At 43.1% G+C, this 57,671-nt stretch carries 46 protein-coding genes and 1 tRNA gene (2 of these 47 cut by a window edge); 28 read left to right on the forward strand and 19 right to left on the reverse strand.

The genetic code is table 11. The annotated features are described in order from the left end of the window. On the reverse strand, positions 1-528 hold the 5' portion of the coding sequence (locus N4A56_RS12010; protein ID WP_295547594.1) for a 5-formyltetrahydrofolate cyclo-ligase. It extends 51 nt beyond the left edge of the window; 528 of the gene's 579 nt are visible here — the first part of the coding sequence; the start codon lies at positions 526-528; its stop codon lies off the left edge, out of view. A gap of 206 nt (positions 529-734) precedes the next feature. Here N4A56_RS12010 and N4A56_RS12015 point away from each other — a divergent pair, with 206 nt between their 5' ends. The 3 genes from N4A56_RS12015 to infA all read left to right on the forward strand — a co-directional run bounded on the left by N4A56_RS12015 (position 735) and on the right by infA (position 1,988). After that, a complete protein-coding gene (locus tag N4A56_RS12015; RefSeq protein WP_295547597.1) occupies positions 735-1,400 on the forward strand; it encodes a metallophosphoesterase in 666 nt (221 codons plus the stop codon). 219 nt (positions 1,401-1,619) lie between these two features. Beyond that, positions 1,620-1,696: transfer RNA gene (locus N4A56_RS12020), tRNA-Met, on the forward strand. Positions 1,697-1,769: 73 nt separating this feature from the next. Then, positions 1,770-1,988, forward strand: a complete 219-nt coding sequence (infA, locus tag N4A56_RS12025; RefSeq protein ID WP_020001012.1) for a translation initiation factor IF-1 — start codon at positions 1,770-1,772, stop codon at positions 1,986-1,988. Between the two features lie 99 nt (positions 1,989-2,087). Here the strand turns inward: infA and N4A56_RS12030 are convergent, their stop codons facing one another. The 5 genes from N4A56_RS12030 to N4A56_RS12050 all read right to left on the reverse strand — a co-directional run bounded on the left by N4A56_RS12030 (position 2,088) and on the right by N4A56_RS12050 (position 7,702). Continuing rightward, positions 2,088-3,116, reverse strand: a complete 1,029-nt coding sequence (locus N4A56_RS12030; protein WP_293671023.1) for a dipeptide ABC transporter ATP-binding protein — start codon at positions 3,114-3,116, stop codon at positions 2,088-2,090. 3 nt (positions 3,117-3,119) lie between these two features. After that, positions 3,120-4,079, reverse strand: a complete 960-nt coding sequence (locus tag N4A56_RS12035) for an ABC transporter ATP-binding protein (protein ID WP_293671021.1) — start codon at positions 4,077-4,079, stop codon at positions 3,120-3,122. Positions 4,080-4,085: 6 nt separating this feature from the next. Continuing rightward, complete coding sequence (locus N4A56_RS12040; RefSeq protein WP_295547599.1) at positions 4,086-4,997, reverse strand: ABC transporter permease; 912 nt, start codon at positions 4,995-4,997, stop codon at positions 4,086-4,088. Positions 4,998-5,000: 3 nt separating this feature from the next. Continuing rightward, positions 5,001-5,978 (reverse strand): ABC transporter permease, encoded by a 978-nt coding sequence (locus N4A56_RS12045; RefSeq protein WP_295547601.1) that lies wholly within the window; start codon positions 5,976-5,978, stop codon positions 5,001-5,003. 173 nt (positions 5,979-6,151) lie between these two features. Further along, the gene (locus N4A56_RS12050; RefSeq protein ID WP_295547603.1) at positions 6,152-7,702 is read right to left on the reverse strand and encodes an ABC transporter substrate-binding protein; all 1,551 of its coding nucleotides are present in this window, start codon (positions 7,700-7,702) and stop codon (positions 6,152-6,154) included. A gap of 1,060 nt (positions 7,703-8,762) precedes the next feature. On the opposite strand from N4A56_RS12050, the gene N4A56_RS12055 reads away from it, so the two are divergent. Then, on the forward strand, positions 8,763-9,365 hold the full coding sequence (locus N4A56_RS12055; protein ID WP_293671017.1) for a SagB/ThcOx family dehydrogenase: 603 nt from the start codon (positions 8,763-8,765) through the stop codon (positions 9,363-9,365). A 180-nt stretch (positions 9,366-9,545) separates the two neighbouring features. Here the strand turns inward: N4A56_RS12055 and N4A56_RS12060 are convergent, their stop codons facing one another. Beyond that, a complete protein-coding gene (locus tag N4A56_RS12060; RefSeq protein ID WP_295547605.1) occupies positions 9,546-11,252 on the reverse strand; it encodes a Na+/H+ antiporter NhaC family protein in 1,707 nt (568 codons plus the stop codon). A 225-nt stretch (positions 11,253-11,477) separates the two neighbouring features. Between N4A56_RS12060 and N4A56_RS12065 the strand changes: the two genes are divergently transcribed. Next, complete coding sequence (locus tag N4A56_RS12065; protein WP_295547608.1) at positions 11,478-14,447, forward strand: DEAD/DEAH box helicase; 2,970 nt, start codon at positions 11,478-11,480, stop codon at positions 14,445-14,447. Positions 14,448-14,547: 100 nt separating this feature from the next. On the opposite strand, the gene N4A56_RS12070 is transcribed toward N4A56_RS12065, so the two are convergent. Beyond that, positions 14,548-14,967 (reverse strand): YccF domain-containing protein, encoded by a 420-nt coding sequence (locus N4A56_RS12070; protein ID WP_293671014.1) that lies wholly within the window; start codon positions 14,965-14,967, stop codon positions 14,548-14,550. A gap of 256 nt (positions 14,968-15,223) precedes the next feature. Between N4A56_RS12070 and gdhA the strand changes: the two genes are divergently transcribed. The 7 genes from gdhA (at position 15,224) to cydB (ending at position 24,875) form a co-directional block, all read left to right on the forward strand. Then, entirely contained in the window at positions 15,224-16,570 is a 1,347-nt protein-coding gene (gene gdhA / locus N4A56_RS12075) for an NADP-specific glutamate dehydrogenase (RefSeq protein ID WP_293671013.1), read from the forward strand. 332 nt (positions 16,571-16,902) lie between these two features. After that, positions 16,903-19,893, forward strand: a complete 2,991-nt coding sequence (locus N4A56_RS12080; protein ID WP_295547610.1) for a PEP/pyruvate-binding domain-containing protein — start codon at positions 16,903-16,905, stop codon at positions 19,891-19,893. A gap of 71 nt (positions 19,894-19,964) precedes the next feature. Beyond that, positions 19,965-20,411, forward strand: coding sequence for a YqaA family protein (locus N4A56_RS12085; RefSeq protein ID WP_295547612.1), 447 nt, complete (start codon positions 19,965-19,967; stop codon positions 20,409-20,411). A gap of 178 nt (positions 20,412-20,589) precedes the next feature. Beyond that, positions 20,590-21,030 (forward strand): universal stress protein, encoded by a 441-nt coding sequence (locus N4A56_RS12090; protein ID WP_293671010.1) that lies wholly within the window; start codon positions 20,590-20,592, stop codon positions 21,028-21,030. Positions 21,031-21,256: 226 nt separating this feature from the next. After that, a complete protein-coding gene (locus N4A56_RS12095) occupies positions 21,257-21,709 on the forward strand; it encodes a universal stress protein (protein WP_295547614.1) in 453 nt (150 codons plus the stop codon). Between the two features lie 795 nt (positions 21,710-22,504). Then, on the forward strand, positions 22,505-23,803 hold the full coding sequence (locus N4A56_RS12100; RefSeq protein ID WP_293671008.1) for a cytochrome ubiquinol oxidase subunit I: 1,299 nt from the start codon (positions 22,505-22,507) through the stop codon (positions 23,801-23,803). A 43-nt stretch (positions 23,804-23,846) separates the two neighbouring features. After that, positions 23,847-24,875 (forward strand): cytochrome d ubiquinol oxidase subunit II, encoded by a 1,029-nt coding sequence (cydB, locus tag N4A56_RS12105; protein WP_295547617.1) that lies wholly within the window; start codon positions 23,847-23,849, stop codon positions 24,873-24,875. A gap of 253 nt (positions 24,876-25,128) precedes the next feature. On the opposite strand, the gene N4A56_RS12110 is transcribed toward cydB, so the two are convergent. Together N4A56_RS12110 and N4A56_RS12115 are read right to left on the reverse strand one after the other, a co-directional pair. Next, positions 25,129-25,593 (reverse strand): DUF721 domain-containing protein, encoded by a 465-nt coding sequence (locus N4A56_RS12110; protein ID WP_295547620.1) that lies wholly within the window; start codon positions 25,591-25,593, stop codon positions 25,129-25,131. Positions 25,594-25,743: 150 nt separating this feature from the next. Beyond that, on the reverse strand, positions 25,744-26,793 hold the full coding sequence (locus N4A56_RS12115) for an FUSC family protein (protein WP_293671005.1): 1,050 nt from the start codon (positions 26,791-26,793) through the stop codon (positions 25,744-25,746). A gap of 438 nt (positions 26,794-27,231) precedes the next feature. Between N4A56_RS12115 and N4A56_RS12120 the strand changes: the two genes are divergently transcribed. From N4A56_RS12120 to ahcY, 3 genes are all read left to right on the forward strand, one after another. After that, a complete protein-coding gene (locus tag N4A56_RS12120) occupies positions 27,232-27,801 on the forward strand; it encodes a hypothetical protein (RefSeq protein WP_295547624.1) in 570 nt (189 codons plus the stop codon). Between the two features lie 325 nt (positions 27,802-28,126). Continuing rightward, positions 28,127-29,047 carry a metalloregulator ArsR/SmtB family transcription factor gene (locus N4A56_RS12125; RefSeq protein ID WP_293671003.1) on the forward strand — a complete coding sequence of 307 codons (921 nt, stop codon included), beginning with the start codon at positions 28,127-28,129 and terminating at the stop codon, positions 29,045-29,047. Between the two features lie 22 nt (positions 29,048-29,069). Beyond that, positions 29,070-30,509, forward strand: coding sequence for an adenosylhomocysteinase (gene ahcY, locus N4A56_RS12130; protein ID WP_295547627.1), 1,440 nt, complete (start codon positions 29,070-29,072; stop codon positions 30,507-30,509). Positions 30,510-30,884: 375 nt separating this feature from the next. Here the strand turns inward: ahcY and N4A56_RS12135 are convergent, their stop codons facing one another. From N4A56_RS12135 to dsrA, 4 genes are all read right to left on the reverse strand, one after another. Further along, positions 30,885-32,360, reverse strand: a complete 1,476-nt coding sequence (locus tag N4A56_RS12135) for a cobyrinate a,c-diamide synthase (RefSeq protein ID WP_295547629.1) — start codon at positions 32,358-32,360, stop codon at positions 30,885-30,887. Positions 32,361-32,466: 106 nt separating this feature from the next. Continuing rightward, complete coding sequence (locus N4A56_RS12140) at positions 32,467-32,703, reverse strand: dissimilatory sulfite reductase D family protein (protein ID WP_293671000.1); 237 nt, start codon at positions 32,701-32,703, stop codon at positions 32,467-32,469. Positions 32,704-32,780: 77 nt separating this feature from the next. Further along, positions 32,781-33,926, reverse strand: a complete 1,146-nt coding sequence (gene dsrB / locus N4A56_RS12145) for a dissimilatory-type sulfite reductase subunit beta (protein ID WP_295547633.1) — start codon at positions 33,924-33,926, stop codon at positions 32,781-32,783. 18 nt (positions 33,927-33,944) lie between these two features. Next, positions 33,945-35,258 (reverse strand): dissimilatory-type sulfite reductase subunit alpha, encoded by a 1,314-nt coding sequence (gene dsrA / locus N4A56_RS12150; protein WP_293670998.1) that lies wholly within the window; start codon positions 35,256-35,258, stop codon positions 33,945-33,947. Positions 35,259-35,769: 511 nt separating this feature from the next. Here dsrA and N4A56_RS12155 point away from each other — a divergent pair. The 4 genes from N4A56_RS12155 (at position 35,770) to N4A56_RS12170 (ending at position 39,975) form a co-directional block, all read left to right on the forward strand. Further along, positions 35,770-36,027 (forward strand): hypothetical protein, encoded by a 258-nt coding sequence (locus N4A56_RS12155; protein ID WP_293670997.1) that lies wholly within the window; start codon positions 35,770-35,772, stop codon positions 36,025-36,027. A 500-nt stretch (positions 36,028-36,527) separates the two neighbouring features. Beyond that, a complete protein-coding gene (locus N4A56_RS12160) occupies positions 36,528-37,352 on the forward strand; it encodes a hypothetical protein (protein ID WP_293670996.1) in 825 nt (274 codons plus the stop codon). Beyond that, positions 37,312-39,135: a cache domain-containing protein gene (locus N4A56_RS12165; protein WP_295547637.1), complete on the forward strand. Its 1,824-nt coding sequence runs from the start codon at positions 37,312-37,314 to the stop codon at positions 39,133-39,135. Before N4A56_RS12160 ends, N4A56_RS12165 begins: the two co-directional genes overlap by 41 nt. Positions 39,136-39,246: 111 nt before the next feature. Then, positions 39,247-39,975: a septal ring lytic transglycosylase RlpA family protein gene (locus N4A56_RS12170; protein ID WP_295547640.1), complete on the forward strand. Its 729-nt coding sequence runs from the start codon at positions 39,247-39,249 to the stop codon at positions 39,973-39,975. Positions 39,976-40,064: 89 nt separating this feature from the next. Here N4A56_RS12170 and N4A56_RS12175 read toward each other — a convergent pair whose 3' ends face one another. Then, positions 40,065-40,355, reverse strand: a complete 291-nt coding sequence (locus N4A56_RS12175) for an integration host factor subunit alpha (RefSeq protein WP_020000871.1) — start codon at positions 40,353-40,355, stop codon at positions 40,065-40,067. 32 nt (positions 40,356-40,387) lie between these two features. Next, entirely contained in the window at positions 40,388-40,804 is a 417-nt protein-coding gene (locus N4A56_RS12180; RefSeq protein WP_293670993.1) for an HIT family protein, read from the reverse strand. 278 nt (positions 40,805-41,082) lie between these two features. Here N4A56_RS12180 and N4A56_RS12185 point away from each other — a divergent pair, with 278 nt between their 5' ends. The 5 genes from N4A56_RS12185 to N4A56_RS12205 all read left to right on the forward strand — a co-directional run bounded on the left by N4A56_RS12185 (position 41,083) and on the right by N4A56_RS12205 (position 46,227). Further along, complete coding sequence (locus N4A56_RS12185) at positions 41,083-42,093, forward strand: radical SAM protein (protein ID WP_295547644.1); 1,011 nt, start codon at positions 41,083-41,085, stop codon at positions 42,091-42,093. Positions 42,094-42,600: 507 nt separating this feature from the next. Next, positions 42,601-43,143 (forward strand): ankyrin repeat domain-containing protein, encoded by a 543-nt coding sequence (locus N4A56_RS12190; protein ID WP_295547646.1) that lies wholly within the window; start codon positions 42,601-42,603, stop codon positions 43,141-43,143. Between the two features lie 235 nt (positions 43,144-43,378). Beyond that, positions 43,379-43,513, forward strand: a complete 135-nt coding sequence (locus tag N4A56_RS12195; RefSeq protein WP_295547648.1) for a hypothetical protein — start codon at positions 43,379-43,381, stop codon at positions 43,511-43,513. 51 nt (positions 43,514-43,564) lie between these two features. After that, a complete protein-coding gene (locus N4A56_RS12200) occupies positions 43,565-45,142 on the forward strand; it encodes a hypothetical protein (RefSeq protein WP_295547650.1) in 1,578 nt (525 codons plus the stop codon). Between the two features lie 95 nt (positions 45,143-45,237). Next, a complete protein-coding gene (locus N4A56_RS12205) occupies positions 45,238-46,227 on the forward strand; it encodes a DUF4917 family protein (protein WP_295547651.1) in 990 nt (329 codons plus the stop codon). A gap of 28 nt (positions 46,228-46,255) precedes the next feature. Here the strand turns inward: N4A56_RS12205 and N4A56_RS12210 are convergent, their stop codons facing one another. Beyond that, positions 46,256-47,146, reverse strand: a complete 891-nt coding sequence (locus N4A56_RS12210; protein ID WP_295547653.1) for a hypothetical protein — start codon at positions 47,144-47,146, stop codon at positions 46,256-46,258. A gap of 99 nt (positions 47,147-47,245) precedes the next feature. Between N4A56_RS12210 and N4A56_RS12215 the strand changes: the two genes are divergently transcribed. From N4A56_RS12215 to N4A56_RS12230, 4 genes are read left to right on the forward strand one after another with little or no spacing between them, the layout of a single operon-like run. Then, positions 47,246-48,259: a hypothetical protein gene (locus tag N4A56_RS12215; RefSeq protein ID WP_295547655.1), complete on the forward strand. Its 1,014-nt coding sequence runs from the start codon at positions 47,246-47,248 to the stop codon at positions 48,257-48,259. Continuing rightward, positions 48,252-48,818, forward strand: coding sequence for an SLATT domain-containing protein (locus N4A56_RS12220; protein ID WP_295547656.1), 567 nt, complete (start codon positions 48,252-48,254; stop codon positions 48,816-48,818). The genes N4A56_RS12215 and N4A56_RS12220 overlap by 8 nt, the downstream gene beginning before the upstream one ends. A gap of 7 nt (positions 48,819-48,825) precedes the next feature. Beyond that, the gene (locus tag N4A56_RS12225) at positions 48,826-52,584 is read left to right on the forward strand and encodes an SIR2 family protein (protein ID WP_295547657.1); all 3,759 of its coding nucleotides are present in this window, start codon (positions 48,826-48,828) and stop codon (positions 52,582-52,584) included. Positions 52,585-52,591: 7 nt separating this feature from the next. Then, positions 52,592-53,044 carry a hypothetical protein gene (locus N4A56_RS12230; RefSeq protein ID WP_295547660.1) on the forward strand — a complete coding sequence of 151 codons (453 nt, stop codon included), beginning with the start codon at positions 52,592-52,594 and terminating at the stop codon, positions 53,042-53,044. Between the two features lie 48 nt (positions 53,045-53,092). Here N4A56_RS12230 and N4A56_RS12235 read toward each other — a convergent pair whose 3' ends face one another. Both N4A56_RS12235 and N4A56_RS12240 read right to left on the reverse strand, forming a co-directional pair. Further along, on the reverse strand, positions 53,093-56,917 hold the full coding sequence (locus N4A56_RS12235; RefSeq protein WP_295547661.1) for an SIR2 family protein: 3,825 nt from the start codon (positions 56,915-56,917) through the stop codon (positions 53,093-53,095). Between the two features lie 110 nt (positions 56,918-57,027). Next, positions 57,028-57,671, reverse strand: the 3' portion of a protein-coding gene (locus N4A56_RS12240; protein WP_295547664.1) for a DUF4357 domain-containing protein. 79 nt of this gene lie beyond the right edge of the window; only the last 644 of its 723 coding nucleotides appear in the window; the start codon falls outside the window, past its right edge — the gene reads right to left on this strand; its stop codon occupies positions 57,028-57,030.

A 57,671-nucleotide genomic window follows, 5' to 3' on the forward strand; every position in this document is an offset into this window, starting at 1 on the left:
CCAAGGGTCAGTTGTTAGCGCTGGGACTATCTGAAAAGAATAAGCCAATCCAACAAAGGTTGCATGATTAAAAGCTGCCCTGCTCAGCATTCTATCATAGTATCCGCCGCCGAAGCCAAGTCTGTTTCCTGTGGCATCGAATGCTACGCCGGGAACAATAACAAGGGAAGGCGAAAATTCAGGGTCATCATAATCGACCACAGTACAGTGAGCGCGGGGTTCAAGTATGCCATATGTTCCCTTTTCCAGCTCGTGCTCGCCCTTGCAATGCACAAGGGACATTTGCCCGTTAGTGTCGTCGCAGCGGGGGAGAAGAAGCTTTCTGCCGGAAGCCCATATGTCATTCAGGAGTAAATCTGTTCGTAACTCGTTGCGTATTGGCGAATAAATGATGACTTGCTGTGACTGTTTCCAGATGTTGTCAGCCATAAGGTTTTGTTGCGCCAGAATGGATGCCTCCTGAACAAAAATTGCATCAAGATTTTGTCGTTCGGTAAGGAGCTTTTTGCGTAATTCTGCTTTTGTCACAATTTCTCCTGAATAAAGCTGGGTAGAATGGCATGAGATGTGAGTATATGTTCAATCTTGCGTAGCATGTGTAGTATGCATGCTCAACACTTTTACTGCACTGACTGAAGAAAAACAGGCATCAACGGTTGCAAATGATTGCTTTTGAGTCAACTATGTGGGGCGGGAAAAAATTTCATAAACTCTTGCAGGTTACGGAGTGTATAATGAGTGATTTTTGGATTTGTATTGGTGATATTCATGATGAAGTTGCACGCCTTACCGATATTCCGGAACTTGCGCAGGCAAGCGGTGTTATTATTAGTGGTGACTTAACCATGGCGAAAGGCGCGCCAGCTGCGCGTCGTGTTATTGACGCAGTAGCGGCGATTAACCCTGTTATCTATGCTCAGATCGGCAATATGGACAAACCGGAAGTAACGGAGTTCTTGCAGGAGCTGGGCTGTAATATTCATAGGACAGTTGCAGAGTTAACGCCTTCTGTAGGTGTCATGGGCGTTGGCACTTCTGGTATTACGCCATTTAATACGCCTTCTGAAACACCGGATGAAACACTCGGTGCATGGCTGGATGAGACCTACGCGCAGGCATCGCAGTATGATGCGACAGTTGTTGTCGTACATGATCCGCCGTTCGGAACAAAGTGTGATGACTTGGGGAACGGCGTACATGTAGGCAGTAAGGCAGTGCGTGCGTTTATTGAGAAAGAACAGCCACCGTTAGTGTTATGTGGACATATTCACGAGGCGCGATCCGCTGATACCATTGGTGCAACTACTGTAATCAATACAGGAATGCTCTCTGCTGGTGGGTATGCAAAGATTACTATTGAAGGCGCTGCCGTGCAGGCGGAGCTGTGTATACTGGAATAGCGGTCTGACGGTACGTTGTTCTGCTTTTTTATATAGTCCATTTCATGGCAAATTATACATAAGATAAGTATGTTATGTAATAAACTAAAGTGCACCTGCTTTTTGTATTAGTTTTTTTTAGAAAAAAAATATTGACAGTTGTGCTCAGGACGTATAGTTATGTCCACCTCGAGAGGGAATTGCTTTCAGAGCAAGAACCGCATCGTAAACAAGCTATGACGCGGGGTGGAGCAGCTCGGTAGCTCGTCGGGCTCATAACCCGAAGGCCGTAGGTTCAAATCCTGCCCCCGCTACCAATATTTAACCCCCCTGCATTGCAGGGGGGTTATTGTGTTATGTACTCCCGGCGTTAAATAAAGGAGATCGCAGATGGCAAAAGAAGAAGCCATTCAAGTAAACGGTGAAGTTATGGAAGCGTTGCCTAACGCAATGTTCCTCGTTCGCCTCGAAAACGGTCATGAATGTCTCGCACACATCTCCGGTAAAATGCGTAAATTCCGTATTCGCGTACTTCCAGGAGATACAGTTACTGTAGAACTTTCACCTTATGATCTTACTCGTGGTCGCATTACTTTCCGTCCACGTTAGGTTCGATATATAAGGCGTTCGTTTGTTCAAGCGTAACGAATAAAGCCCGCTCTGAAATTTTTCAGAGCGGGCTTTGTTATTGTGTATTGTGTGCTGGAATTATGATGGAATGTGCGTTGCACGACCTTCCTGAACAGCATGACAAGCACAGATTGTACCATTATCAAGTGTCATTGCGTGTGGCACTTCATTAACACAGCGTTGGTTTGCAAGGCGACAACGACCATGGAAAACACAACCGGTAGGCAGGCTGATCGGGGTCGGTACATCACCGGTAAGTTTGATGTGTGAAAAGCCTTTTTTGCCCATGCGAGGAATCGCGGACAACAATGCTTTTGTGTATGGATGCTGCGGGTTGGAAAATAACTCTTTGGCATCTGCAAGTTCACACAATGAACCTAAGTACATAACTGCTACTCTGTTGGAGATATGCTCAACAACAGATAAGTCGTGACTGATGAAGAGGTATGTCAGGTTCCGGTCACGCTGTAAGTCCATCATCAGGTTAAGCACCTGAGCCTGAATGGATACGTCAAGCGCAGAGATTGGCTCGTCAGCAACGATGAATTCTGGCTCAAGAACAAGTGCTCGGGCAATGGAGATTCGCTGGCGCTGACCGCCGGAGAATTCGTGCGGGTAGCGTTCGCCCCAAACAGGGTTGATGCCTACCTGCTCCATTACGTCTGCAACACGCTGTTTAACATCAGCGTCGCTGTATTCCGGAAAATGGAAACGTACAGGTTCTTCAAGAATCTGAGAAACTTTCATACGCGGGTTTAATGACGCGTACGGGTCCTGAAAGATCATCTGTGCTGCTGTGCGGAACTCCTTACGCTCTGCACCGGACTTGTTGTCCACACGCTCGCCACGGTAATAAACCTGTCCGCCTGTCGGTTCGTATAAACCGATGACGGTACGTGCGAGTGTGGACTTACCACAGCCTGACTCACCTACTACAGAAAGGGTTTCGCCTTTCTGAATTTCAAAGCTCACATCGTTTACAGCATGAACAACTGTTTTTTTGCGTGTAAGCTTGCCTCCTTCGAACCCAAGCTGGTCAAGAAAGCCGCCGGAAATATCGAAGTGTTTTACCAGATTTTTAATTTTAAGAAGAGGTGTATTACTCATCGCCTACTCCACAACATGACAGGCAGCGAACACGCCGGATTTTTTACGTTCGAGCTCCGGCACCACTTCAAAACAGATGTCTTTACAGTAGTCGCAACGGTTGTTGAATGCGCAGCCTTTAGGAATATTAGTAAGGCTAGGCATAGAGCCGCGAATCTGGTTAAGACGATCACCTTCGGCGCCGTCCGGTAATGCTGCAATAAGTCCCTGTGTGTATGGGTGGGTAGGAGTTGCACAGACAGTGTCTGTTGAACCCATCTCAACAATACGACCAGCGTACATAACAGCAATTTTTTCTGTAACCTGAGAAACAACACCAAGATCGTGTGTGATAAGGATAAGCCCCATGTTGTCCTTCTCGCACAGCTCGAGAAGCAGATCCATGATCTCAGCCTGAATGGTTACATCAAGTGCCGTTGTAGGCTCATCAGCAATGATGAGTGCAGGGTCTGTCAGCAAAGCAATAGCAATAACAATACGCTGACGCATACCACCGGAAAATTCATGCGGGTACTGTTTGAGGCGTTTTTCCGGTGAAGGAATGTACACCTTGCGCAGTTTTTCCAGAGCGATTTTCTCAGCTTCTTTTTTAGACACTTTGCTGTGCGCAAGCACAGTCTCAATCATCTGTTGACCAATGGTCAAAACAGGGTTGAGCGTCATCATTGGGTCCTGAAAGATCATGGAAATGCGATTGCCGCGAATAGTACGCAGCTGCTTGTTATCAAGCTTCGCTAAATCCTGACCCTCGAACATTACAGAACCACTGGCGATAAAGCCCGGTTTTGAAATCTGGTTGATGACAGAGAAGCCGGTAACAGATTTGCCTGCGCCGGATTCGCCTACAAGACCGAGGCGTTCGCCTTTATCTACAGAAAACGAAACATTATTTACAGCCGTAAGCGCAATGTCGCGCATACGGAACTGAACTACTATGTCTTTTACATCTAAAAGGTGTTCCATTGTTCCTTAGTCCTTATACAGTTTTGGATTCAGGAAGTCCCTGAGCCAGTCACCGAGCAAGTTGATGGATAATACCAGCAGTACGAGAACGAGTCCCGGGAACAGGGTGATCCACCAGCTGCCACTCATAAAGTAGGCAAAGCCGGATTTAATAAGAGAACCGAGTGAAGGCTGGTTAACAGGCATACCAAGCCCGAGGAAAGAAAGTGCAGCTTCACTCATTACAGCGTTAGCAACCTGAACTGTAGAAATAACCAGAACAGGAGTCAGGGTGTTAGGAAGAATATGACGGAACATAATACGCATTGGGCGAAGTCCGATAACGCGTGCTGCTTCAACGTATTCTTTCTTTTTCTCTGCAAGTACGGAGGCGCGTACAGTACGTGCGTACTGTGGCCATTCAGAGAACCCGATAACAAAAATAAGGAATGGAACAGCAACATCTGCATAGCGTGAAACACCCAGTGCTGCCTGCAAAATTGCACCAAAGAAGATTGCAACCATGTATGATGAGAAGGAAAGCTGCACATCAGCAACACGCATCAGGAAGGTGTCTACTCGACCGCCCTTGTAACCTGCTGTTAAGCCGATGATGATTCCCAGAAAAGACTGCAATGCAACCGCACCAAGACCAATGAGGAGTGAAATGCGGGTTCCGTATAAAATTGTAGACCAGATGTCGCGTCCCTGTGCATCTGTACCTAACCAGAAGGAATCAAGTCCTTCCGGTGTCCACATAGGCGGTGTTTCAGCATCCATCAAATCGATAGTTGCACCGTCGTACGGGTTTTGTGTTGCAAGCACTGGCGCAAGAATCGCCATTAAAAGCAGAATAACTAAAATAATGAAACTGCCGACCGCAACAGGGTCACGGCGGAAGCTATACCAAAAGTAGGTATCTTTAAATTTTTGCCACATGGATTACTTCCTCCCCGAAACACGAACCATTGGGTTAACCAGTCCGTAAATAATATCCACAACGGTGTTCACGATTACAAAAAGAACACCAACGAAAACAAGGTATGCAACGAGCAAAGCGGTGTCGGAGCGTTCTACAGCTTCAATGAACATGAAGCCCATACCCTGCCACTGGAATACTGTTTCAGTGAGGATTGTGTACGCAATCATAATACCAAGCTGTACGCCACCCACTGTAATAACAGGAAGAAGGGTGTTTTTAAATGCATGCACCATCAGAACGCGGGTCGGGTTAAGACCTTTTGCGTGGGCAAATTTAACGTACTCTGTTTGCAACACTTCAACCATTTCCGCTCTGATAAGGCGGATAAAAAGTGGGAGCATAATGGAAGAAAGCGCAATAGTAGGAAGGATAAGGTGTTTAAGAGCCTTCCAGCTTAAAAAGTTACTTTCCCATCCCGGGAACAGGGCTTCCGTTGGGCCTCGACCATAGGAAGGAAGCCAGTGCAGCTCTACCGCAAAGACGTAGATGAGTAAGAGTGCGGTAAGGAAAACAGGAATAGAAACACCAACGATACTGGCTCCCATAAATAAACGGGCAAGCCACGAACGTGGTTTAACAGCTGCATAAATACCGATAGGCACGGAAAGAACAATAATGACGATGGCACTTGCTATAACAAGTTCCAGAGTCGCAGGAGCCTTTTTTAAAATTACCTCAGTAGCTGGTTTGCGGTAAAAGAAGGAACGACCAAGATCGCCGTGCGCAGCTTTTTTTACAAATCGTACCCACTGAACCACAACTGGGTCATTGAGACCCAGCTGGTCGCGAATTGCTTCACGCTCAGCAGCGGAAACGTTAATTCCGACCATCTCACGAACTGGATCACCGAACGAATATTTAATACCGAACCCGATGATGGATATGACAAACATGACGATTAACGCCTGCGTCACTCTTCGAACAATAAAAGCAAACATATGGGGTGTTAGGGGTTAAAGGTGAATTAATTCCCAGTATCTTAAAACCGAAGAGAACCGGCACAAAGGTCGGTTCAATGGTTCCGCGCTGTGAGCGGAGAACTGAGCAGACAGGCAGTTGCCTGTTTGTCTCCATCATTAAAGGGGGCGGCAAAAGCCGCCCCTGATATATGCTAGTTCATTACGAGATCGCCAAAGTAAGGAAGGTTCATTACGTTGAGGATATCGTGAGCATTTTTGAGCTGCTTGCTGCCAGCCCATGACAGATCCTGCCAGTGAAGTGGTACAAATACCGCTTCCGCATTGAGAATACGTTCAATTTCCTGAAGCTGTGCTTTACGCTTTTCTACGTTAGTTTCGGAGTTAGCGAGTTTAACAAGTTCATCAACTTTAGGGTTGCAGTATTCGTTAGCGTTGTAGTGACCAGCGCCTGTCTCTTTGTTCGGACATACAGCAAGGTACTCTGTAAAGTTAGCAGAGTCTTCTGTATCAGAATGCCAACCGATCATTTGGATATCAGCGGCACGAGCGTCGAACTGATCCCAGTACTGAGCTTTAGGCATAGTTTTGAGGTTAACTTTGATGCCGATGCGAGCCATCATGGAAACGAATGCCTGAGCAATCTGCTCATCTTTAACGTAACGGTTGTTAGGAGCAATCATAGTTGCTTCAAAACCATTAGGGTAGCCAGCTTCTTTCATGAGAGCTTTTGCTTTTTTAAGATCGTAGCGAGGCTGAAGGTCTTCCACATAGCTCTGGAATCCTTTAGGACCCTGTTGAGCAGCAGCAGTGCCACGGCCTTTAAGGATTTTTTTAACGATACCTACGTTGTTGGTAGCGTATACGATTGCCTGACGAACTTTTGTGTTTGCAAAGGCAGGGTTACTTTTCTGGTTCAACTGAAGCATGATGATACGTGTACCAGGCATGGTGATGAGGTCTACGTTTTCAGCAGCATCAAGACGGTCATAGTCCTGTGGAGGTACAGGCATGATGAAATCTACGTCGCCGGAAAGAATGGAAGCAACACGGGTAGCTTCGTTTTTAATAGGACGCATGTCGATTTCAGTGATGTTGCCATGCTCTGCCCAGTAATTAGGGTTAGCCTTAAAGACCATTTTTACACCCTGCTCACGTTCTGCAACGGTGAATGGGCCAGTACCGGAAGCATTGTCGTTTGCAAAAGAAGGTACTGATTTACCGATGAAATCTTTATCCTGACCATTTTCATCTTTGCCGGTGTAGAACTTGGAGTCCAGTGGGAAGATGTATGTAGCCATGTTGATAAGAAGCGGGTAAGGAACTTTAGTTTTGATGTCTACTGTGTAATCATCAACAACTACAGCAGGTTCAAACTTTTCAAAAAGTCCTCTGTAGTCGACGGATTTTTTGAGGCGGTCAAGAGTCCATGCAACGTCTTTTGCAGTAAAGTCGTTACCGGAGTGGAATTTTACACCTTTACGGAGGTAAAAACGCATTGTTTTATCATCAATGCGCTCCCACTTGGTAGCAAGGCGAGGGTCAAAGCCCATATCTTTATTCCAACGTACGAGTGGATCGAATACTAAATGCGAGTACTGAACCATGCCGCCGGAAAGCTGTACATGCGGGTCAAGTGATACTGGGTCAGCGTCCAAAGCTAAGCGCAGAGTCTTAGCGGAAGCAGGAATTGCTGCAAGTGCTAATACAGCAGCAAGAGCAAGTACTGTTAACAAACGTTTCATCCGAAACCTCCAAAACTAGAAATACTTCTAATGACAACCTAAAACAAATAGAGACCACAAAATTGTTTAAAATGACATTCCATGCGGAGTTGCACTGTAAACAATATATAAAGCTCGAAATAAAAACCTTTCAGACCTTTTTAAGTCAAGCTTTTTTGCGATAGATGAACCTATTGCCGTTGCAGCCCCGAAAGTACGGGGTAGTACCCCTTTGAAATACGAAAAAAAGTGCTACAACGGTTTGTTCTTATAAAACAGCAAGTAAGGATTGTTATAACGGTTGGGAATGGAATGTGGAAATGTTCCTATGTTTTTTATACCTGCAAGAACATTGCATTGAACGATGCTGAAATGTATTTTTCATGGCGTCGATTTCAATATTTTCCATTTACGTAAACTGCTATGAAAATCAGGATAATAAGAAAAAGATAATTACCTGCCGTGGGCATTTTAGTACAACAGATGTCGATAAATAACAACTTTTCTATACACTTTGCGCCATCACACTGTGATGAATGTAAATTATTTTTTGAGTGCTACTGCTATATTTGAGTGTCATACAGAAAAACAGCAATAAACTCAGTAAAAATGTCGAAAAAAGTGTCGCTGATGCTTCATCATAGGAAGCATAAACAAAATTTGCTGGTGGTTCTTTTTACGTAAAAGAACACGGAAAATCAGTACGATGAAAATGGTAGTTACTTAAAATGTGCCGGATAGTAAAAAACACTCATATCGTCGAAATTGGTGGTGCAAACTCGATAAAATGCGATTTTGTACAATTATGTAGAAAGCGCTTTGAGAGTACTGTTGGGCTGCCTAAGTGCCCGTGAGTCGAAAAAGATGGTACTATGTAAAATTTAGTGGTGGTATGCTATGTCTATCAGGTGGTTATGGTTGTGCGAACCCATAGATGGCGTGTTGCCTGCCTAATTAGGTGATTGTAACCCGCGCCGAAGCCTGCCTCTTGCGTGAAAGGTCGATCAACTGTATCAGACAGGCATAATACAATCTGAAATGCTCACATACTGTTTAGCGTGTTTGAGCAAGGAGAATATATATGCAATTTCCAGAACCAAGCATGGAAGGTCCGATTTCTGTTGAAACTGCACTGGCAAACCGTCGTAGTGTCCGTGAGTTTGCAGACGAGTCATTGACACCGGATTCTCTCGGGCAGCTTTTGTGGGCAACCTATGGTGTCAGCGAAGAAGGTCCATGGAATCGCCGCACTGTTCCATCTCCGGCAGCAATGTACCCTATGGAATTGTACGTTGTGGCGGGTGATGTAGAAGGACTTGAAGCTGGAGTGTATCGGTACGATGCTCTCGGACATTCTCTTGAAGAAGTAGAAGAAGGCGACCTGCGCGAAGAAGTGGCGGAAGTCTGTATTGAACAGGACTGGATGGCAAAAGCACCCGCTATCTTAGTTATTACGGCAGCCTTTGATCGTATTTCACAAAAATTTGGTGAGCGCGGTGTTGCCTACACCTTTTTCGAAGCTGGGCACATGGCGCAAAACTGCTATCTTCAAGCTGAGGCGCTGGGGCTTGGTGTGACTGAAGTTGGAGCATTCAAAGAAGAACACCTGATGGATCTTCTTGAATTACCGCCAGAGCATAACCCGATGCTCGTTCTGCCTGTGGGCTGGAAAAGCTTCGAATAGTATTGCAATTTTTGTGAGCACATTATCTCGCTGACTATACTCACAATATACTTTTTGTTTAGCCAAACTAGGCTGTTCTAGTTTGGCTGATTGATAGTTAAGGCAGCTCATATAATCAAAGCCCCCGCATCTGACATGTAATCAGGTGCGGGGGCTTTCTATTTATATAGGGCTAGCTTGCTAACTTGCGTCAGGCAGCTTTTTACCTACGAGGAAGAGCATTGCAACTACTGCTGCAAGACCTAACGGAAGGGTGATAATTGGTGAGAAACCAAGACCTGCCGGAAGGAATCCGAAGAGAACTGATACGCCGCCGACCGCAAGTGCATAGAAAAGCTGAGTGCGAACGTGGTCAATGTGGTCACATGCAGAACCCATGGAAGACAAGATGGTGGTATCAGAGATTGGTGAGCAGTGGTCACCAAAAATAGCACCAGTCAGAACCGCAGCGATGTTAAGAAGCAGGTACGCCTGATCTCCGTTGATAGCCCAAGCAAGTGGAATCGCCAGTGGCATGAGGATACCCATTGTGCCGTACGATGTTCCTGTTGCGAAGGAGATAACGGAACCGAGAACGAAGATAATAGACGGCAAAATAAATGGAGGAAGTGTATCGGACAATACGCTTACGAGCCAGATTGCAGTGCCGAGCTCTTTAATAATACCGGAAAGAGACCATGCCAGCAGGAGGATAACAGCGGTAATTGTCATAGACTTAATACCGAGAATCCAAGTGGTGATGGCTTCCTCAATGGTAAATACTTTTTTGCAAACGCCCATTACCATGGCAACGATACCGGCAAGTAAAGCTGCCTGAAACAGAACTACAGAAGCATCGGAAGCGCCGAAGCATTCGCGTACAGCAAAAAAGCTGAATGGAGCGGCATTAATTTTTGCAAGCATCTCAGCATTGTCGATAGCGCTAAGACCGTTGAAGTAGAAGCCGAGGAATGCAGCTACGATAAGTGTACCGATTGGAATAATGGCGTTCCAAATGGAAGGAACAACATGTGCACCCGGCTCAAGCTGTGTAGTTTCTTCAGAAGCCATAGGGTTGGCATTGTCAGCTAACACTTTACCGTGTTTACGGGCACGTTCTTCTGCCTTCAGCATTGGACCGAATTCACGCAGAAGCATAATTCCTGCGAGAACAAAGAACAGAATGAAAATATTGTAGAAGCGGTATGGGATTGTTTCAACAAACGCACCGTATGCATTCATCTGAATGCCAACCTGTTCAAAGCCGTCCTTAATAAGACCAACTTCATAGGCAACCCATGTAGAAATAAGTGCAATACCGGCGATTGGTGCTGCTGTAGCATCAATGATGAACGCAAGCTTTTCGCGGGAAACCTGCATGCGGTCAGTAACTGGACGCATGATAGGACCTACGGTCAGTGAGTTTGCGTAATCATCAAAGAAGATAATCAGACCCATGAGCCATGTGAAGAACTGGGCACTGCGTGGACCCTTAGCTTTTTTCGCAAGTGCTTCTGCTACTGCAAGAGTACCCCCCATCTTGGATACAACTGCAATCAGACCACCAATTGCGAGACACTGAAGTACAATACCTGCGTTCCATGAATCAGCGAGTGAGCCGAGAATTTCATGAGAAACGCGCTGGAATGAACCCAGTAAGCCGTGGTAAAAATCAAAGCCGGTGGTTTCCAGCATCATTGCACCGGAAAAAACACCGAGGAACAAGGACAACACAACGTTACGGCTGATAAATGCAAGAATGATTGCTACCAGCGGCGGAACCAGTGTCCAGAATCCAAAAATTTGTGAGTTTGCAGCGCCTTTGCTTGAGTCAGCAGCAAAAGCAGGGGCTGCAATACAAAGAATGCTTACTGCAGAAAGCAGTAAAAACAATTGTCTAAATTTCATAACATCTCTCTCCCGAAGATTGCTCTCTTTGCGTAGTACCTAAAAGAAATACTCTTGCTTTGCAAGCGTTGTCTGTGAAGTTTTTTCGAATATTTAAATAACAAATCAAAGTGTTACAGTTGTTTTGTGTTTCATGTCTGCAATAGAAGATTGTTCGACTGCTTTTTTGTGATATTACAGTGTTTGACGATTGACTTTCAAAAGGGCGCGCAGCATGGTCTGCCTATGTATGAGGATAAAGATATAGTAGCGGAATATGTGGATGCATTATGCAAGTCGGAACGGTTGGGAGATCAAGTTGTCTACCATAAAACGCTGCCGGAACTTGATGCATCCCATGCAGAAAATAAACGTCCGTGGTCGCAGGCAATTAAAGATATGCTCGCGATGCAGGGCATACGCCAGTTGTATGCGCACCAGACTCTTGCCACGGATTATATTCGGGCTGGCAAACACGTTGTTGTGGCAACCCCGACAGCAAGTGGTAAAAGCTTAGTATACAACCTTCCGGTGATTGAGCGTTTTCTACAAGACCCCGATGCACGGGGGCTTTACTTGTTTCCACTTAAAGCACTGGCGCAAGATCAGCTGAAAACGTTCCAATCTCTCACAGCGCATTGGGCTAAAGATGCACGTCCTGAAGCGGCGATTTACGATGGAGACACCACGCCGCATTTTCGTAAGAAAATACGCACAAAGCCCCCGACAGTACTCATGACAAACCCTGAGATGCTGCACCTTTCTATTTTACCACATCATGAGCAGTGGATTGAATTTTTGGCGTCGTTGCAATTTATTGTTGTGGACGAAGTTCATACCTACCGCGGTGTCATGGGTTCGCACATGGCGCAACTGTTTAGAAGACTGCTGAGGGTTTGCAAGCAATACGGCATTACTCCGACATTTATTTTTTGCTCTGCAACAGTCGGGAATCCTGCTGAGTTATGTGAAAACCTTACAGGTATTGCTCCAACGGTCATTACAGAAAGCGGTGCTCCGCAAGGTAAGCGCCATTTTGTTTTTATGGATCCGGAACAAAGTCCATCCTCCGCTGCCATTTCATTGCTGAAATCTGCGCTTATGCGGAACATGCGTACCATTGTGTATACACAGTCGCGTAAAATGACAGAGCTAATCAGCATGTGGGCGGGACAGCATTCAGGAGCTTTTAAAGATAAAATTTCGGCGTATCGTGCAGGTTTTCTGCCGGAAGAACGGCGTGAGATCGAACAAAAAATGTCCAGTGGCGAGCTGCTGGCTGTTATATCTACAAGTGCATTGGAGCTTGGGATAGATATTGGTGCGCTCGACCTCTGTATTCTTGTAGGCTACCCCGGCTCAATAATGTCTACAATGCAGCGTGGTGGAAGGGTTGGGCGTAAAAAGCAAGAGTCCGCAGTTGTTCTTGTTGCTGGTGAAGATGCGCTCGATCAATATTTCATGCGACATCCTAAAGAATTTTTCACTCGTCCGCCGGAGTCTGCTGTTCTTAACCCCCATAATCCTGTCATATTAAAACGTCATCTTGAATGTGCCGCAGCAGAGCTTACGTTACGTGCTTCCGAAGAGTGGCTTCAGGAGTCGGAAGTGACAACAGCTGTGCATGAACTGGAACAGTGTGGTCTTCTGTTACGCGACGCAGAAGGTTCGACCATCTTTGCTGCTAAAAAGCGTCCGCATCGGCATGTTGACCTGCGTGGCGCTGGCAATAATTTTCATATAGAATCAGAAGACGGTACAGTTATTGGCAGTGTTGATGGAGTAAAAGCGTTTAAAGAGACGCATCCCGGTGCTGTGTATCTGCATAAAGGGCAGACTTGGTCTATTACTGAACTGGATTTTGGAACCCGTACAGCCAAAGCCAAAAAAGGACGGGTTAACTATTACACACGCACTCGTTGTAATAAGAGTACAGAAATTTTGGAAGTGTTCGACCAGACGCATGTTTGGGGAACCCGTTTATGTTTCGGAAAGCTTCGTGTTACAGAAATCATAAGCGGGTATGAAAAACGAAATGTTCAAGGTGGTAAATTACTCGGGATAACTCCGTTAGAACTTCCACCGCTTGTTTTTGAAACAGAAGGTATCTGGTTTGAAGTGCCGCTTGGTGTCCAGCGTAAGGTTGAAGACGAATTTCTTCATTTTATGGGGGGGATTCATGCGCTCGAACATGCCATGATCGGAATCTTGCCGATTCTGGTGCTGACAGACCGCAATGATCTTGGCGGCATTTCTACTCCCATGCATGCACAAGTAGGGAAGCCTGCTGTTTTTGTATACGACGGCATGGAGGGGGGAGCTGGTTTAACACGGCATGCTTTCACCATGGCAGAAAATATATTTGAACAGACTCTCGCAACGGTTCGTGACTGCGGCTGTGAGCTTGGGTGTCCAAGTTGTGTGCATTCTCCTAAGTGTGGGTCAGGCAATCGACCTATCGATAAGCTTGGCAGTATTTTTCTTCTTAAAGAAATGGCAAAGGGAGAATTTGCACCGCCTGCCGACGAAGTTTTTACGGTGGAGCCTCTTCCGCAGACTTTTGCAAAGCCGTCATGCACAGCATCAACGGTATGCAGTGTTGACTCGAGTAGAACTATGAAACCTGCATCACCAGCGTCATCTCTGAAAGAGGTTCAAGCACTACCGGAAGCAACGGATACTCCAGCCCGCTACGCAGTGCTCGATATCGAAACTCAACGCTCCGCTCAGGAGGTCGGTGGTTGGCATCGAGCAGATCTTATGCGGGTTTCGGTGGCTGTTCTTTATGATTCGCAGGAAGACACATTCATCCATTATATGGAAGAAGATATGCCTGACTTGCTTGAGCATCTGAAAGATTTTGATTGCATAATCGGATTCAATATTATCCGCTTTGATTACAAAGTGCTTTCTGCCTACGCAGAGTATAATCTTAAGTCGTTACCAACGCTCGACCTGCTGGATGAAATTCGCAAGCGGTTAAACTATCGTGTCTCGCTCGATAACATCGGTTCTGCAACACTCAATGCCCCAAAATCTGCTGATGGGCTGCAAGCACTTGCGTGGTGGAAAGAAGGAAAAGTAGACGAGATTGCCAAATACTGTGAAGCAGATGTGCGTATTACCCGCGATATCTATAGATACGGCAAAGAGCACGGCTACTTGCTTTTCACCAATAAAGCGAAGCAAAAAGTGCGTGTGCCTATCGCGTGGTAGTTTTTTTATCCCATCAATACAGAATGTTATTTAGGTTCCCACTCTCGGAGATTACATCCCAAGAGTGGGAATGTATTGATGCGAAAATGCAGTACGAACTTTAGTCGTTCAGCAAGGAATGCGGGTCATCAATCACAGATTTTCCCACAGGAGCAAGGCAGATTACCGCAAGTTTGAGATGTTGGAACCCAAACGGGATACCAATGATGGTAATGAAGTTTGCAAGGGCAAACAGAAGGTGCCCAATGGCAAGCCAGAACCCGCCGAAGATGAACCAAATAATATTGCCGAGTAATCCAAGGCATCCTGTGCCGATATCAGGCATCCCAGTTACTTCTTCTCTATTCACCACTTGTTTACCAAATGGCCATAAGGTGAACATGGCAATAACAAAGCATGATCTCGCCCACGGAATACCGACAATTGAGATAATCATGATGATTCCGGCGATAAACCACCCTAATGCCATTTCAAGCCCACCTAGGACGAGCCAGAGAATATTCATTATAATTTTAAGCATATTACTTCTCGATTGGTTATAACGCCACGCTGACTTGCCAGTGTCTTTTATAAGAGTGTCAGCTTGTGTGTATGAAATTTGAACTTTTTATAATAAATATGAATTCCTATAAAAAGCAAGTTTCTTCGATTTACTATAATTTTTGCCTTTGTATTCCAACAATTCCAAAAAAAGTGCAGTATGTCGCCACCACTTTAGCAGTGAGTTTAACGTTGTTTTTTACTGCGCGTTAGTTGTAGCGCGAAGGAGTCCGACAATGGATATTCTTGATCTTATTAAAAGCAGAGATCCGAACGAACGTGAATTTCATCAAGCGGTTACTGAAGTTGTAGAGTCTATCAAGCCTGTCCTTGATCGCAATCCTCACTACCGCAGTGCAAACATTTTAGAGCGTATTGTTGAGCCGGAACGGGTTATTACATTTCGTGTTCCATGGGTTGATGACGATAATAATGTTCGTATCAACCGTGGTTTTCGCATTGAAATGAACAGCGCTATCGGTCCTTATAAAGGCGGATTGCGTTTTCACCCGTCTGTAAACTTGGGTATTTTGAAATTCCTTGCGTTTGAGCAGGTATTTAAAAATGCACTGACCAGTTTGCCGATGGGTGGTGGTAAAGGTGGCTCTGACTTTGACCCTAAAGGGAAAAGTAACATGGAGATCATGCGCTTTTGCCAAAGCTTTATGACTGAGCTTTCTCGTCATATTGGACCTAACACCGATGTTCCTGCGGGGGATATTGGTGTAGGTGCGCGCGAAATTGGTTTCCTGTTTGGACAATACAAACGCTTGCGTAACGAGTTCACAGGTGTATTAACAGGTAAAGGTCTGGATTGGGGCGGCAGCCTTATTCGTCCAGAGGCAACAGGCTACGGTGCGGTATATTTTGCCGCAGAAATGCTTGCTGTTGATGGTCGTTCTTTAAAAGATACATGCAGTCTCGTTTCCGGTTCCGGTAACGTTGCGCAGTTTGCAATGGAGAAACTTATTGAACTGGGCAGTGTTCCTGTAACGTTCTCTGATTCTTCCGGTTATATCTATGATGAGAAAGGCGTAGATCGTGAAAAGCTCCAATTTATTAAAGAGCTTAAAAATGTGCGCTTTGGTCGCGTAAGCGAGTATGCCGAAGAGTATCCGGAAGCTGTATACACTCCTGTTGATCCTGCACTTGATTACAACCCGCTCTGGAACCATAAAGCAGATTGTGCATTCCCTTGTGCTACTCAAAACGAAATTAACTCAAAAGACGCTGCTAATATTGTAGCCAACGGAGTTTCTGTCGTTTCTGAAGGTGCAAATATGCCGACTGTTCCAGAAGGCATTGAGCATTTTGTTGAAGAAAAAATTATGTACGGACCGGGTAAAGCAGCAAATGCTGGCGGCGTTTCTGTTTCTGGTCTTGAAATGACACAAAACTCCATGCGGTTGAGCTGGAACCGTGATGAAGTGGATGAACGGTTGCGTATGATTATGAAGAACATTCATAAGCGCTGCCTCGATACCGCTGAATACTACGGAACTCCACGTAACTACGTAAATGGTGCGAATATCGCCGGATTTACAAAGGTTGCAGATGCGATGATCGATCAAGGCGTCGTGTAGTCGTATATTGTCATAACTGGCAAAAATGCCCGTAGAACGAGGTGTGCAGAAATGCATACCTCGTTTTTTATTGTCGAAGACTAAGTCAGATGACCATAGGTATTCATTATTCAGTCAAGCGGTGCATTCATAAAAAGATGTCATCCATTGCTCTAACGCCTCACGAATGTTATGGATTGAAGAAGGTAACTTTTTTTCAGGGGTAGTGGCATATTTTTACAGTGTAGCGCATTGATTTTTGCTCGAAGTTCGTATGGAGCTGCCGCTAGCTCAATCCCTTGATTCTCAACAGAAAATACCAAATCCATCCACCCATAAACGAGCGGGGCACTATGGCACTTTCTGATTTCTGTCACCGGATTACGGCTGAAAATAAATTTACAGTGTACCACGATCTTATGCGTGAAAAAGTGAAGCATATCCTTCTCGTTTCTTCACCGTATGACGCTTGGGTTATGGAAGAAGACTGTAATCTTTCTGAACGCCTCGCCACTGAATACCGTGGATTGAATTTAAGCTCACCACCACGCCTCACATGGATTTCCACACCGGAAGAAATTCCTGCTGCGCTGGAAAAACGCCCTGCTGAAATGGTTATTCTTATGTCAGGGCTTGCAGAGCCGGAACTTATCAATTTGAAGCAACGCATTGATGCGTTTGTTCCTGATCTGCCTGTTGTTGTTTTAACGCACAGGGAAGTAAAAGAAAGCAGCAGGTTGAAGCGTAAAGACTTAGATCATTGTTTCTTATGGTCGGGCGATGCAGAGTTGTTGCTGGCGATTGTTAAGTTGACCGAAGACAAAATGAACCTCGCCCATGACACCCTTGAGGCAGGAATCCGCAATATTATTCTTGTAGAAGATTCCCCGAGTTATATTTCATCGTTTTTGCCGATTTTATATCGGGCACTGGTGCAACAGGCTCAATCCGTTATTCAAGAGGGACTTAATCAGGAGCACCGTTTGCTTGTAATGCGTGCACGCCCCAAAATATTGGTGGCAGAAACGTATGAAGAGGCTATGGAATACTTCCGCGCGTACGAGCAATACGTGCTCGGGGTAATCTCTGATGTGCGATACCCCCGAAACGGCATGGTAGACCCCGCAGCAGGTGTCACCCTGCTTTCGCAAATAAAAAATGAGCGGAAAGATATTCCATTATTGCTTGCGAGCAGCGAGTCTGTGAACAAGTGGTATGCACAAGAAATCCCATGTGAATTTATCGATAAGAATTCACCGCTATTGCTGGCTGAATTACATACGTTCGTCAGTGAACATCTGGGGTTCGGAGATTTTATATTTCGCAATAAAGACGGAATGGAAATAGACCGTGCCCACACCATGTTTCAACTAAAGCAGAAACTCAATGAAGTTCCGGATGATATTTTCCTTGAGCATTGCTTGAATAATGATTTTTCTCGCTGGTTCTTTGCGCGTACCGAAACAGAACTTGCTTGCGTTATGCGTCCTCTCACACCAGAAGATTTCGAAAACAGTATAGAAGCGATGCGTGAATTTGTTATTGAACAGATTCATAACAGACTTCAGCAACGGCAGCGGGGGATTGTTGTGTCATTTAAAGAAAATGATTTCGACCCTCAAACTGATTTTCTCAAGATCGGGGAAGGCTCTATTGGCGGTAAAGCGCGCAGTCTGGCGTTTATGTTCCGCTTAATCGGACAAAATACGTGGCTGAAGAAAAAATATCCTAAAATTAATATTATCCCACCGAAAGTGCTCAGCATTGCCACAGAAGGGTTTGACAGCTTCTTACGACTTAATGATTTGGGCTACCTTGCAGATGAAGACTTCAAAGACGAGGAAGTTGTTGACATCTGCTTGAAGGCAAAACTGCCTGACTGGCTTCAGCATAAGCTGCGTATCTTTCTTGAAAAGGTACATACGCCTCTTGCTGTACGTTCATCCAGTTTATTGGAAGACGCACAATATCAAGCCTATGCAGGGTTATATTCAACGGTGATGTTGACCAATACACATCCCGATATTGAGGTTCGGTATGCGGAGTTAGCTACGGCTGTAAAAAAAGTGTATGCATCTACTTTTTTCCAGTCTCCGAAGTCGTTTTCCCGAAGGGTGAAACTGCGCACCGATGAAGAAAAAATGGGAGTTATTATTCAAGAAGTTATCGGTAGACGCTTCGATGACTATTTTTATCCTGCAATCTCTGGTGTGGCACAGTCGAAGAACTTTTACCCATTCGGTAGAATGAAAACTGATGACGGCATAGCCTCTATTGCAATGGGGCTGGGGAAGACTGTTATGGATGGCGGGCAAGCCTTCAGATTTTGCCCTAAATGTCCGTATGTGCAACCGCAGGCAGCAAACCTTCAGGAAACGCTTAAGAACTCACAGAGTACCTTTTACAGTCTTTATATGGGCGACCCTGAGCTTGCTCCTAAGGCTAAAGAGCAAGAGGGCGCTCTTGTGCAGCGAAGAATTTACAATGCAGAGCCTGACGGTCCTATCTCGTACCTAGCAAGCAGTTACCTCCCGCAGGAGGGGATTATTCGGGATACTGCATCCATTCCGGGAAGTTCGAAAGTATTACTGTTTGCTCAAGTTATTAAGCATGGGCTGTTTCCGCTTCCTGAATTACTCAACGACGTGCTCACCATGGCAGAGGAAGCCATGGGTGGTCCTGTTGAGCTGGAATTTTGTGTAAATATGGATATGGACGGCTCCAATGCAGAGTTTGCGCTGTTGCAGCTGCGTCCGATGAGTTCGCTTTCCGGTTCTTCTGTTGTCACGATTACGGAACAGGAGCGGGCAGCAGCGTTCTGTGCATCAAAGCATGCCTTAGGGAATGCAGAAAGTAATGATGTGTATGAGGTGCTGTTCATCCATCCTGATGATTTTGACATCGCACGGACTATGGATATCAAACAGGAGATTTTAGAGCTCAACCGCACAATGCTTCAGGAAAACCGTAAATACATTCTGATAGGTCCCGGACGCTGGGGAACATCTGACCGTTGGCTTGGTGTGCCTGTTATTTGGAGCGATATATCGGGTGTGTCAGCTATTGTGGAGACATTTACTGAAAACTTGCGGGTTGAGCCGTCGCAAGGCTCGCATTTTTTTCATTGCATAACAACGTTAGGCATTAATTACGTGATGGTTACCAATTCCAGTGAAGAATTTATTCATTGGGAATGGCTCAAAACTGTGCCCGTGTATGCAAAAGGAGAATTTGTAACACATCTTCGTTTTGAATCTCCGATTACACTCAAGGTAGATGGTCGTTCCGCAGATTGCGTTATGTTACGCCCAGAAGGCTATGCGCCTGATGTACCGATTATCTAGAAGGAACAGCCCTTGCGGGTAGATTCAGGACGATTGACGGCACTCTTGCTTTTTGAAAGAGTGCCTGATTCATGACAGAATTATTTTCGCCAGAGTTGGGGTATCCTGCCCTTTTCTTTCTCAGCTTTCTTGCTGCTACAGTTCTTCCGCTTGGTTCTGAGTGGTTACTTGTTGCTATGGTAGCCGGTTCGTATGAACCTGCGTCTACAGTGCTTGTCGCAACTGCCGGAAATACGCTAGGAGCGTGCTCGACATATGCTATCGGGATATGGGGCGGTGCGTATCTTATCAAACGTATCTTGCGGATTGATGAAAATTCACAAAAAAAAGCAGAACGCTTTTACTCGAAGTGGGGACAATGGTCGTTGCTGTTTGCATGGCTGCCTGTTGTCGGTGACCCGCTGTGCCTTGTTGGTGGCATTGCCCGCGTTCGCTTTTCCTTTTTTTTGCTGCTGGTCGTTATTGGAAAGTTCTTTCGCTATGCGTTACTTGCATGGGGCACACTACAGGCAGTGTAATGTCGCATTGCTCCATCCCTCTTTGCTTTATTATTCTTTTTGCCAACACCTTATAAAATCGCTTTAGTTAGCTACTATCAACTGTGCATGCGCATGTCCTATGGTAGAATGACTTCCTGAAACAGGATAGTTCAACTAACCATTTTTGTGGGAATATATTTCTACGCCGGAGGAAGGTATGCGGACAATAAAGCACATACTCGTAGCTGTTGATCTTATGGAAGACAGTTCTTTTGTGGCAGTGTATGCAAAGCTTTTTGCAGAAAAATTTGGTGCCAGAATAACACTGGTGTACGCCACTCCCCCTTTAAGCCAGTACTTTGGCTTGTACTTACCGCAGGATACCATTGCCAAGTTTCATGAAGACACTGAAACCAGTGCTACACGGGAACTTGATGAATTCGCTAAAAAATATTTCCCAGATATGGATGTTGTGCAGCGATTGGCAAATGGATTGCCACAGGATGTGATTCTCGGGGTCGCCAAAGAAGGGCATACTGATCTCATCATTATGGGTACACACACCCGTAAAGGCATGGATCGCATTATGTTTGGTTCCGTAGCCAACAGCGTTGTAAAGCAGGCAGATATTCCTGTTCTTACTGTCAGACCGGACTAGTACGGCTCCCTCTTTCTTAACAATCGTTTTGTCGGCATGTGTAGTTGCCTGAATGTAAAAAGTTTTGCTTTTTACTGTTTTCTGGTTGCATAAAAGAATTTTTTAGTATTAATTACTATTAAAGCCTTTAGAAAGTGGTATCCACAGAGTTAGATACGACGCTTTCTAAACATGCAACGTGCTGACATTGAACTACCCCTGATTGCAAACATTTTGGGAGGTCATTATGCGTACTCTTAACAATATTCTTGTTCCTGTTGATGTTATGGAACCAAGCGGATTTTTTATTGAATATGCAAAAATGATGGCGGAGAAATTTGGATCAAAGATTACACTGCTGTATGCAAGACCGCCTCTAGACCGCTTTTATGATGTGTACCTTACTGATGACGTTGTAGCTAAACTGAAATCAGACGCTAAGGAACGTGCGCTCGTAGAACTCAATGAAATTGCCGAGCGTCAACTTCAAGGCATTGATGTCTCCATTAAAATTCGCCGTGGTCAGCCACAGGATATGATTCTCGAAATGACCGAAAAAGGTGACTATGACATGGTCATAATGGGAACACATTGCCGCCGTGGAGTAGAGCGCGTGTTATTCGGCTCTGTTGCCAGCAGGGTTGTGCGGCATTCAACATTGCCTGTTCTGACAATTCATCCTGACGAATGCAAACGCTAGTATCTCTTCTAGAGAAAGCTGCATTTTTTACTGATACAAATGGTAAACACCATAGAAACGCACATGAGTGATGGTGGCGTATGGTGAAATGCACATATTTTGTTTCTGTACTATGAATATATCACTGTACAGTATTGCAAAGCACTATTCATTATGTAGTAACTACATAGTCCGTCTGGCATCTTAACCATAGATGGAGTATTCCATTGTATCCACTTCACGTACAAAAGGGAAAGTCTCTGCCTGTGTCAGCATACTGGCAGGGACTTTTCTATTGCTTCTTGCTCAATTGATTCTTTTTACCTATTAGTATTATACGATAAAAATATTTATCGTATGAGTAGAAGCACTCTATTCTGTGCGATACATTTCGCGCGTGAGTAATGGATGCATCAGTACTTTGCAGCTACACTGTCGCTACTATGCAACATGGCATAGCGGTTTCGATTCTGGCTAGTATTGGAATCTGGTAATGTAACCCTTTCCATAAAAGCCTGACTCACTGCTATACCATTCATTGGGCATAATTTTTACAAAACCTACAAAAATAAACGTATCATGTTTTTTTTGTTATCTAATTTTATAATTAAATGGTAAATTGGAGGAGCAATTAATTCTTTTTATTCACAGAAAATGATTTTGTAGTTGCAAAAAACTCTTTTTTAGTATTGATTACCATTACTGAGTGAGTGGCAGGATAATCGTGTGTGTCCTGCTAAAAATATTCAACAATTTTTGCGAAACCTTGGCGTCCGCTGCCTGCTCGACAGGGCGCAAGCCGAAGGGGGTTAATGTATGGACGTAGTAATGCTGTCCAGAATTCAGTTTGCAGTAACTGTTTTCTTCCACTTTATTTTCGTACCATTAACGCTTGGACTTTCTGTACTGCTCGCCATCATGGAAACTATGTATGTGCGTACTGGTAATGAAATGTACAAGCGCATGGTTAAATTCTGGGGTAAACTTTTTATCATCAACTTCACCCTCGGTGTTGTTACTGGTATTACTCTCGAATTTCAGTTCGGCACTAACTGGTCACGCTACTCAGAGTACGTAGGTGACATTTTCGGCTCCTTGCTTGCTATTGAAGCAAGTACCTCCTTCTTCCTTGAATCCACCTTTATTGCTGTGTGGTACTTTGGTTGGAAGAAAGTATCCAAAAAAGTTCATTTGATGTGTATCTGGCTAGTTGCACTAGCTTCCAACATGTCTGCGTTCTGGATTATCATGGCGAACGCGTTCATGCAGAATCCACTCGGCTACAAAATGGTTGATGGAAAACCGCAGCTTAACGACTTCTTCGCAGTTATTACAAACCCGTATGGAATCGGTGAATTTTTCCATACCGTTTCCTCATCATGGATGGTTGGCGGTATCTTCGTACTCGGCATTTCTGCTTGGCACATAGTACGTAAGAATGAAATGGAATTGTTCAAAAGCTCATTCAAAATTGCTTCTGTATTCTTCTTGATTTTCTCTCTTACTACAGCAGCAGCCGGTCACCATCAGGGACAGATCGCCGCAAAATACCAGCCTGCAAAACTTGCTGCTATGGAATCCCACTGGGAAACTGGTACAAACGTACCTATGTACCTTCTTACATGGCCTAACGCTGAGAACACAGGAAATGCTATTCAAGCCCTGCCTATTCCGGGTGCTCTGTCTATTCTCGCATACAACAATCCAAATGCAGAAGTTATAGGATTGAATGATATCCCAGAAGAAGATCGACCGCCTGTAATGCCTACATTCATAAGCTTCCGCCTGATGGTAGGACTTGGCTCTTTCTTCCCGCTTCTTGGTATCGCTTTGTTTGTATGGCGCAAGAAAATTGAAGAAAAAACATTCGTGCTTAAGGTTCTTCCTTGGCTTATCCCGCTTCCGTACATCGCAATTATGCTTGGATGGACAGTAACAGAAGTAGGGCGTCAGCCTTGGATTGTATATAACCTTCTCCGAACTTCAGATGCGGCTTCGCCGATTGAAGCCTCCATGGTTGTCTGGTCTATTGTTGCCTTTACTGTGATTTACACTTTCCTTGGTCTGCTGGATATCTACCTGCTAAGGAAGTACGCAATGAAAGGCCCTAAATAGATCGGCAGGACAAATCCTAAGCAATCAATAGAGAGGTTTTTATATGACTCTTGAACTCATTTGGTTTTTATTGTGGGGAGTCCTCTGGAGTGTCTACTTTGTGTTAGACGGCTTCGATCTCGGGCTCGGTACTATCTTCCCGTTTTTTGCAAAGAATGAGCGCGAAAAGCGCGTTCTCTACAATACAGTAGCACCTTTCTGGGATGGCAACGAAGTATGGCTGATTGCAGCTGGCGGTATTACCTTTGCGGCATTCCCGAAAGCATACGCAATCATGTTCAGTGCATTGTACGCACCGCTTCTCATTATTCTGTTTGCACTCATCATGCGTGCGGCAAGCTTTGAATTCCGCAACAAAGTGGATTCTGACGGCTGGCGCAGAATGTGGGATGTATTCCAGTTCCTTGGTAACTTTATTCCAGCACTGCTTTTCGGTGTGGCATTTGCTAATATCTTTCAGGGAATCCCGTTTGATGCAGACGGCGTATACTACGGCAGCATCATCAAGTTGCTCAACGTCTATGGCATCATAGGTGGCGTGTTCTTTGTAATTAACTTTGCAATGCACGGTGCAATGTGGTTGTCTATGAAATCCGAAGGTGAGATTCATGACCGCGCTATTCTGTATGCAAAAAGACTCTGGCCAGTTACCGTAATTCTGGCAGTTGCTTTCCTCGCAGCTACCGGCATTTACACAGACTTGTTTGCTAATTACCAGAAGAACGGCGTATTGCTTGCAGTTCCTGCAATTGGTGTAACTGCTCTGCTCATGGTTAGAATCTTCCTCGCAGGCGGACGCAATCATCTTGCTTGGATCAGCAACGCTATCTCTATCTTCTTTGTCATCATGTTTGGTGTGATAGGCATGTTCCCAAAACTTTTGCCTTCCAACCTTGATCCGGCAGCATCAGTTACTGTGTACAACGGTGCTTCCAGTACTCTCACTCTGCAAATTATGCTTGGTGTGGTAGTGGTAATTATCCCGATTGTACTTCTCTACCAGCTGTGGGCTGTAAAGCTCATGCTGCACGTCGTAGACGACGAAGTGCTCGATTCTGACGAGTCCTACTAAAACGAAAGCTGCTCCTCATATGAGGGGCAGCTTTTTTATTGAAATTTATGACAAGTCGTATCACGTAAGCCGAGATGTATCAGAAAAAATGTGCTTATCTCGCAGGTAAAAGTCTTTGGAGATTTTTAAAAACTTTTCTTTGAGAAAGGTTTTGAAAGCTTGCGGCAGCGCCTTCGGAGACAGCAGCCTTGGCTGTCTGCAAAGACTGACAAAATGAGATCTTATTCCAGAAATATGGTCACAGCCTGTGAGGTTACGACTTTGACTTTTTTTCACCATCGTACATGGCGACATATTTTTTATAGCAGCGTGTGACTGGTGAATCTGGATCAAGAATGTGTTCCAAGTTGCCTAAATCTTTTGGACGAGGTGGGATTTTAGGGCGTGCCTGTTCAAACGTTGGCATAGTCATATTGTCCAAAGACTCTCGTCCCTGCATCAATTCAACCTGCACGGTATCAAACATATCTTTGCCAAGAAAAGCATTCACACGCTCAAGTATCTCATAGGTCTGGGCAGAAAGTTCATACTGCGCCATATTGTCTTCAGCGCCGATAATTATCGTACGATTTTTATGACCAAGCGGACGCCCAAGCTCTGCAAGCTCTTCTCCCATCACCATATCCCAGTTCTGCCAGAGTGGCACAAGCGGCATATTCCGGTCTCCGCCTTTTTCGTACAATAGCTTCGTCAGCATCTTACTTGCGCGATGTTCCATATTTCCTCACAGCATCATCGTTACGTTTACCATGTCTTTTATCATTTTTCATAACTGCTACCAAGTTGTGCTTATCTGCTATAATAACAGTATCTTTTATGAAAAGAAGGCAGCAGCTTCTGTTTCTTGGCGGTTACAAAAAATTATGTGCTAGACTCGTTTGTACTTGTTCTGTTTTTTGACTGAAATAAGCAGGTCTTCGCCCAACTGCTGTACGCTATGGTAGAAGCTGACGATTTGCATCATATCCCGCATGGAGATGCGCTGAATCATACCATCAGCGCGTAAGGAATCAAGTCGCCTGTCTGCGCTGTACAATGCCAGCTCCAGCTTGCGAGGGTCAGGAATAATATTACGCCCGATAGAACGCATGATATCTTGCGATTCTTTCACTACCTTGCGGATTTCTGCTTCCATCGCAATGCAGTAGTTGCTGTCGTGCAGTTCATGCACCACATGCAGCATTGCGTGTAAATGCTCTACACTTTGTACCAGTGTCTCGATTTTGATGTCGAGCATAGCGGAATCGTCATCAACAAAAAGTCGCTCATGCCGCAAGTATCCACGAAATAATTCTCGGTTATAGTGAATTTCATCTTCAAGATCGATCAACATTTCTTTGCAAGAGTCACAGCTAAGCGCCATGAAGGAATTGACGATGATATCATATTTATCTGCGCACCGGATGAATTGCTCTTGAAGGCGCTCTTTAAGCTCTGCGCTTGCGTGATGCGGCCAAATAAGCAAGGCAACGACAAAAGTCGCACACACTCCGATAGCTATTTCTACAACACGGAATAATGCATAGTAAATGTAGTCTCCGGATGCCTGCGGAGCTAGCATAACAATAGTTACCGTAATGGCTGCCATGGAAAAACGGTTTGTATATCGTTTAAGGTACGCACATAGTCCAACAGTCACCAAAAAGGCAGCTAAACGCCAGTGGGCTGTTTCCGGTACTATAAAAAGTGCTGTCATCCCCATTGTTGCACCAATAGCAGTACCAACAAGGCGGTACAAGCACATCTGAATTGATGCGGCAACGTTGCGCTGCATAACAATAACAGCGCTGATAACAGCCCAGAACCCTAAATCTGGAGCAGTCAATGAGGCAACAGAATAAGAAAGAAGTGCGGCAAGTGCGGTTTTGATTCCGTACTTGATGTAATCCGTCCGCTGACGCGAACCTGAAAGCAGCATTAAAGGCTCCTGTTAAACAGGCAGGATATACGGAGCTCCTGCAAAAAAAGCAGAACCATATCTCCGAAAAAGTGTATATTGAATTATTTGTCTGTCTATTTCGGCAAGCACTATAGCAACCCATGAGCACTTGCAAGAATTTTATCTCTGGATGGCTTTGCTAAAAAAGCACTTCAATAAACTATACTAAATGATTAGCTACCACAGCACTGCATGATGCCACAGAGAATTTATCAATTGTGCATCACAACGTTGCGCTTGACAAAACTGGATGCACTAAGGTGTTCTTCTAAGCATGTCGCATCTGTATAGTAAGGATGAGCCGTTAACAGTTGCGAGTGTCGTCTATCCAATTACGTAGCATACAATATTTCTCTATCGAAATGATAGTGCAATGCAAAAGGAAAGCAAAATAAGCTTTTATTATACGAGAAAAAAATGAATAAACGCCATATTGCTGTGACTGTTCTGTTACTTCTAGTTTCTGTTGCCTTTATAAATGGCTATGCAAACGATGATTTGTTTTATGTTGAAGGAAACATTCTGCATATGAATGGAGACATAAATTCTGACACTCCAGACTTGTTGATTGAAGCCTTGGAGTCAAATCCCCATGTTCAAGAAATCATCATGCACGAAGTCCCCGGTTCCCTTGATGATGACTCCAACTTAGCCGCAGCTAGAATTGTTCGTGAGCAGGGATTGCGTACACGGGTTTTGCCAGACAGTATGATTGCTTCGGGCGGGGTAGACTTCTTTTTAGCAGGAACCAAACGGTATGTTGCTAAAGGAGCGATGATTGGTGTTCACTCTTGGGGAGACGGTGCTAGCATGGAAGGTCGCAACTTACCTAGAACACATCCCGATCACCAATTATATCTCGAGTACTATAGGGCAATGCAGATACCTGAAGCCTTTTACTGGTTCACGCTTGAAGCCGCTTCCTCAGATAATATTCATTTTATGACTGAGGAAGAAATCCAGAAATACCACATTGCGGCAGAGTAAATTGTCGCAATTACCCAATGGTCATTTATTTAAGTAACATTCTTACGTGACATCAAATGTATCAGCAGCTGCACCTTATGAATGCTTATGCCTTCATTGGGTGCAGTTAATACGTATTCTGCTAGAATTGTTGTTGCTCATTTTGTTGTCATAATATTCTGTAATAAAAGTATAATGCCTTTTTGTTTTTCAAAAGCGGGTAGCGTTGGGCAATCTATTATTCCGGTTGATTTACTTGACTGCATCTTGAACCTTAGATAAAGCTGTATCAACTTTTCTTGATGCAACTCAATCAAGGCAGCCGAAAATAGCATAGGAATAAAATATGTCCACCATCCTTCCAGTATTCAAGGCGCTGGCAGATGAAACCCGCCTAAGACTTTTACACGTACTCAACAGATACGAGCTTAGTGTAAACGAACTTGTTACCATTCTTGAAATGGGACAATCCCGCGTTTCCCGCCATCTTAAAATTCTCACCGGAGCAGGGCTTCTTACCTCCCGTCGCGATGGGTTATGGGTATTTTATAGTGCGCCGACAGAAGGCGAAGGAAGAGAATTTATCGATGCTGTTGCACCATTTATCGACAGCGACGAAACTCTTGATTCAGACATGGAAATGGCAGCAACCATTATTGAAGAACGGGTACGCAAAACAAAGCAGTTCTTTAATGCCATTGCTGAAGACTGGGATCAGCTTAACCGCGAAGTTATCGGCGAGTTTGATCTGCCCGGTGCTATTATTGAGCGCATGCCACGTTGCAAAGTTGCCGTTGATTTAGGCTGCGGCACAGGAACCTTGCTCGAGCGGATGCTTGAACGTTCACTTAATATTATTGGTGTTGATGGTTCCCCGCGCATGCTGGAGCTTGCAAAACGCAGACTGGTTGAAGACGAAGACCGGATATCCCTGCGTATCGGTGATCTTGAGCATCTGCCGCTCCGTGATGGCGAAGCAGATTTTGCTACCATCAACATGGTACTGCATCACCTTTCCCACCCTGGAAAATCTTTAAAAGAAATCCGACGCGTTCTCCGTAAAGGCGGTCTGCTTGTGCTTGCCGACTTTGATAAGCATGACAATGAAAAAATGCGTGCTGATTACGGTGATCGCTGGCTCGGTTTTGATATGACAAATTTAGCTCTGAAACTTACAGAAGCAGGCTTTGCACTGCGACAAAGTACGCTGCATCCTGTACGTAACGGGCTTACAATTCATCTTATTGTAGCAGAAAACACACAATAAATTTCCTAGGAGAAATTGAGAAATGACTGACGCAAGCCGCGCTATCAAACTTGACTTGAGCCTTGAAAATAAAGTTGCTGACATGTCTCTTGCAGACTTCGGTCACAAAGAAATGCAGCTTTCTGAACGTGAAATGCCGGGTCTCATGGAGACTATCAAAAAATTCGGTGATGCAAAGCCGTTGAAAGGTCTGAAAGTGATGGGTTCCCTGCACATGACCATTCAGACAGCAATGCTCATCAAAACTCTCCATGCTCTTGGTGCAGATATCCGTTGGGCTTCTTGTAACATTTTCTCCACTCAGGATCACGCAGCAGCAGCTATCGTAGATTCCGGTATGGCAAAAGTTTTTGCATGGAAAGGTGAAACTCTGGAAGAGTACTGGTGGTGCACCGAGCAGGCTCTCACATGGCCTGACGGCTCCGGCCCTGACCTGATTGTTGATGACGGCGGCGACGCAACCATGCTCATTCACAAAGGTGTTGCAGCAGAAAAAGACTCATCACTTGTTGAAAGAGCATACGACAACAAAGAGTTCCAGATCGTTATGGATCGTGTTGCACTTTCTCTTCAGGAAAACCCTGGTAAATGGACTCGCATTGCTGAAAAAATCAAAGGTGTTTCTGAAGAAACCACCACAGGCGTGCACCGTCTCTACCAGATGGAAAAAGAAGGTGAGCTTCTCTTCCCTGCTATCAACGTTAACGACTCTGTTACCAAATCCAAATTTGATAACCTTTACGGCTGCCGTGAATCACTCGCTGACGGCATCAAACGCGCTACCGATATTATGATTGCGGGTAAATCCGTAGTTATCCTTGGTTACGGCGATGTAGGTAAAGGTTGTGCACAGTCCATGCGTGGCTTCGGTGCTCGTGTTGCAATTACTGAAATTGACCCGATTTGTGCACTTCAGGCTGCAATGGAAGGCTACGACGTTGTAACTCTTGATGACGTTGTTGGCTCCGCAGATATCTTTGTGACTGCGACTGGTAACTTTAATGTTATCACTGGCGCACACATGGAAAAAATGAAAGATGAAGCTATCGTTTGTAACATCGGTCACTTCGATAACGAAATCGATATGGCGTACCTTGAAGGCGGCAACGGTTGTACCGTTCTCAACATTAAGCCTCAGGTAGACAAATGGACACTCAATTCCGGTCGTTCCATTATCGTTCTTGCAGAAGGTCGTCTTGTAAACCTTGGTTGTGCTACTGGTCATCCATCTTTTGTAATGTCCAACTCCTTCACCAACCAAGCGCTCGCCCAGATTGAGCTTGCATCTAACAGCGCTCTCGAGAACAAAGTATACACACTGCCTAAACATCTCGATGAAGAAGTTGCTCGTCTCCACCTTAGCCGTCTTGGTGCTAAACTCACTAAACTCACACCAGAGCAGGCTGAATACCTCGGCGTCGCTCAGGACGGTCCTTTCAAAGCCGACCACTACCGCTACTAAGCGAAGAATTAAAACAAAAAAGCCGCAGTATTCTGCGGCTTTTTTTGTTTTACAGAAGTATTTTTGAGTTAGTTATAAAGGCGTTTTTTTGGGAACATGTGCATTAGGGCAGCTAAGTACATCAGTGCAAGGTGACTGTAGTTTGGCTTTACGCTGGTTAGTATCGCGTAAGTCGAAAGCACATTCTGATTTCAACTAGTTCAATCAACTGTCTGGTCTCAAAAATAGTTAGCACAACGAATGTTCGTGCGAGAGAAAGGTGTATAAAACGATAGGGTGAGTGCTGAGTGAAGTTATTCGAAGGGCGCTTTGCCGTAGCTTTCAAGCCAGATAACGAGAGTCCTGCCCACTTCTTTTTACCCAAAGAAGTGGTCGCTATTCAGCAATAGAAACAGGCTTCCCAGATTTGAACTCGTGCGCTGCACGGACAAAATTAACAGCCCAGTGTGGCTCACCTAGGGCGAAAAGATGTGTGTAGGATGCGAACACGTTTTTGTAGATTAAGCCATCCAGCCGCTCTCCCATACCGAATCCTTTGGACATTCTGAAGCCAAAGGTGGGTGTCTCATTTTCCACAATGCATTTTGAATAATGAAACTCGTGACCACGAACTACAGAGCCAAGCGGGTGGTAGGGATTTGGTTCAATGACTTCTGCGTCAATGTAGCCAAGCCCCTGCGGGCGTTTACATAACTGCGTCTGTACAGGAAGTACATCTGCCATTGGTGATGTGGCTGTCTCTTGCACGAGTGCTTTGCAAAGATACATAAAGCCACCGCATTCAGCGTAGATAGGCATCCCGCTTTCTGCGAGTGAACGCACGTGCTCAGAAATTTTTGTGTTGGCAGCTATGGATTCGTGCAACGTTTCAGGAAAACCGCCACCAAGGTACAGTGCGTCAATTTTTGCCCAGTCTTGAGGAGACGTTACAGACAAGCGAACGAGGCGTGCGCCTGCATGTTGTAAGGCTTGCAGATTCTCGTCGTAATAGAACCAGAGAGCATCATCATGCACGTAGCCGATGCAAGGTTTAGTCGAAGATGCAACGTCCTCGCAATGAGGCATTGTCGTTGAGCATGGAGTAGTTATTTGAGGCGCTGTATTGGCACCTGTCACGACCTTTTCAGTTACATCCCACACATTGGGTTGAGCAGATACATTTGGAGCAGCAGAAGCGAGTTTCCACATCTTTTCTAGGTCAAGGTGGTCTTCGATGATGTCTGCTACTTCTTCGAGAGCAGAGTTCGTTCCTTCGTACTCTGCGTTTGAAATAAGCCCCATGTGTCGTTCAGGAATCGGGTTCTGCGCGATCTTAGGCAGGCAGCCCAGCACTGGAACATCCGTGTAATGCTCAATTGTCTGGCATAATATGTTACGGTGGCGGTCTGTAGCGGTACGGTTAAGAACAACGCCAGCAATGTGTACGCCTTCTTCAAAATTGAGCATGCCAGTCAGGATAGCTGCGGCTGTACGAGTCATTTTCGTACAATCCATAGCAAGAATGACTGGCGTATTAAGAATGCGCGCAAGCTCTGCTGTTGAGCATGTTCCTGTTATATCTTTTCCGTCGAAAAGTCCGCGATTGCCTTCAATGAGTGCGCCTTCATACCCTTCTGCTGTTGTAGCAAACAGCGAGTTGAGAGTCGCGTTATCAAGAAGATAGGGGTCAAGGTTGGTGCAAGGGGTTTGTGCAGCAAGTGCCAGCCATTTGGCATCAATGTAGTCCGGCCCTTTTTTGTAAGGCTTGATAACTTTACCTTTGCGGCTCCACGCACGGGTAGTGCCAAGACTGGTAATGGTCTTTCCTGTGCCGCCGCTGAGTCCGGCGATGATGAGTCGTGGAAGGGTCATACTATGCCTTGCTGTACTAAGTTTGCTGATAAAAAAACAGAGCCGTAAAATAGAAAGAGCGTATGGACAAACGCCCATACGCCTTACGCTCTGGAGACCAAAGAAATTAATCTTCGTGCTCAGCACCAGCCTGTTTGCCAGCGCCTTTGAGACCGTACATAGTAGTGGAACCGGAAGACCAGTATTCCATTACTTCAGATTTAACGAGCTCTGAGAGGATCTTTTTTACAGCACGAGGTTTCATATCCGGGAAGAGCGGAAGAAAGTCGTTGAAGTAAAATTTAGATTTGCTCTTGGATTTGGACTCGATGAAGTCAACAATAATTTTAGTTGATTCTTCCATGGGAAGCCCCTTTAGCGTTTAAGCGTTAAACCGGACGAGGGAAACCCTCGTCCGGCGTAATTTCAAAGTAACTTTGCTTAGAACTTGAACTGTGTAGTCTGGCGCCAAGTGTAGTAAGCGTGGTCACGGAAGTCATCAATGAGATGCTGGGTGAACTCGAGGCCGGTAAGTTCGAAGAACTTTTCCCAACCGATGCGCTCAATCCAGTCACCGAGACGCTCGTATTTCATAGCGTTGTCAGCGTAGATATCAATGATGTGTTTGATTTTCTCAGTGAGTGTAGGCCAACGAGGAGTTTCGTTAGGAATGTACGCTACTACTACTTTAGAGAACTTAGGCTGGGAGATACGGTTAGAAACCTTACCACCAACCATGATTACAACGCCGTCGCCTTCACCATCAGAGATAGGAAGAGCTGGACACATAGTGTAGCAGTTACCACAGTACATGCAACGCTCGTTCTTAATAGCGATGGTGTTAACTTTTTTACCGTCGAGTTCAACCTTGGTAGGACGAACAGCAGCGGTAGGACAAGAAGCAACTGCGAGAGGAATCTCACAAAGCTGATCAGTCCACTCGTGGTCGATCATTGGTGGCTTACGGTGAATACCAACAATACCGATGTCGGAGCAGTGTACAGCACCACACATGTTGAGACAACATGCGAGAGCGATACGAACTGGTGCAGGCAGACGGTGATCCTGGAAGTCAGAGAAAACTGTATCCATTACAGCTTTTACTGGACCGGATGCGTCAGTTGCTGGGGTGTGGCAGTGTACCCAACCCTGAGTGTGAACGATGTTGGAAATACCAGCGCCAGTACCACCTACAGGGAATTTGCTTGAGCCACCATCAAATTTACGAGAAGCAAGATCTTCTTTAAGAGCAGCTACTTTGTCTTCGCTGTCTGTCATAAATTCAATGTTGTTACGAGTAGTAAAGCGGAGGTAGCCGTCACAATGTTTGTCAGCAATTTCGCAGATTTCGCGAATGTGTGTAACAGACATAAGACGTGCAGCACCTACACGAACGGTAAATACTTTATCACCGGATTCACCAACGTGAACCAATACACCAGGCTCGAGGATTTCGTGGTATGCCCACTTACCTTTGTTAGCCTTGATTACTGGAGGAAGGAATTCGGTGAATTCACGAGGGCCAATATCGGTGATACGGCCTTCCATTGGTTTAGCTGGATTGTAACCAGAAGAGATGAATGCCATGTTATCGTACTCCTCTTCTTAGCGCTGGTGGCGCTTACGGTATTCGTTGATGTCACGGTCCCAACCGCCAGGTACTTCGTCTTCTTTGAAGAAGATGTACGGGTTGTGACGAGGTTCCTGAACGTTGTGAGCAGTCGGAGTCTGACCAGTAACTTCGAGGAGTTTCTGGAGAGAGAGACGACGCATGGTTTCACCAAGACGTTCACGGTTTTTACCTTCTTCCATCCACCAGTCCCAAATGTTTTCAACAACTTCTTTGATTTCGTCGAAATCGCCGGAAGCTTCAACAAAAGGAACTACGAGGGAAGACATCTGTGCACCGTCGAGGATAGGAGCTTTCGCACCACAGAGGATGGAAGCACCACGTTCGTCACCGATACGCAGAGCACGAGGCATGGTGTTGATGCAGTGCATACAACGAACACATTCGGAACGATCGATAGCGAGTTTGCCACCTTCCCACTTCATAGCAGCGGAAGGACAACGGTTGATAACTTCAGCTTCGATGTCAAATGCACCCCAATCTTTACCGGAGTGTGCGCCTGCGTTTGGCTTAAATTCGCCAGCAACGTAAGCAGCTACAGCTTCCTGATCGATTTTGATGCTGTCTTTCCAAGTACCAACAACTGAGAAGTCGGAGCGAGCCATAGCAGCTACACAACCGTTAGGACAGCCGTCGAACTTGAATTTGAACTTGTATGGGAACGCTGGACGGTGAAGTTCGTCCTGGTATTCCATGGTCAAGTTGTAAGAAGCAGCCTGGGTGTCGTAACAAGCGTATTCACAACGGGACTCGCCGAGACAAGCAGCAGGAGTACGCAGGTTAGAACCGGAACCACCAAGGTCGTTGTTGAGATCGTGGGTGATTTCCCAGAAGATCTCTTCGAGCTGAGGAGTGGTAGTACCGAGAAGTACGATGTCACCAGTTGCGCCGTGCATGTTGGTAAGACCGGAACCACGGAGATCCCAGATGTCACAGAGCTGACGGAGGAAATCAGTGGTGTAGTATTTACCAGCTGGCTGGTTAACACGTACGGTGTGGAAATGTGCAACGCCAGGGAACTGTTCTGGCTGGTCACAGTAACGACCAATAACACCACCACCGTAACCGAATACGCCTACGATGCCGCCGTGTTTCCAGTGAGTTTCACCGTCGTTGTAAGAAAGTTCCAGAACACCGAGGAGATCGTCAGGACAATCTACAGGGATCTGGTAATCAAGACCTTTAGGGTTGGCAGCACGGTTAGCTGCTTCCTGCTTAATGTCGGATACAAAACTCGGCCATGGGCCGGTTTCGAGCTGATCCAACAGAGGAGTTGCGTGTTTCGCCATTACCTTACCTCCACAAAAAGTTGGTATGTGTTTTTACACCAGACACTTTCCATCCCACCGCAGGCGATCTGAAGAGCGGTCAAGATGGACGCACCTTACAAGGAGTAAATCTGGTCTAAGATATTATTCCTGAAAAAGGGCGTGATTTTTTGGACAAAGTTAACTCTTGCTAGAAAGAACGCCTCACTTTGTCAAGGGGATTTCATAAGTTTATGTATAGTCTTCCCTATTTCTAAGGTGCAGAAAAACAACGCAAACTCTTCGTTACATGCTGACAATTTAAGTTTGCAGGTGGGTAGTAACATAACGAACTTTCATAAGAAGAAAGGGTATATTTATATGCGTTATTTTTTTCACAAACACCTTTTTCTGATAAAAAATAAAAATAGAAAAAAACTAAATTTGTTGTAAACGGATTTTTAGAATTCGTACGTTATAGAATGCAGCTTGCAGACTTGACCTCGCAGCGTAAATGAGGTCAAAGCCACACAAGAACACTGTGAGGTATGTTATGAAAGATCAGCTTGGACATTACTACTATCCTGCACCGAACGATAAGAAAACACGCGTGTATGTGCGCTACAATGCCGATGACGTGGAGTTTCGTCTGTGGCGTGCAGATAATGAGCAAGTGTGGGATCAGCATGGGTGGGTTCCATATGAAGCCATTAAGCAAGCAGCAGAAATGTATAAAGGAATGGGACGCGATGCCGACCCGATGCTTTTTTATGATATATCTGTTGCCAAAGTTTTGCTTAACGAAAATTAAGAGCTTTAGCGGCTGCGCGGAACATTGATATGCGGTTAAGATGATTTCGTATGATCGAAATTTGTAGAAAATAGAAGCAGGTGTATACGATGCTGTATGCACCCTTTTTCTAGTTTTTTGTGAACTGCCTATTCTTTTAATTTTAATGAAAAAATTTCGCTGACAGTCGTATTGCGTTTTTTGTACAGGTAGCGGCAAGCTCTGAATTTTCAGAACTTGCCGCTATTTTTTGTGCTAAATATTTGCTGCATGCATTTGCTGTTATATAATGTTAGACTGTGGTTAGATTGAGGCTGCTAGATGCGATAAATCAGAAGCTGCACACAGACTATACCCACCTTCATATGTGCAGTGACACTTCATTTAGATAGCCAATGAGTTCTTGTGGTTGGTTCATTATATCCTCTTGTATCGAGCAATAAGGATATTGTGCGCCACTCAGTTTTGCCTTTTTTGTAAAATTGTGTATTGTGACCGATGCAAAAAGAGATGAGGTGATCATGTCCCGCCGATGGATTGAAGCTAATAGAGAAGAGTTTGCACGCGATATTATGCGTGATTTCTGTATGGTATCGAATATTCTCGAAGAGCAATTTGCACGCTTTGCAGATTCCGGTGCGGTTTCGTTTACACAAGTGCGAGACTTGCTGGGCAGCACTATGAATAAGGGGCTGCTCTGGCGTCTTAAAGATACAGCTCACCACTTGCTCAGAACAGATGCACAGGCTCCTGTAGTAGCAAAAGCCTTGGACTGGGCAATAAGCTATGTGTTTCACGAATGCATTAAGCTTAAAGAGGATGCCTACCAGCAGCAGCACTATGCGCCCATGTTTTTAGCACTGGAGCGACCAGCTGCTGAGAATGGCATACAGGATGTTGTGGAACCTTTCTCACAGCTGCTGGGGGAAACCCGCGAAAGTATGTCGCGAGAGGTTGCACGTATCGAGTTTCTGCTTACACGCTGCAAGGCTCTTTTTTGTATCTACTGTGCACATCACAAGCAAAATCTATTACTCGCACGTTTGTTTTTTTCTCGTAACGAACTTGTGCGAAACGTATTCGGCGAAGATTATAACACGCTCATATCTTCTATTTATGGAACGGTGCCAGAAGAGATGTATATTCTGGCAGCAGAAGGGCTTTCGGAAGGAGGACGCCTGGATGAGGCGTTAGAGGCAGCTATAGAAGCAACGCAGATTAACTCTGCATGTACCAGAGCTGCTACAGTGCGCCAACACATTGAAGAATTGATAAGGGATTCGTCTCCAAGGAGGGTAAAGAACTGTGACCTTGTTTCATCTAAACCGCGCGACATCGAAGCTTAAGCTCGAAAATCTTGAGCAAGGTGAGTACTTCCGCGATCTGTATCCATACAAACAGATCAGCCGTATCGCATTTGATGATGTTTTAGTAGCTCCGCGACCCGCAGAGCCTATGTTCATCACCGATACGACATTTCGTGATGGTCAGCAGGCAAGACCTCCGTACACGGTAAAACAAATCGAAACAATTTATGACATGCTCTACAGGCTTGGGGGCAGAAGCGGACTTATCCGTGCTTCCGAGTTTTTCATGTATTCAGACAAAGACAAACGCGCCATTGATGCCTGCCGGTCAAGAGGCTACAAATATCCGGAAATTACCGGATGGATTCGTGCCCATAAAGATGACTTGAAGATAGCTAAGAGTATGGAGTTTAGAGAAGTAGGCATGCTTACTTCTGTTTCTGACTACCATATTTATCTTAAGCTTGGGCTTGATCGTGAAAAGGCAATGCGTAACTACCTTGAGGTAGTGGAGCAGGCGCTGGCATGGGGTATTTCTCCTCGTTGCCATTTTGAGGATATCACCCGTGCCGATATTCACGGTTTTTGTCTGCCATTTGCTGAAAAATTGATGGAGCTTTCCCGCCAGAGCGGGCTTCCAGTCAAAATACGCATGTGCGATACAATGGGCTACGGTGTGCCGTACACGGGTGCAACTCTTCCTCGTTCGGTTCCGCGTATCGTCCGTGCATTTACGGATGAAGCCGGTGTGCCTGGAGACTGGCTGGAATGGCACGGACACAACGACTTTCACAAAACACTCGTTAATGCTGTAACCGCATGGCTGTATGGATGTGGTGGTGCTAACGGAACTTTGCTCGGCTTTGGTGAACGCACCGGTAACTCGCCTATTGAGGCTCTTATTATCGAATACATTTCACTTACCGGTGATGATGAAGCTGCTGATACCCGTGTAATCAGTGAAGTCGGCGAATATTTCGAAAAAGAACTGGAATACAACGTCGCGGATAACTATCCGTTTGTAGGGCGTGACTTTAATGCGACCAGTGCTGGTATCCACGTTGATGGACTCGCTAAAAACGAAGAAATCTACAATGTGTTTGATACAACTCGTCTTCTGAATCGTCCTGTACCAATCATTATTACTGACAAGTCCGGTAGAGCCGGAGTCGCCTACTGGATTAACCAGACTCTCAAGCTTACAGGCGATAGCGAAGTTTCTAAGCGTCACCCAGCAGTAGGTAAGGTCTACAATCGTATTTTGGAAGCCTACGAGAAAGGTCGCTCAACTTCTATTTCTAATAAAGAAATGGAACGCCTTGTGCGCCGGTACATGCCGGAAATGTTCCGCACTGACTTCGATAACCTTAAAGAAGTTGCCCACAACCTTGCTGCTCAGATTATTTCCGAGCTGTCATTTGACTGCAACGTGATTCTTGCAAAAGAAAACTACCGCTGCCTGACGGAGTTTGTTCAGCAGTATCCGTTTATTCAGTATTTGTATCTGACTGACAATGAAGGTGGGCTTATCGCGTCTAAAATTACGGATATGCGATTTGTCGAAAAGTATGAGGAGCTTGGAATCGGCTTCGATTTCTCATCCAGAGAGTGGTTTAAGCAACCTGTGCAGACTGGTAAGCTGCATATCACCAACTTGTATACATCACATTTTACCGGACAGCTTATTTTGACTGTATCTGCTCCGGTAACAGACAATGATGATAATATTACCGGTGTAATTGGTGCTGACATAATGCTTGAGCAGCTTTTGCAACGAGAATGCGAGCTAGAAGAGAAAAACAATATCGAAGCATTTTGTTAGAGAACGTAAAGACTAGAAAAGAACGCATGTTGCCCCTTGCAGCATGCGTTCTTTTAATATTATAGCCAACGGGTGTCCTTTTTGTGATGTATTACATTTTAGGAGTATCCGTTGCGAATCCTTATTTTTTCGCTTTGCATTGCATTTGTATTTTCTCTTGTCGGATGCGGTAAAGCCCATATACCTTCGCCGCAAAAATTCTCTACACGATCAAATTCTAACACAGCTGGCTCATATACTGTTTGGGGAAAACGGTATAAAAAACTGGCTTCATCTGCGGGTTTTGTACAGCACGGTAAAGCTTCATGGTACGGCAAAAAATTTCATGGTAAAAAAACTGCCAATGGTGAACGCTACAATATGTACGCCATGACTGCTGCGCATAAAAATCTGCCTTTCGGCACGCTGGTGCGGGTGACAAATAAGACCAATAGACGTTCTGTTGTTGTGCGTGTGAACGATAGAGGGCCTTTTGTTAAAGGTCGGGTTATCGATTTAACGTACACCGCGGCAAAAAAACTTGGTATGCTTGGGCCTGGAACTGCTCCTGTTAAAGTAGAAGCAATTGGAGGTCCCAACCACCACGCTGTTGCATCTGGCAAAAAAAACAGAAACGGAACATTCTATGTTCAAGTTGGATCATTCGATGACAAATTCAACGCTCAGACCCTTCGGAAACGATTGATTCGGCAAGGGCGTTCCTGTCGTTTACGTCGTGACCCTTCTTCCAACATCTGGAGGGTGCATGTGGGACCGTACTTTACGTATACCGCTGCGGAACGAGCAAGGGATGTGCTGGATAATAAATTTTCCGGAGCATTTATTTACGCTGGAAAGTAGATACAAAAAAACCCGCATAATGCGGGTTTTTTTGTATACAATGGACAGGCACAGTATGAACGTGTGTGCCTGACTCAGCCGGCTGTGAACTAACCGTTCAGTTCAGCGCGGAACTTGCGTGACAGACGGAATACTACAACCTTGCGTGGAGGCAGGGTGATGGTTTCGTCGGTCTGCGGGTTGCGGCCTTTACGAGCTTTTTTGTCGTAAGCTTCCAGTTTGCCGAATCCGCTGATGAGAAGTGCGTGATCTTTTTTGATTGCACTTTTCATAATATCTAACAAGGATTCAACGAGGTTTTTAACTTCTGCGCGGTTCCTGTCAGTTTTTTCGTAGATAGAATCTACAATATCTGCTTTTGTAAGGGTTTTCCCTTCCATGTTATCCTCCCAGTTTCGTGGGGTAACGGCTCTTATAAGTGCTGCCGAATGCTGGTGGCTAAATGCTGTGCCTCTTCAATAGAGTCGTATGCTACCTGTGGCCAATGCTTCAGCCCATCATCACTGAAGCGGGGAATCAAATGCCAGTGTGCATGAAATACAAGCTGACCGGCATCTGGATGGTTGTTCATGAATATATTCAACCCTGTTGCCCCCGTAGTGGCAAGTATAGCTTTGCCTACAATCTTTTGTGCATTGATGATGGCAGGGGCTAGTTCAGCGGGAATATCAAAGATATTCGGAAAATGCTGTTTAGGAATAATTAACGCGTGACCTTTATTTACCGGACCAATGTCGAGAAAAGCCAGTACGTTGTCGTCTGAGTAAATTTCCGCGCACGGAATCTCGCCATTGACGATCTTGCAAAAAATACAATCTTGAGTACTCATAGTGCTGTAATGATTTTTTGTTACATTGTTCAGGTAATCATCTGGATGATTTTATCTTTTCCAGTCATGTGCCGCGCTGTGTATATACTCAATGTGCGTGAGCAATCAAGTTTTTTTACGTAATTTTATATGTTTACACTGTTAAGGCGTGATCAGCCGTTTGTTTCGAAGAAAATTTCTCAATTTGAGGGCGTTTTTTCCTTCAAAAAAGCAGGCAATCCTTTTTTAACGAACGAAAAACTAAAAAAAATTAATACATAAAGGTGGTTACGCTCGAAATGATTTTTTCTCACCCAGAGCCTGCAAATTACAAGACCCGCATCTTGCCGGTGTTTATGCCTTTTGCCGGTTGTAAAACACGCTGTGTGTATTGCGCACAGACTGTTCAGACTGGAACAGCTGAAGCACAATTGAAAAATGTATACACTTCGTTACAGCAAAATCTTGCAAGCGCTGATAGTGGTTCCGGGTATGAAATAGCATTTTATGGTGGAACATTCACCGCACTGCCGTTTGAATGGCAACAGCGTTTTGTAGCGCTTGCAAAAGATTACAAAGAGTCCGGAGTGGTTACCGGAGTGCGCTGCTCTACACGTCCTGACGCAATTAATCAAGACCAGTTGCTGCAACTTAAAGACGCTGGTTTGCGTACTGTAGAATTAGGTGTACAAAGTTATAATAACAGAGTTTTAGCCAATAGCAAGCGTGGTTATGACGAAGAGACGATAGTGAGTGCTTGCAATACAGTAAAAGAGAGTGGTCTCACTCTCGGTATCCAGCTGCTTCCTGGGCTTCCGGGCATGGATGAAAATATTTTTCAGAACGATATTGATAAAACATGTGCTCTTTCTCCATCTGTTGTTCGGCTATACCCTTGCCTTGTGTTTAAACAGACTGTTTTAGCGTCATGGCATGCGCGTGGTGAGTTTTCTCCTTGGCAAATGGAAGAGACCGTGCAACGCCTCGGCAGAGGGTTGCTGGAGTTATGGAAGCACGGAATTCGCGTTATCCGCATTGGTGTGGCTCAGGAAGATGGGCTTACAGAGAATTTGATTGCCGGACCGTTTCATTCCGCTATGGGTAATATGGTACGTAGTGAAGCGTTGCGCTGTTTGCTTGAAGAAAAGATGCAGCAGTTGTCCAAGCCGTTTTCACGACTGTTTTTGCCTCAACGATACCAAGGAGAGCTTTGGGGCTACAAAGGAATTCACAGAAGTTTTTGGGCAGAAAAAGGAATGACACCGGACACGGTGTTAAGCTGGAAGTTGCCTATATTTCAAATGGATTAATTGGTAGCTTTGAAATTTTGGTGCAATTTTACCTAAGTGTATTCATTTCGAGTAAGAATATGCCTCCGTCTGTATGTCAGATGGAGGCTTTTTTATGCAAAACTAAATAAGGGTAAAAGCCTGTGTTGGTGTTTTTGTTAAAGTATTCAAAGTGTTATTGAACAGCTCTTTCGCAATAAACTTCTACAAAAGGTAGGGAAGCTAGGAGTTGTCCCAACTATAGTCCCACGCCTCTATTTTTGGGTTTTTGTGAAGCTTTTCTATGTGTTGATTATTGTATCGTATGTAAAATTTAGCGTCTACTTAAATAAAACGTAGTAGTATCAATATGAAGAAGGTGTTGCTGCTGGAGAAAGTTCCAATTTATATACTATGTTTTCAAGTGTTATGCTCTTTTTGCATTTTGCAGTTGCAGTTTGAGAAAAACAAAAGAAATAATTTCTTGACATAAGTTGTCTATTTCGAGCTATGGTTATTTATTACTATAACGATATGTTGGAGCAACTTATGAATAGAAAATTGGTAATTATGAAATATTTTCATGAATACATGGAGCTAGTTCAACATAACAAAATAGATATTGTATTAAAATTGCTCATCAATAATTTGGTATCACCAGATAAATTTTTAAATGATGATTTCATGTCTCCTCTCAGTCTTGCGTGTGAAATGGGACATGTTGAGATGGCTGAACTGTTAATTAAATTTGGAGCAACGGTTAATCCAAATAGTAGAACACAGGTACCACCTCTTTATTCTGCGATTCACGGTGGAAATGATGGCTTGGTTCGCTTGCTAATTGAACACGGTGCGGATTTATGCGCTTCGTATGGAGGGTATTACGTAAAAGGTGTTTACATTATTTCAGCGCAACCTTTAGCATTAGCATTATTCCTTGAACATCATAGTACAGCCGTAGCAATTTTAAACTACCAGTATTCATTAGAGCAAGTGATCAAATATAGGGTGAAGGTTGGGGATGAGTACAAGCTATATCAAGTGAGTGTTGAGGAACTAGTCGTAACAAACAGATATAAAATTTCTATCTAGTGGATTCACGTGGGCATTTTTTAGCAGCTCATAATCATCTATATCCAAAATACGGGAAATCTTTTCATAGTCATTCATTGCTTTTGCTAGCAATAAGAAATTTATTAGTTTTTTATCTTTGTGCTCCAAATTTTTTCGTGTAGCCAAAAAGCTATATTACTTGAGTAACGTTTTTTTATACTACTTGTTTTAACAGGCAATCAGTGAATATTGCCGTAAAAATTAGGAGTATATTATGGGTAAAGCAAATGGCGGAAATGGCGGTAAGGGTTCTGATACTCATCCTGAGAATGGTGGTAATTGGCCAAGCACTACAGGAAATCCGTCTGGTGGTGGAAGAGGAAACGCTGAACCTTCTTCAGATGACTAACTAGCTGAAAGGCCTCTTTTGAGGCCTTTCATTTTGATAAATAAGAAGATTATGACTTGTTATACATTTCCGATACTTGGTGAATTGGCTAAGGCTCTTTTTGATTACAGCGGATTGCTGGCTTTAAAAGATGTTGATGACGACTACCCCGTAGATGAAAGAACAAAAAAAACAATTCAAACAAAAATTCGCCGGCTTGCTGCTGAAAGCAGTCAGCTCGAAGATAACCTTGATGAAGTTCTATCTCTCTTCATCCATTTATTAATGGAATACTTTGAGGACGATAAATTAATTACGCTAGCTGGTAACACGATTACTGATTTTTATTTACAGTACAAAGATTTAGTGCGTGAAGATGGTGCATGTATTCCCAAGAAAGAAGTAATTAAATGGTTACTATGCTCCAAGATTCCAACTCGATTATCCACATCAATTCATAAGTATTCGTTAATGTATTGGATGCGACAGTTTAGTCGGCAACTTCCTTCAGCAGCAGATTGGTGGCTCCCTCGGATTACATCTGATGAAATTGTCTGGCCTTTAACATTAGCATTTGATTGGTTTTATGAGGGGTTTGAATTGCCACAAACACATATTCATAATCCTTTGTATGGAGATAAGGAAAAAGAAGATGACAGGTTAAAGCAAGATCTTCAAAATTCAATTCGTTGGAGAACAGGTAGGGGGTTACCTTCGTGGGGTGGGCTTGTCCAAAACATTAAGACAGTCATAGAGCATCATCCCTTTGATAGTCCCGTTAATAAATTTAGCTCTGAAGATTCTGAAGTGATCTTAGCTGTTTTTTTTGTGGCAAGATTCTCAACAGCTGTTTTTAAAGATATTCAAAAGCATTTTGGAAATGATTTCTTACGCGATGTATTAAGGTTTACGAGAAAACAAGATTACAGACTTAAAAAATTGCACGCCGGATTTGAAGATAAAATTCTCAGAGTATTAAGTCGTAATGCTCTAGGTTTTCATCCAAGTGATCTTGACGTGTTCTATGCTTCCGCTACCGAGCAATTATGGGATGAATATCGAAATGAGATCATGATGGGATGGCAATTAAACTACGATGCCTCAATTGAATCGTTAACGCGATCAAATATTAGAAGTCTGTGCAGTGATATTGGTTCAGTGACGCTTGCTGCGTATTACGCAGAATACAAACATAATGTTGCTCAGTTTTATCCTCCTGACTTTTTGAGACTTTTTCATGACGGTTTGGAATTAAAAGATAAGCAATGCGAGGTAGAAGAATTACAATTGTTTAAGGAGGACTTAGTTCGTTGTAATTTAGATGATAGGCTTGCTTGGTTATCTGACTGGAGTTTTGCAGTGTATCATTACCGTAGAGATGAGCACCAGACTGCTTATAAATACTTTAAGTCTGCATTCAATAGCGCGAAATATGCTGCTGGGAGGAGTCAGTATCTGCTTGTGAATCAATATATAGAATCGTGCGCTAAAAATGACGATCTGAAGGGATTTAAAAAAGGTATCGGGTGGGCTAATTATTTAGGAGTAGAAGTAAGATGGTACCGAGGGTTTGAATATCTAGAAAGCCATGAAGAGAAAGTGCGAGCTACTTTTGAGACAATGAAGAGAGCTAACTATTTAATTCTTTAGATGTAATTTTTACTGTGCATGCAAAAACTCTCGACAACTATAAAAAAATCCTGAAAATTGATTTTTTAATTTTGTTGTAAGATTAAGAGGTTAGCATGACGGCAATGAGTTTTGAAGATGCACTAAAATCATGTGGAAAACCCAAGCCATCAATTTTACTTGGTAATGGTTTTTCAATCGCTCAGTCAGCTGGAAAGTTTAGTTATTCAAATTTACGTGAAAAATGTCGCTTTGAAAGTAAGCCGTTAGAAGAGCTCTTTGTTAAGTTGGACACTAACGATTTTGAAGAGGTGCTTAGTCATATACAATCTGCATTATTGGTTGCAGAACATTATGATTTCAAAGAGATAGGTGAAAAACTGAAGACAGAAGCCAAGGCTCTTCGGGAAGGGCTAATTTCTGCTATCAAAGAAGTTCACCCCACAGATTATACTGCAATTGAAGATGGGGAAATAGAAAACTGTTCAGCATTTATTGATTTATTTTCAACTGTTTTTACTTTGAACTATGATTTGCTTTTATATTGGGTCAATCAAGCAAAGAAACCGCATCGTGATGGTTTTGGACTGGGCGATGTGGAAAATTTCTGTCGGCCATTTAGCCCTGATGGGCATTGCAGCATTTACAACTTACATGGCGGACTTCATCTTTTTAAAAAGTCACAAAAAGAAGTGGAAAAAGCTATTAGTAGTGGGGGAATGAACCTTATCGAAACTATTTCACATGTAGTTAACGAACGGGGACAGCTTCCAATCTTCGTCTCTGAAGGTTCGTCAGATGTTAAATTTGATACAATAATGACGAATAAGTATTTAAAGCATTGTTACATGAAGTTATGGAATCTTTCTGGCCCACTTTTTATCTATGGGCACTCAGCAGATAAACGTGATGAGCATATTTATAATGCAATCTTTAATGATAAGTCTGAAGTAGATAAGCTCTTTGTTTGTGTTCATGAGCCTGATAAGCAATTAGATCAAATTACTGAGATGCTGACTCCCTATATTGAGAGAAATTCTGCACGTTCTAAACAGCCTGTTTCTGTTGAATATGTTGATTCTGCTACGGTGCCAGTGTGGAAATAAAAGAATAAATGACGTAGGGAAAAACGCTTTATGTAGCTACTCCCTGATTAGAATCAGGCCAGAACTGTTGGAAGCGCGTCCAAAGCTGATTGCTTAAATTTCGATAGCCATCATGATGAGGATGATAAATTAGGACACGATGATGCTTTAGATCAAAAGGGATATCGTCAATAGATCTTGCGATTGGAATAACAACCTTACCTAGTGTATGAGCAATTCCTGTTTCATACATAACATTTGGGTTCTTAGTGGAAAAATCAGCTACGACTACTCGCGAGCAATAGATTAGTTCAAAAATATCTTGTATTATTGATGAGTTATTCCAAATATTGTCTGCTCTGTAACATTTTAGGTTCATGTATTCGGCGACACGTTGAATGGCATTGTATGTGTCTTGAAATTCAGGTGCAAAAGGCATCATTACTGAAATTAAATTAGAATCCAGTGGTTTTTCTGGGATATTAAATACCTGTGGAGCAAATGTTATGACTTGCTCTTGTGGAGCATTTTGCCCTTCCGTAGATACGAAATCAGAGGAATATAGTGTCACGCTGGGGGATCCTCTGTAATCAATGAGCTTAAGTCCCTTTTTGGAAAGAAGAATATTTACAGCCTCAATGGCCTTTTCGTGATTTTCAGTTGGAAGAGCCATAAAGTGTTCTTTGCTAACAAGCTCTTCGACTATGAGCCTGACCTTTTTACTTGGTAGGTCGTCGTGTGGCTCATCTTGACCTTCAATTTCCAGTAATGCGCTGTATACCCAGTTTCTTCGAGTCGAGCCATCATGAACATAGTCCAGATCAAGTGTAGTAAAGAATTCTGTCAGAAGTGATGAACTGCGGTAGGGGAAGAATGAATAAGGCTCATCACCGCATATCATCTTGGCCAATTTCATTAATACGCTTTTCCCAAGTTCCATTACTCCACTCCCCCCAGTTTCGTGTGCAATATAAGCTAATTAAATTTAGTCCCTTGATTTTCCATTATAGATTATAGATGATTAGATCAAGAGGTTAAAATGACAGACAACTTATATACCCTAGAAAAGGAACTCCCAGACGTAAAAGTTGAACGTCCCCATGTTGTACTCTTAGGTGCAGGGGCAAGTTACGCTGCGTTTCCAGAAGGGGACCGTAACGGCATTCGACTTCCAGTTATGGCGAACTTTGTAGATACATTAGGATTAAAAGAAGACTTGGTAAATGCTGGTATCAACGGGCCATTCAACGACTTTGAAGCACTTTATTCTGATATTCATATTCAGCAGCCAGACTTCGCTCGAAAGTTAGAAGAAAAAATTTATAATTACTTTTCACAGTTACAACTTCCAGATTCCCCGACAATTTATGATTACTTAATTCTTTCCCTTAGAGAAAAAGACGTTATCGCGACGTTTAACTGGGATCCGCTACTGCCACAAGCGGCTGTTAGGATTTCCAGCTTGAACTTAGGGATACGCATGCCTGAAATCTTATTTTTACATGGCAATGTTGGGATGAAACATTGTCCTAATTGTAAGAGCCAATTTCCTTTAGTTTTACCCTGTTGTCCCGGCTGTAGGACACACAAAGGGGAGCGATTTAAGCTTCTTTATCCCATTAAGAAGAAAAATTATTCAGCAAGTTCAGCGATTGAACGTCAATGGGGAAGATTAGAAGAGAAGTTGAAACAAGCACTGTTTGTTTCAATTTTTGGCTACGGAGCTCCCATTTCAGACATCGATGCGATTAATCAATTAAAGCAAGCATGGGGGGAGAAAGAAGATCGAAATCTTGAACAGTATGAATTGATTGATATTGCGGAAAGAGAAGAGGTCGAAAAGAGGTGGGAGCAGTTTATTCACACTCATCATTCTGAATATGTCACTGATTTTTTTGATAGTCGAATCGCAAGGCATCCCCGAAGAAGTTGCGAGAGTATGGTGGCTCAGTTTTTTATGAACCTTTGGCAAGACGAAACTTCACGGCCACCCATGTTTGCCACAGTAAACGAGCTTGCAGACTGGATGTATGAAAGGATTTCCTATGAATAGCGCATCTAAAAGAAAACTATTGTTGTTTTGCCATCAGAGCAAGACAGAGATCGTACTCACCAAGAATGATGCCAATAAGTTAGCAATGTCTTGGCTAGAGCGCCTTCATGATGCGCAAATGGGGCACTATATTTTATCTGAGAAGCAGCAGGGAATTGGTTCTGGACTTGGTTTCTTTTTGACTGTTTTTACTGTGATAATAACTGCACTTACTTTTTATCAGAATACTTCAGATGTGTATAAATGGTTCTTTGCAATACTCTGTTCATTTGCAACTATTTTATCCGCAATACAAAGTTTTTATCGACCAAGTCAGAGGTCAGAGATTCATCGTTCTCAGGCTTCTCGCTACGGAGCTTTAAAGAGAGATTTGGAGCTACTTTTAGCAAAAAAAGGCATCACTCCCACTGAATTTGTATCGCAATTGAATGAAATAAAGAAAGAATGGGATGCTGTGGCTGGCGAATCACCGCTTACAGATTTTGATACGTTGAAGGAAATAAAGAAAAAGAAAAAGCAACTTGCAGAAGATGACCTTGAACCTGTTAAGTTGATTTAGGTTGCTCATGCGTTTTATCCCAAATGGCCCTGACATTCCACTTAGCTTATTGAAGGCTCGTGATGAGAATCGAGTAATTTTTTTCTGTGGTGCAGGAGTTTCTCAAGCCTGCTCTGGCATATGCAGTTTTGAAGAATTGACTCAAAAAGTATTCGAGAAACTTCATGTGTCAAAAACTGATGGCATCTATACTTTAATTGAACGTATTAAGACTGTTGAAGAAGAGCACGGTGTTCATGGTTTGTTGTCTACGGATAGGATTTACCGAGAGCTTGAGCGTGAATTTGATCCGGCAGAAATAAAAAGTGCTTTTGTCGATGCTCTTTCGGACGATTCTTCGTCTAACTTGTCAGCACATGAAACACTTCTGAAGCTGGCAACAACAGATGATAACCGGGTACAGATTGTTACGACAAATTTTGATCGCTTTTTTAGTAGATGTGACCCCGATGTTCCAGTGTATCATCCTCCAAATATTGCAGGGCACGTTAATCCCAAAACTTTTCACGGGATATTGCACTTGCATGGCTGTCTTGACGTCGATCATAACTCTATTGAATCGCGAGATCTTATTTTGACTAGTGTCGACTTTGGCGCGGCATACTTAGCTGATGGCTGGGCAACACAGTTCTATAAGCAGCTCTTCAAAGATTATGTAATAGTTTTTGTCGGATATTCTGCAGAAGATGCCCCTGTAATGTATTTACTTGAAGCTTTGGGAGCGCAGCAAGGCAACTTCTTAGAGGCATATGCCTTTCATGACTCTTCTCAAGATGATCATTGGAATGCTAAAGGAATCACGTCGATTTCTTATTCTACAGATGAGGAACATAGAAATCTATGGGAAACACTTAAGAGGTGGGCAGTTAAAGTTTCTGAGCCTGAGAGATGGGCGAGTGAAACCCTGAAGCTAGCATGTTGTTCTCCTCGCATGCTGGAACCAATTCAGCGAGAACAAGTTGCTCTTTTTGTAAGTGACCTAGATGGAGCCAAAAAGTTTCTTGATTGTGACCCTTCCCCCTGTCCTGAATGGCTATGCGTTTTTAGTAGTAAGTATCGATTAAGAAAGACTGCTAGTTGGGATGAACGTGAAGCCGCTTCATCTCCTTATAGTAGCTATGGATTAGCTTCTGATCCAATTCCTCAAAATAAGAAGTCCAACAGTCAGATAAGAAATGGTGAATGGGGGTGGGACGCTTTTGAGCAAAGTTTTGACACTCATCAACGTCAAGCGCTCAATACCTTCTTTCAAGGGCATAACAATTTATCTTCAAGGGTTTGGGCACTTGCTAGATGGATGGCAAAGAACATTGATCATCCAATAACTGTCTGGTGGGCATCACAGCAACGTTCTGTGCATCCTGCAGTACAAGACATAATTTCGGATAGTCTTTATCGATCAGCTTCAGATGTACCGACTAACTTAGCTGAAGCGTGGTTTGATATTCTTGAAGCATGGCAAAATTCTTCTCGCATTTTGAATCGTGAGTTACATATGGTTGAGGGAGTGATCTCCAAGCATGGTTTGAGCACAGCCCTTCTCAGGGCATGGAAAAAGCTAACTCGTCCATTCATCTGTACCAAGACTTCTTTATACCCAGACCTTCCTCCGGGGTTTGATGATCTTCCACTATTGAGAAGAGACTTTTTGCGTTTTGAAATAAAATATGAAGATGAATATAGAACGCCTGCGGTTTGTGCCGAATGGCTTCCTGCAATTGTAGGTGCTTCTAAAGAAAACTTGCAAGAGGCAGTTAAACTTGAAGAACGTTTTGGTGATTATTTCAATCTTCGAAGGCTACCTCTTGTTGTCTCTAGTGAACGCGATCAACAAGGTAATTTTTTTCAAGGAAATTGTTTGAATGCTCAGCTTCTATGGTTCATTTCTCTTTTTGAGAAATTTATTGATAGCCATTTAGATTTGGCAAGAAAGGAAGCAAATTCGTGGAGAACGATTAATAATCCTTTGTTTGATCGGTTATGTATCTGGGCAGCAGCAAAAGGTAATTTTCTCTCTTCATCTGATAGTGTGGCTTTAATCTGTGGTTTATCTAGAGATGCATTTTGGGAGTACCAGCATGAGGCTGATTTGCTTTCAGCATTAAGAGAACGTTGGAGTGGCTATTCGTCTTCGATGATAAGAAGAATAGAGAATAAATTGCTTTTAGGGCCGAAGTTGCCTAGCCGCATAGCAAAAAACGAACAGCTAAATTATAAATCAACCACTATCTTAACTAGGTTGAATTATCTAAAAAAACATGGCTGCAAATTTACTTTCAATTTTGATGAGAAGAAAGAAGTATTGGTCAGCAATATGACCAACAAAGAGGAAGAAGTACTACCAAGCAGCCATGTTTCTCGAAGTGGCTTTATAAAAGTTGTGACAAATAAGGATGCTTCAGTATTTGTAAGTAAATCAAAGGAAGAAATTTTAAGAAAAGCTGAAGAAGCTCTTGATAAATATCCAGTTTATGGAGAGCGCGAAAATCCTTTTGCTGGATTAGTAGAAAACGACCCGGAAAAAGCGCTAGTTGTTTTGTGCTATGGATTAGAGCTTGGTGAGCTTCACCCGAGATTGTGGAAAACTTTTTTGGAACAAACGAGAAATGAGCCGCAGCTTATTCTTTTGATAAACACAGCTAAGCATTTAATGGCGGTACCAAAAGAGCTCCTATCTGAGATTTATTATGATATAGGTCTATGGTTTGAGTATGTTGCAAAGTTGTTCTTTAATGGCTCTTCAAAATTCTTTTTCGAATTTTGTGATTGGGCAGTCGAACTCCTTGATGATCTTTCAGCGGAGAACGCTTCTGCTGTTGTACGTGGCAGCCTTGAAATAGATTGGGCGACAGAGGCATTGAATTCTCTGGCAGGCAAGATTGCAAGAGCAGTCGTAGTGACTTTTGATTCTAAAAAGCCTGATCAATTTGGCAATGCTCTTCTGTGTTTTGAGAAACTTTTGAATGCCCCTGAAGACCATAAGCGCTTAGCGTTAGTTATGATTAGTCACCAGTTAAGGTATTTGTATCAGGAAGAAGCAGATTGGACAGAGAGGCATCTGCTTCCTATCTTAAGTTCAGGCGATCTAGATACAATTGATGCATTTTGGAGTGGTTATCTTTGGGAAGGTGGAATTCCTACTACAGATTTGTTTGTTAAAATTAAAACTTCACTCCTTGCATTTATAGGGCGCGATAAAGAGCTTCGTAGAAAATACAATGCGGCGATTGCTTACATTCTATTACATAAGTGGGAATGTACTTCTTCGCAAATTTCAAGTGATGACTTACGTAATGTGTTATTGAAAAACGATGATGGATTAAGAACTAGCATATTATCCCAAATAAGCGCTTGGGTTACCAGCGAAGATGACAATACAAGAATTTCTTGGGAATTAGCTTCAGTTCGCTTTTTTGAAGAAGTTTGGCCTAAACAATTGCGTATTCGCACTGCAAATACCACTGGGGCATTGTGTCGCATTCTTTTCTCAAGTGCCGAAACTGTTCGCCGGTTTTCACCTTACATTCTACCCTTACTTGGTAAGACAAATGAGCAGTATGATCGCTGGACTTATTTCCTTTCAGATAAAGATGAAATTTTTGATCAATATCCTGATGTGATATTAAAAGTTTTGGTTAGAACGCTTCCTGATACAACTGAAGTGTGGCCGTATGGGTTATACGATGTGCTCCAGAAACTAAAAGATACTGAAGTTGGTGGGGACAGAGAGTTTCAAGAAATAAAGCGAAAGTGGGATAACCGTTAGGAGGCGTATGTTTTCGAACCGAACTGCTGAGGATATGCTTGAAAAGGCTAAAAGAGAACTTGAGAAGTACCAACGTGGACATAGTGATGATGATCTTTTTAACTTATTCGTTTCTATTGCTCACATTGAAGATTATTTCCTCCAGCGTCCCTCTCGAAAAACAAAGAAGCTACGGACAAAAATGTGTGAGGAGTACTTTGGGAGTGACTTGTATAGCTGGATGAAGTTTGTTTCAAATAAGCAAAAGCATGCAAAAATAGAACGTAATGTAACTGCAATTGAAATGGATCAAACATTACGGGAAAGAGTCGGTTCTGGCTGTGTCGGTGGCGCAATGTTAAATGAACATGTTGTGAATGGCACTCCAGCACACGAAATAAGTTGCTCCCTTGGAGCATACAAACTTGATGTTCTTGCAAGGATGTTGATTTCGAAATGGGGTGAACTACTTGCAAGGTAATAGTGTTGGAAAGAATAAAAAAAGCCGCTCGATATCGAGCGGCTTTTTTTATTCTTTCCACTGATTTTTAATTTCAGCAAATTCGTCCTCTGAGAAACAAATTTCTTTCCACAAATGAATCGACGGCATTTCTTCAAAGTTCGGATTCTTTGAAAGAGAGAATGCAAGTGAAGCGGTTGATTGTCGAATGATCAATGCATCTTCAAAATTAATATGGCTTTTCATTAACGCGGTGTAATCACTAATATTATTAAGTGCATGATCTATTTTATTTATCTGGTCTTGAGTGAATGATATTTTTGCATGTAAATATTCAATCATTGAGAGAGGGAAAGCTATTTTTTGATCTTTTTGCCATAAGATGACGTTGATCAGTGAATTTAATAAGTTATGCTTTAAGGTGTTAGGCACTTTTTTACTTAACAAACATCGCTTGATAGCTCTGACTGCGTCATTGAAGATTCCTCGATCATTGGAAGATAAGTTTATTTCAATCTTTGAAGTGAGTTGACTTTCGTTATAACTACTATCGCTGATCACAGTAAGCAGTTCTAAGGATGTGATGTTGTGCAACTCCATGTCGTTTATCAATTCATGATAAGTCTTGTTAACAGTTAAGTGAGGGGCATTGCAGATTAATCTAGCTAGTGCTTGAATTAGTTGTTGAAATAAAATCTTACAACGCTTTGCATCTATGTTGGAAAGTAATATATCGTTGGTATTCAACCTGTTTTTATTCGATTTCCACAGGTTAAGGGCAGATGCGATAATAGAATTGAAGTTGTCTTGCGACCACTTAATGTTCTCAGAACTGTTTAGTAATTCTAATACGGCGCGTTCAGCTTCGGATTTTTGGAATTCAGCAAGAATGTATTTTTTTAGTTTCGGCTCTAGATCACAAGGGCACATACTCGTCAGAGAAGAATGATAAAGACCAGAATGCACAGGCCATTCTTCCTCATCATGTTGAGCGAATAAGTTGTTTCTGAACTGTGTTAGCTGTGCAGGCGTTAATAAATCTTGTTCATAAAATATGAAAAGTTTTAAGCAAGCAGTTTTTCTAGTTGATTCTACAGTTGAGGTGAGGTCGCTAAGTAAAAGTTTTATTGTCTCGTTTTTGTGAGATATTATTTCTCTTGGCACTGTCATCTTATTGATTCTTTCGAAATAGTAAACGACTGGGTCTACAAGTTCAGAAGATAATAGTGGATGTGTTGTATCTAAATTAGGAAACAGAATAAGTGTATTGAAATGATCTATAAGTTCTTTATCAGAACATGATGTAATTAGTCTCTTGGTAAGTTTTCCAAGATTACTAAATGCAACTTGGATTTTGAAATCTGCTCTAAAAATTTCATCCAATATTGCAATAATTTTTGCCCTGTCGCTAGGATTAGACTTTACGCATAAGTGGGAAAGAATCTCAGGAATAACATTCGCCAGACGTCTAAAGTAGGTATCCTCAAGCGCGGAGTCTGCATTAGAAAGTTGTTTAAAAATTTCTTTCAAATGGCAAGTCGTCTGTTGAATTGCTAAAGATATAAACGAGGTATTATAGGTTAGAAGTGTTTTTCTATCCCAGACAGAATCAACTGCTTTATCCTCAGCAAGTCTGATTAGAGTAATCAATGTCCAATAAGGTGAAGAGGTGCTTATCACTTTTAATGAATTAACCATCGTGTCCTTGTAAAGACTAGTTCCATAGATTCTTGCTGTCCCTACCGTTTTTTCGATCATTTTTACAAAGTTAAAGCCAGAAATTAATTTTTCATCATAGTTTTTGTAATGTGTTTGAGTGGAGTATGTTCCAATGTCGAAAGTCGGCTTAGGAACGCCATTATGTTGAAAGTTTTTTTCTGACTGTGTTTGTAATTTTAATAGATCGAATTCTAGCCAAGGATCACATGAAAATTGCTTAAGTTCATTCTGTCTTATAAGTTCTCTTTTGTTTTCAAGAGTGTTTTTGTGTGACTTCCACTGATCGACTAATGAGTTCCATTCGATATTAGCCGAAGAAAGTTCATGATCTTTGTCGCTAAATAATTTTTCCCACGCTTCTTCGGGTGGTAGCTCATCCTTAGGAGCGAAGTGAAAGAGAGGCTCAGAATCTGGCTCAGTTAATTTTTCATTGTCCCATTTCATAAATGTGAAGTTTTTAAATTGGGCTAGTTCTTTTTGGGGGACGGTATATTTAGTCGTAGTGTACCTAAGACCGCTTTCCACATATCGAGTATGTAAAATTAACCAGCTTTCAAGGGATAGTAGTGAAATGTTAATTGATGATTGTAAGTTAAGAGATGATCTAACTTTCTTAAGTGTGTTCTCAAGTATTGCCAATGCAATCTCAGGCTCTCCAATTTCAGCATGAAGACTAGCTCGTTTAGCTTCAAATGCTGGTAAGGAAGGGCTTTCATCCCATTGATCTAATTTTTTTTTAGCGTCAGAAAAGTCAAGATTAAAAAGCGAGGTTAAGATTTCCTCATAGCTGAATTCTTCTTGTTGTTCTAATGTTAACATTTCAAAATTTTGAGAAATTTTTTCTTTGATTTTTTCAAGTTTATCGTGAGCCCCCTCTTCTCTGTAGTATCTAAGTAATGATAATTGAAGATTGAAATAATATTTTTTTAAATCAGTTATGCATTGTTTGGGTGCGCTTTTTTCAAATTCATTATTTAGTATTTGTGCCAAAGATGTTTGTTCCAAAACATATTCAATGAATTTAGCATGATCATCAAAGATTGGGAGTAGAGATTGTTCAATTCGCCAAGTATATTCATGACAAAAAAGAAAAATTTTAATCGGTTCAATTTCTGTAAATTTATGATGATGGAATGAGTAAGCCCACTCAAATGTGCTACGAAGGCATTCTTTACGTTGAGATTCAGGTATAATAACCCAGCCGGGATATTCTTTTCTATCCTGCTCCCAACGAGCAGATGCAACTTCTATTTGTTGTTTTATGTCTTGATCTCCCCGAAATGGCTGAACTAAGGAAAATGGCCAATCGAGTGGTGGATTGTTAAGAGCTCGTTTTGATAGAAAGTCAATAAATAACCCAAGGCCATTAGAGTGTGACCCATTTATATTTTTACATAGATTCATGTTAACGACATGAATATTTTTTTTTGTCAGAAGAGCAAGTTGGGCTGGAGTGAAGTCAAATATGCCTACAAGATAAATTTTTGGAGCATTTTCTTTTAGATTGTCACGAATCCAGCCAATCCAAGAAAGAAAATTGGGATCATCACCAGAAAAGCCAATTAAGCACAAGGTGTTTTCAAGTAAGGATTGCTGCACTGTATTAACAAAAGGTGCAAATTTGTTTGGATAGCTACGGTAATCTTCTTCGGTAATTATGAATGGCCTTGTTGACGGAAAGCTACCGTGAAGCTTTATTATCCGTGGTTTTGATGCAAAAATAAGGTCTTGCTGGGTCAAAACGATATCGTACTTTCTCGAGAGGACGTTCTCGCAGGCTCGTTCAAGCAACGTGTCATAATTGGTTGTAAAAACATCTGTCCAAGGTAATTTTAGTAATTTTTCATGTAGCTTGGACGGGGTTCTCTTTTTGTCTGGAATATTATCAAGTAATAGTTGGTCAAGTGCCGGACGATTATGTGCTGCCTCAACTTCTTCTGCAAGTTTAAGCACATTTAGATATTTGAGATGGGAGGAGCTGTCACCATGGGCTTTTTCATAAAAAATATCAGCAAGTTGATTCCAACTAGGAAAATTTTGTTCAGTTCCAGCATGCGGGGTTGTATTAATACTGAAGCCCGCTCCCACCATTACTGATGCATGACCATTTCGTAATCTCTCTGCAATTTCTTGAAGCGGTGGGAGTAGTTCTATTTCTATTTCTAATTGCGGCATGTTATTTTCACCTATACATCGTTTTTCAGAAATATATAGTGAATAATAGCAGAAACGTATATGTAAAAACGTCTCATTACTTTGGTTCATGATGCGTTTTTTTGTGGAAATTAGCTTTTGCTTTTTAGTAGATCTTTAAACTCACTAAGTGGTTGTCCCGTTTGTGTGACAATCCAATAGTCCCACCCATTTTTAGAGCTTCCTACAACGAAACCTGCTGTAGATGAGATTGATTTGAAAGGCAGATCTTTTGTTGTAATTAATTTTCCATTATCTGTTTTTCTTAAATTTCCTTTAAGTTCCGCTTCTTTTCTTTGCCTAAGTGCTTCATTTGACATTGAGTCTTTCGTTCCTTCTACTATTGATCCTGCACAAAGGATTATCGATTTTTTAGTGTAAAAACGGGCTGTTGCATTGTTTTTGCGTGTCGTGATGGGAATAAAGCAAGGAGCCTTGTGTTGCAGGTTCTGTCCGACAATTGCAACAATCGTTGATTGAATTGTTTTGTCATCAGCTTCTGCAGCATCAAGTGCGTTTAAGGCAGCATTAAGTTGGAGAATCATGGGATTTGTATAGATGTTTTTATCTATATTGCTGAATGAAATATCTTCTTGCTTAAAGATATTCCCTTTACCAGTGAGAAGCCAGTTGGTGTCTATATTGTAATAAGTGGACCAGTTGGCAATACACATTGCTTTTGGCTGCCGTCCTTGATTTATGTACATGGACAGCGCTGGTCCAGATATACCCCCAG

The sequence above is a fragment of the Halodesulfovibrio sp. genome (assembly GCF_025210605.1).
Lineage (GTDB): Bacteria > Desulfobacterota > Desulfovibrionia > Desulfovibrionales > Desulfovibrionaceae > Halodesulfovibrio.

Coding starts and splice junctions, on each gene's coding strand:
- N4A56_RS12015 (WP_295547597.1), top strand. CDS start 735: ATGAGTGATTTTTGGATTTGTATTGGTGATATTCATGATGAAGTTGCA.
- infA (WP_020001012.1), top strand. CDS start 1,770: ATGGCAAAAGAAGAAGCCATTCAAGTAAACGGTGAAGTTATGGAAGCG.
- N4A56_RS12030 (WP_293671023.1), bottom strand. CDS start 3,116: ATGAGTAATACACCTCTTCTTAAAATTAAAAATCTGGTAAAACACTTC.
- N4A56_RS12035 (WP_293671021.1), bottom strand. CDS start 4,079: ATGGAACACCTTTTAGATGTAAAAGACATAGTAGTTCAGTTCCGTATG.
- N4A56_RS12040 (WP_295547599.1), bottom strand. CDS start 4,997: ATGTGGCAAAAATTTAAAGATACCTACTTTTGGTATAGCTTCCGCCGT.
- N4A56_RS12045 (WP_295547601.1), bottom strand. CDS start 5,978: ATGTTTGCTTTTATTGTTCGAAGAGTGACGCAGGCGTTAATCGTCATG.
- N4A56_RS12050 (WP_295547603.1), bottom strand. CDS start 7,702: ATGAAACGTTTGTTAACAGTACTTGCTCTTGCTGCTGTATTAGCACTT.
- N4A56_RS12055 (WP_293671017.1), top strand. CDS start 8,763: ATGCAATTTCCAGAACCAAGCATGGAAGGTCCGATTTCTGTTGAAACT.
- N4A56_RS12060 (WP_295547605.1), bottom strand. CDS start 11,252: ATGAAATTTAGACAATTGTTTTTACTGCTTTCTGCAGTAAGCATTCTT.
- N4A56_RS12065 (WP_295547608.1), top strand. CDS start 11,478: ATGTATGAGGATAAAGATATAGTAGCGGAATATGTGGATGCATTATGC.
- N4A56_RS12070 (WP_293671014.1), bottom strand. CDS start 14,967: ATGCTTAAAATTATAATGAATATTCTCTGGCTCGTCCTAGGTGGGCTT.
- gdhA (WP_293671013.1), top strand. CDS start 15,224: ATGGATATTCTTGATCTTATTAAAAGCAGAGATCCGAACGAACGTGAA.
- N4A56_RS12080 (WP_295547610.1), top strand. CDS start 16,903: ATGGCACTTTCTGATTTCTGTCACCGGATTACGGCTGAAAATAAATTT.
- N4A56_RS12085 (WP_295547612.1), top strand. CDS start 19,965: ATGACAGAATTATTTTCGCCAGAGTTGGGGTATCCTGCCCTTTTCTTT.
- N4A56_RS12090 (WP_293671010.1), top strand. CDS start 20,590: ATGCGGACAATAAAGCACATACTCGTAGCTGTTGATCTTATGGAAGAC.
- N4A56_RS12095 (WP_295547614.1), top strand. CDS start 21,257: ATGCGTACTCTTAACAATATTCTTGTTCCTGTTGATGTTATGGAACCA.
- N4A56_RS12100 (WP_293671008.1), top strand. CDS start 22,505: ATGGACGTAGTAATGCTGTCCAGAATTCAGTTTGCAGTAACTGTTTTC.
- cydB (WP_295547617.1), top strand. CDS start 23,847: ATGACTCTTGAACTCATTTGGTTTTTATTGTGGGGAGTCCTCTGGAGT.
- N4A56_RS12110 (WP_295547620.1), bottom strand. CDS start 25,593: ATGGAACATCGCGCAAGTAAGATGCTGACGAAGCTATTGTACGAAAAA.
- N4A56_RS12115 (WP_293671005.1), bottom strand. CDS start 26,793: ATGCTGCTTTCAGGTTCGCGTCAGCGGACGGATTACATCAAGTACGGA.
- N4A56_RS12120 (WP_295547624.1), top strand. CDS start 27,232: ATGAATAAACGCCATATTGCTGTGACTGTTCTGTTACTTCTAGTTTCT.
- N4A56_RS12125 (WP_293671003.1), top strand. CDS start 28,127: ATGTCCACCATCCTTCCAGTATTCAAGGCGCTGGCAGATGAAACCCGC.
- ahcY (WP_295547627.1), top strand. CDS start 29,070: ATGACTGACGCAAGCCGCGCTATCAAACTTGACTTGAGCCTTGAAAAT.
- N4A56_RS12135 (WP_295547629.1), bottom strand. CDS start 32,360: ATGACCCTTCCACGACTCATCATCGCCGGACTCAGCGGCGGCACAGGA.
- N4A56_RS12140 (WP_293671000.1), bottom strand. CDS start 32,703: ATGGAAGAATCAACTAAAATTATTGTTGACTTCATCGAGTCCAAATCC.
- dsrB (WP_295547633.1), bottom strand. CDS start 33,926: ATGGCATTCATCTCTTCTGGTTACAATCCAGCTAAACCAATGGAAGGC.
- dsrA (WP_293670998.1), bottom strand. CDS start 35,258: ATGGCGAAACACGCAACTCCTCTGTTGGATCAGCTCGAAACCGGCCCA.
- N4A56_RS12155 (WP_293670997.1), top strand. CDS start 35,770: ATGAAAGATCAGCTTGGACATTACTACTATCCTGCACCGAACGATAAG.
- N4A56_RS12160 (WP_293670996.1), top strand. CDS start 36,528: ATGTCCCGCCGATGGATTGAAGCTAATAGAGAAGAGTTTGCACGCGAT.
- N4A56_RS12175 (WP_020000871.1), bottom strand. CDS start 40,355: ATGGAAGGGAAAACCCTTACAAAAGCAGATATTGTAGATTCTATCTAC.
- N4A56_RS12180 (WP_293670993.1), bottom strand. CDS start 40,804: ATGAGTACTCAAGATTGTATTTTTTGCAAGATCGTCAATGGCGAGATT.
- N4A56_RS12185 (WP_295547644.1), top strand. CDS start 41,083: ATGATTTTTTCTCACCCAGAGCCTGCAAATTACAAGACCCGCATCTTG.
- N4A56_RS12190 (WP_295547646.1), top strand. CDS start 42,601: ATGAATAGAAAATTGGTAATTATGAAATATTTTCATGAATACATGGAG.
- N4A56_RS12195 (WP_295547648.1), top strand. CDS start 43,379: ATGGGTAAAGCAAATGGCGGAAATGGCGGTAAGGGTTCTGATACTCAT.
- N4A56_RS12200 (WP_295547650.1), top strand. CDS start 43,565: ATGACTTGTTATACATTTCCGATACTTGGTGAATTGGCTAAGGCTCTT.
- N4A56_RS12205 (WP_295547651.1), top strand. CDS start 45,238: ATGACGGCAATGAGTTTTGAAGATGCACTAAAATCATGTGGAAAACCC.
- N4A56_RS12210 (WP_295547653.1), bottom strand. CDS start 47,146: ATGGAACTTGGGAAAAGCGTATTAATGAAATTGGCCAAGATGATATGC.
- N4A56_RS12215 (WP_295547655.1), top strand. CDS start 47,246: ATGACAGACAACTTATATACCCTAGAAAAGGAACTCCCAGACGTAAAA.
- N4A56_RS12220 (WP_295547656.1), top strand. CDS start 48,252: ATGAATAGCGCATCTAAAAGAAAACTATTGTTGTTTTGCCATCAGAGC.
- N4A56_RS12225 (WP_295547657.1), top strand. CDS start 48,826: ATGCGTTTTATCCCAAATGGCCCTGACATTCCACTTAGCTTATTGAAG.
- N4A56_RS12230 (WP_295547660.1), top strand. CDS start 52,592: ATGTTTTCGAACCGAACTGCTGAGGATATGCTTGAAAAGGCTAAAAGA.
- N4A56_RS12235 (WP_295547661.1), bottom strand. CDS start 56,917: ATGCCGCAATTAGAAATAGAAATAGAACTACTCCCACCGCTTCAAGAA.